Genomic DNA, 55,123 nt, shown 5'->3' with positions numbered 1-55,123 from the left:
CGGAGCAGCAGACCGGCACCCGCGACTTCCTGGCCGGCACGCTGGACGACGTGATCGCCGGCCGGGTGGCGCTCCGCGAGGACCGGCCCGTGGTGTTCTCGCCCTTCGGCCTCGGGGTCCTCGACCTCGCGGTCGGCAAGTACGTCTACGACGAGGTGGCGCGTTCCGGCGAGCTGCAGGTCGTCGACGACTTCTTCCACGAAATGCGCCGGTACGGATGAACGGCCGCGACCCCGCCCCCACGACACCGGGCCCCCGGACCTGGGCCCGGGCCCCCGACGCCGGGACGGGCACCACGGCGACCGACCACAAGGAGCCGCATGCGGAAGTACCTCCGGGAAAGACCAACGGTCCAGCCACGCAAGCTCATCAGTGCAGGACACAGCGGCCGCTGACGCGCTGCTCCCCCGTCTGGACGGGACAGGCGCTGCAGATGAGGAGGCCATCGTGACAGTCATATCCGTTCCCCAGGCCTTCAACGAGGAACAGCTCTTCGTCGACCTCGAGTCGATCTTCGGGCAGTCGCTCTTCCTCAAGTGCGAGGGCTTCAACTTCGCCGGTTCGATCAAGCTCAAAGCCGCGACCGAGATGGTGGAGACCGCCGAGCGGGAGGGGATCCTGACTCCGGAGTCGATCCTGGTCGAGTCCTCGTCCGGCAATCTGGGCGTGGCACTGAGCATGATCGCCGCCAGCAAGGGCTACCGGTTCCTGTGCGTCACCGACGCACGGTGCAACCTGTCGACCAGGCTGCTGATGAAGGCCCTGGGCAGCCAGGTGCACATCATCTCCGGGCCGGACGCCCACGGCGGCTACCTCGGCGCGCGGCTGGACTTCGTCCGCGCGCTCTGCGCCTCGGACGACCGGTACGTGTGGCTCAGCCAGTACACGAACCCGGGCAACTGGCGGGCGCACTACCGGACGACCGCTCCGGAGATCGCGCGGCAGTTCCCCGAGGTCGACGTCGTGTTCGTCGGGGCCGGCACCACGGGGACGCTGATGGGCTGCGCCCGCTGGTTCCGCGAGTGGTCCCGGCCGGTCAAGGTCGTCGCGGTGGACAGCGTCGGTTCCGTGACGTTCGGCGGGGCGCCCGGCCGCCGGATGATCCCCGGACTGGGCATGAGCGTCCATCCGCCGCTGCTCGACGAGTCCTTCGTGGACGAGGTCGTCCTGGTCGAGGAGGCGGACACCATCCGCGCCTGCCACCGGCTGGCCCGGCGCGGCTTCCTGTTCGGCGGCTCGACGGGCACCGTGGTCAGCGGCGCGACGAGCTGGCTCGAGAAGAACGGGGCGCCCGGCCTCACGTCGGTGGCGATCGCGCCGGACCTCGGCGAGCGCTACCTCGACACGATCTACCAGAGCAACTGGCTGCAGGACCTGTACGGCGAGGACGTCCTCGAACCAGACGAACGGGCCGACACCTCCTGGGCCGACCCCGCGTGGGCGGCGGCGGCCGAGGCCGCCTGGGCCGCGGCGTCCTCCGCGTCCGCGGCGGCCCCCGCCGAACCGGCGACGACGCCGTCGGTCTCCCCCGACGGTCAACTGCACTGACGGCCGGGCGGCGACGCCGCCCCCCGTCGACACATGCTGCTGCGGCGGTCATCGACCGCCGCAGCAGCACGTCCGCGTGCGGGCGAGCACCGACTGAGTAGTTCCGCCGATCGGGCTTGAGCACGCGTACTCATCCCCGCCCGGGTGCGCCCCCGTACCCTCGTGAGCAGGATCGACGACGACACCTGGGACCGAGGGGGGACCTACGATGATCCGACGCACCGCCGCCGCTCTGGCACTGTCCGCCGCCACCGTGCTGATCGCCGCGGGAGCGGTCGCCGCGGCGGACCAGGGGTCCGAGGCCCGAACGGGGGCCTGGGCAGGGCCTGGCGTCGTCAAGGCCTGGGTCGGGCCCGGCGCCGTCGAAGCCTGGGTCGGGCCCGGCGCCGTCACCGAAGCCTGAGGCGGCACGGGCGCGGCGCTCGCTCCGCGGGACGGACGGGCCCTGAGGGGCCCGACACGCCCTTTCACGGCAAGCGTTACCGGTGGTATGTCATGCGCATGACTACCATCCGGAGCAGTCGCTCCGTCTCCCTCCCCCGCGCCGGCGCGGTGGCCGCAGCCGTGGCGGCCGCGGTCCTGGCCGCCGCGGTGCCCGGGCACCCCGCCGGGGCCGCGGCCGTCGCCGCGCCCGGCGGCACCTTCTTCGTACAGAGCGCCGTGAACGGCCTCAACGCCTCCGACAGCGGCGGCACCGTGGCCCTGCACCGGCCCAAGGGTAACGAGGACCGCCAGCAGTGGACGGCCGTCGCCGTGCCCGGGGGCCAGGAATTACGCAGCACCGACGACGCCGGCCGCTGCCTCGGGCGCTCCGGCACCGACGCGGCGATCGTGGCGTGCGGCGGCGCGAGCGCGGCGTGGGAGATCACGGCGGCCGGCGACGGCACATACGCCCTGGGCGTGCCGGGCGCCGCGGAGCGCCTGACGCTGGGCGAGGTGCCGAGCGGGGGCGTGTATCCCGAGCGTCCGCGCGTGGGCGCCGCGGGCCCGCTGTCCCGGTGGTACCTCACGCCCACCTCGCTCCCCCGGGCCGCCATGCCGCCCGCCGACGGACGCACCTTGGACCAGGTCACCTTCCTGACCGCGCACAACGCGTACGCCAACGGCGTCGACGGCGGCTTCGCCCCGCCCTTCGTGAACCTCTTCCCCAACCAGTCGCGCGGCATCTCGCAGCAACTGGGCGACGGTGTCCGCGGCTTCATGATGGACATCCACCAGACCCCGGACGGCGCGATCCTCTGCCACAACAGCTGCACGCTGGTCAGCCGCCCCGTCGCCCTCTGGGTGGACCTGCAGCGGATGGTCGACTTCCTCCGGCAGCACCCGGGGCAGTTCGTCACCGTCTTCCTGGAGGACTACGTCTCCCCCGAGGTGCTGCGCTCCGAACTCTCCCGGGTGAACGGCCTGTACGACATCCTCTACCGGCCGGACCAGGACGGCGTGCGCGAGCACGGCTGGCCCACCATGGCCGGACTGGCCGCGCGCGGCAAGCAGTTGATGATCTTCAGCGACAGGACCCGCGGCTCCGACGCCGGACTGAAGCGCGACAGCTTCGGCGTGCTGTACCAGCAGGAGTGGACGGTGGAGAACTACTGGTCGATGGGCTCCGGCGCGAGCACCTCCGACTGGTCCTGCTACAGCCGCTGGTACGGCGGCGGGGTCAACGTGCCGCTCACCCGCGAGGAATCCGGCTTCCGCCCGCTCTTCGTCATGAACCACTTCCGGGACACGACCCTCGCCGGCACCGCGTCCACCGACAACGGCAAGCTGCTCAACCGCGTCCAGAACTTCTGCGAGCCCGCGGCACGCAAGAAGCCGACGTACGTGGCCGTCGACCGCTACGACCTCGGTTCGCCGATGACCGCGGTCGACCAGCTCACCACCTACACCGTGGTGCCGTAGCCATGGCCGCGACGTTTTCGCACCGGCCCCTCACGGCCGTGGCCGCCGCGCTCGTCACCCTCCTCGGCCCGCTCACCCCCACGACGGGGTTCGCGCAGGACCGCGGAGCCACGGGCCCCGCCGCCCCCGCGGCGCGCGCCGCGCCGGCCACCGCGCTCGCCGCGTCCTGGACCCCGCCGCTCAGCACCCGCGGGCGGTACGTCGTCGACGCCGACGGCAACCGCTTCAAGCTCAAGTCCGGCAACTGGCACGGCGCCAGCGGCACCTGGAACGGCTCGGGCGATCCCGCCGACCCGGCGAACCACCACGCAGGCGAGGACTCCGGCCGCACACCTCTCGGCCTGGACCGGGCGCCGATCGCCGAGATCCTCTCCGGCTTCGCCGAACTCGGCGTCAACAGCGTCCGGCTGCCCTTCTCCAACGAGATGATCCACGACTCCGTGCCCGTCACGGACGACGCCGTGGCCGCCAACCCCCAACTGCGCGGCAGGACGCCGCTGCAGGTGTACGACGCCGTCGTCACCGCCCTCACCGGCGCGGGCTTCGCCGTCGTCCTCAACAACCACACCAACACCACCCGCTGGTGCTGCGGCGTGGACGGAAACGAACGCTGGAACGCCTCGCAGTCCACCGCCACCTGGGAGGACGACTGGCTGTCCATGGTCCGCCGCTACCGCGACAACAAGCGTGTCGTCGGCGCCGACCTCTACAACGAGGTGCGCCGCTCGGTGTGGGACGACCCCGACTGGGGCCTCGGCGACGGCCACGACTGGTTCGCCGCCTCGCAGCACCTGGGCGACCGCATCCTCCAGGAGGCCAACCCCGACCTGCTCGTGATCGTCGAGGGCATCAACTGGACGGGCCTGCCCGTCGACGGCCTCCCCCACGACCGCCCCACCCTGGAGCCCGTCCAGCGCCTGTCCCACACCCTCGTACGGTCCGGGAAGCTGGTGTACTCCGCGCACTTCTACGGCTACACCGGCCCGCGGCACAGCGGCGCGACGGGGATCGGCGAGACCCACGACCCGCGCTACAGCGACCTCGGCCGCGAAGAGCTGTTCGCGGAGCTGCGGCGGCAGGCCTTCTACGTGTCCTCGGACACCGGACGGCACTACACCGCGCCGCTGTGGATCAGCGAGTTCGGCGTCGGCGGCCGGGAGGAGACGAACGAGCAAACCCGCGCCTGGTTCGCGAACTTCACCGACTTCCTCGTCGAGACCGACACCGACTTCGCGTACTGGCCGCTGGTCGGACTGCACGAGAACCGGCGGGGCAACGGCTGGGCGCTGCTGCACTGGGACTCCGCCGGTCACCGCATGGGCCTGTACGACGGCGACGACTGGCGGGCCGACGCCTGGTCCCGGCTGGTCGGCAGCCCGGGCCGCAGCGGGTACGTGGCCCCCGTCGCCCGCTGGTCGATGCTCGCCCCGGACCACGGGGACGTCGTGCAGAGCCTGCGCCTGCGCGCCCGCCCCGACTGGGACTCCGGGGCGCGCAAGGCCGCCTGCCCTGACGGGCAGCGGCTGATCGGACTGGCCCACACCGGCAACCGCGGTCTGTGCACCGACACCGGCGCCGGGGACCTGTGGGCCTCCTCCGGGGCGTACCAGGTCGTCACCGACGAGCGGTACGTGCCTTCCGGAGGCGACTGGGCGTCGGGCTACACCAAGTTCCAGTGCCCGGCCGGCTCGTTCCTCGTGGGCTACGCGGTCCGCGGCACCGCCGTGTCCAGCGCGCTGTGCGCCACCGCGGGCACGGCCCTGGGCGGTGTCGGGCGCACCGTGTGGTTCGACCGGGGCGACAACCGTCCCGCGTCGGGCGCGGGCGGGGACTTCGCGTACGGCGGGTACAAGGGCCAGTGCGCGGACGGCGAGTACGCCGCGGGCATCGCCTGGACCGGCCGCTTCGGCTCCTCCCGGACGCCGGACGCGCTGTACTGCCGGTCGCTTCCGTAGGGGCGGTCCGTGCCGCCGCCCACCGCGCCCCTGTGGCGGTGGGCGGCGGCACGGGGCCCGGTCAGCTGCCGGGGACGGTGTCGGTGAAGGCGGTGCCCGCGGTGCGGTAGGCGGCCACCTTGGCGGCGACCTGGGCCGGGGTCAGCACCTGGTCCTTGACGAAGTAGACGTAGTCCACCTGCTGGTTGTACGAGCGCGGGGTGCTGCCCGTCTGGCCGGTGAGGTCGATCAGCCAGTGGTTGAAGTCGATCCACTGGCTGGTCTCCGGCAGGTAGGGCTCGCCGTGGGAGCCGAAGACCTGGCCGTCGATGTAGTAGGTGATGGCGCTGTTGTCGATGGTGATCTGCAGGTCGTGCCACCCCTCGTAGCTCTGGCGGCTCTCCGAGTGGGTGTTGACCGCGTTCCACGGGTCCGGGTTGTAGGTCTCCCAGGACGTCGTGTACATGATGTTGCTCGGCTCGCCCCAGCCGCCGTTGGGCAGGTACTCGAAGTCCTGCTCGCTGTAGTTCGGGTCCATCGGGGCGTTGAGCGGGGTGAATGCGAAGAACGTCTGGACGACGTGGTCGCCGTCGGGGCCGCCGGTCGGCGTGTCGTTGAAGCGCACGCGGGCGGCGTACGTCCCGTTGCGGAACTTGCGGGCGGTGGTCTGGATCTCGCTCTCCTTGGTGCCGGCGGCGGTGCCGTCGGTGGTGAGGCGGAGGTTCATGACCTTGTTGCTCCCGGTGCCCGCCACGAAGGTGACGTCCTGCGGTGACCACGTGGCGCCCGGTACGCCGGGACCGCCCTGGCCGGACTTCACGGTCCAGCCGTGGTTCTGCAGCGCGGGGTCGCTGCTGGAGGTGTAGCTGAAGTCGTCGAAGAGCGCGGGCGCGTTGGGGTCGGTCGGCGGGTCCGTGGGGGGATCGGTGGGCGGGTCCGTGGGGTCGTTGCCGGCGGGAGCGGTGCCCCAGACGACCGAGCCGCCGCGCTGCACGGTGACCTTGTCCCAGTCTGCGTACGTCGTCCGGGAGCCGTTGAAGGAGTAGTCGTCGGACTGCGTCAGACGCTGCCAGTCCGCGCGGTAGAAGCGCAGTTGCATGTCGCCGGTGTTCTGTCCCGCGGCGAGCGAACCCGCGCCGGAGGTGAAGCCGATCTCCAGGTAACGGTCGGCGGTGGCGGTGGGGTTGGCGAGGTTGCCGAACGTGCCGGTGATGTTGGCGCACCCCTTGACCGCCCAGGAGCACGCGAAGCGGTACGCGGTGGTGGAGTTGTCCGCCTTGAAGTAGTAGCGCAGGGTCACCTCGCTGAGCGGTACGGAGGAGGTGCCCCGATTGGTGATCTCGAGCCAGGGCTCGGCCTGGTCCGCGGTGGCCCCGGACGCGCTCGTCCGGTACTGCGCGGTGAGTGTGGTCGCCGCGGCCGAAGCGGGCAACGCGACGAGTCCGGCGCAGGCGAGACCCGCCGTCGTACAGGCGGCGATGGCGGTGCGGACCCGGGCGGTGGTGCGGAACGGTCCTGACATGGGGACCCCTTCCAGTCGGGTGGAGCACGTGGGGGAGGGCTTACCACTTGGCAACTGGTCTTCCACTGGTAAGGGAAGGTGGCATAGACCAGATGAGGGGTCAAGTCCCCTGACAGGAAGGGAATTCGGGGCGCCCGCACCTTATGCGAGTGCCGGAATCGCTGGAGAACTGGTCAGCAACTGGATAGCCTCGTGGGCACGGCATCCACCGCACGGCCGAGAAGAGGGGGCGGGGCGCATGACGGGTGAGGCACCGCGGTCGCCGCTGAAACGGGAACGGGTCCGCGACCACCTCCTGGAACTCGTGGAGTCACAGGCACCGGGCACCCCGATCCCGTCGGAGCGCGCCCTGTGCGAGCAACTGGACGTCTCCCGGCCCACCGTGCGCTCGGCCGTCGACGAACTGGTCACCACCGGGCTGCTCGTCCGGCGCCACGGGAGCGGCATGTTCGTCGCCCCGGCGAAGATCACCCAGGAACTCGCCCAGGGGGAGAACGCCTTCAGCCTGCCGCAGGCCTCCGGCCACTGGCTCAGCCGCGTCCTGGAGTTCGCCACGGTGCGGGCGGGTGCCCGCGTGGGCCGCAAGCTCCGGGTGTCGCCCGCCGCCGAGATCGTCTACATCGCCCGGCTCCGCCTCGTCGACGGCGAGCCGATGGCCGTCGAGTACCTGCACGTACCGGCCGAGCTGGTGCCGGGCCTGCGGGCGGCCGACATGGAGTCCGGGGACTTCTACGCCTGCCTGCGGGAGCGGCACGGCGTCCTCGTCCACGAGGCCGTCCAGTCCATCGAACCCACGGTCGCGAACGAGGAGGAGGCCCGCCTGCTGCAGGTGCCGGTGCTCTCCCCCGCGCTGCTCTTCGACCGCCTCACCAGCGATGCCGCCGGCCGCCCCGTGGAGTACGTGCACTCCCTCTACCGCGGCGACCGCTACCGCATCGTCTCCCGCCTGTCCCTCGCCGGCCCGGCGTCCGCGGGCCTGCCCGGGACCGCCGGGCACCACCCCGGCATGCCCCCCGACGAGCGCGCCGCCCCGGCCGGCACGCTCGCCCATGTGATGGGGGACGTACAGCCCCGCGGATGAGGACCCGCAACCCGTACACACGTGCGCCCCTCAGCCCCTATGATCGCTCCGCTCCCGTGTCCACCGGAGCCGCGCACGACCCGAGACAGGCCATCCACGATGTCCAGCAAGCCCCCCGACTCCCCCTTGCTCCTTGCCCGCTGCGCGCAGGTGGCGATAGCCGCGGCCGCCGTTGTCGACGTGTTCCGGGCGGTGGCCGTCCAGAACCGCCAGATCCATCCCTCAGCCGCGACCCGGCACACTTCCGGCCTCGTCTCCCAGGTCTTCGTCTACCTGATGACGATCGCGGCCGTGCTCTTCCTCGTATGGCTGGCCCGGTCCCGGCGCAATGCCCTGGTGTTGGCCCCGCAGGCCGCGCTCCCGGGCAAAGGCTGGCTGATCGGGTCGTGGTTCGTCCCCGTGCTGAACTTCTTCATGCCACGGCAGTTCGTCCTCGACATCGGACGCGCGAGTTCCCCGTCATGGAACCCGAAACGCGACTCGACACAGGTGAACCTCTGGTGGGCGGCCTGGATCGGGCACGGGGTCGTTCTCACGCTGACCACTCAGGCCGCCCCGGGCTCGCGGGCCGCGCTGGCGGTCGCCGAGGCGCTCATGCTCGCCGCGGCAGTACTGCTGTGCCTCCTCATCGAGCGCATCACCTCGCTCCAGGGCGCCGCACTCGGCGCCCCGGCTCCCCTCTCCCCCATCACGCAGGCATGAGGCAGGCTGCGACCATGACCGGCTACGACATAGTGCGGGTCTTCTGCGGACCCGCCGGCGGGCACGGCGACCGGCTCGCCGTGGTGCGTGACGGAAGCACCGTCACCGACGAACAGGAGCGCGTCGCGTTCGCCCGGCGATCGGGCTTCACCGAGACCGTGTTCGTCGACGATCCCGAGCGGGGCATCATCGACATCCGCTCCGCCGACGGCCGGCTGCCCTTCGCCGGTACCCCCTGCATGGGCGCCGCCTGGCTGCTGGACGCCCCCGAACTGATCACCCCCGCCGGCGTGGTGGGCGTCCGCCTCGACGGCGAGTTCACCTGGCTCGAGGCCAGCCCCGCCTGGGCCCCGCCCCGCACCCTGCGGCAGTACGACTCGCCCGAGGAGGTGGACGCGCTGCCCGTGCCTCCGCCCGGCGAATGGATCTACGCCTGGGCCTGGGAGGACGAGCCCGCCGGACGGGTCCGCGCCCGCGGCTTCCCGGGCCGCGGTGACGGCGTCAGGGAGGTCGAGGCCACCGGCTCGGCGGCGCTCCTGCTCACCGACCGCCTCGACCGCGCCCTCAACATCGCCCAGGGCCGCGGCTCCCAGATCCTCACCGCACCCGCACCGGACGGCCTGGTGGAACTCGGCGGCCGCGTCCACCTGGAGCGCGCCGTACCCGGCACCCCCGCCAGGACCCGCCCCGCGATCACCCTCGGCGCCCCCTCGTCCCGCCGCCGTATCCACCTGCTGGACCTCTGACGGATTGACGGGGAACCGGCGGTGGATCTCGTCTCCCTGACCGAGGGCGAGAGCGTTCTCCTCGTCCGCGTGCCGGGGCGGCACATGCCCGGTGTGCTGCCCTGGCACGGGTTCCTGGACGCGGCAATCACCGTGAGGAGCGGCTCCGGACGACCTGGCCCCTGGTCCGAGGCCGTGGCGACGCCGGCCGCCGGGGCGGACGCCCGGTGGACGGACGACGGGCGCAACCCTGGGATCCGGTTCGAACACGCCGGGGAAGGCAGCTCCGGGCTCTGCCGATGCGCCCGCCGGGCTCATCCAGCACAGCTCCTTGGGGTTGCGCTCGGACTCCTGGTTCATCATTCGAGGTGGCCGAGTGGCCCGTCGGATGCAGTCTCCGGCCCGCACTCGGAGATTCCCTGGCCCCCATGGCCGACCGGTCGCGGAGCAGCGCATGGCAGCACGTCGCAGGGGTCGCGCCCCTCGAGGAGCTGCCGATGATGGCCGCGCACGCGCTCGCCGATGGCGACGACTCACCCGCGCTCCGGGAGCTCGCCGGACTGTCGCGCCGCGACGATCCCGCTGAGATCCGTGAGCTGTACGACCGGGCCCTGAGCGAACTCGGCATCACGCGGGCGCGTGCTCCTCGGCCTGGCACAGGAGCTCGTCCGCGGTGAGCCGACCGCGGTCGAGGTGGCGAACGAGCCCTTCGAGACCGCGGCCCGCACACCGGAGGAGACGGACTTCCTCGCCACCGCTGCCGTGTACAGCAAGGGTCCGCTCCCCGCGCCTCTGCCCGACGCGAGGCCGATTCCCTCACCGTTGCACTGCGGAAAATCTATGGTGGCCAGAGTAGACATTGGGCGCGGGTGTCGTTATGGTTTCTCCTGTAGCCCAGAGAGACAGAAGGGCCTGGCAGAGACGAACTGCCGGTCAGCAGTACCCGCGGTACAGCTAGTTGCAGTGTGCAGGACGGTGCGGTGGTGGAGTTGCGTAGCCAGAGTGGTCGCAGGACGGCGAACGGGACTGACGGCCGAACCGGGTGGCCCGCAGTGATCAGGGGCCGCCACGAGCTGTACCGCAGTTGACGCAGTAGTACTCAGCAGCGAAGGCAAGTGAGCAGCACCCTGGTGAAGGCGTCGGCTGCGGGCGCACGCATCGGGCAGTTCGGCAGTGGGATTCCAAGACTGCCGAAAGTGGCGCTCCGCTAGGCCACTCGCAGGTCGCATCACCGGCAGTACACAGTTGATCACTGAGGGAAGAACGGAGGAGCCGAGCACCATCAGGATCGCCCGGGCCGACATCTTGGGCCCGGGTACCGCAGGACATCGATAGTGAGGTGGTCTCCGGTCAAGCAATCGCGATCCCCGCAACCCCGACAGCCTTTCGGTCGGGTCGGCGGACACAGAAAGCCGGCAAAGTACCAGGGCCGGCAGATGGTGTGACAGCTCCTTCGGGGCCCGGGTGCCAGTACGGCATCCGGGCCCCTCAACGCGTTCCATGAGAGAGGTTCAATGACAGCAGACGATTCGTACGGCCGTCTCGACGACGACGACTACCCCGCCTACACCATGGGCCGGGCTGCCGAAATCCTCGGGACCACCCAGGGCTTCCTCCGAGCAATCGGTGAAGCCCGCCTCATCACCCCGCTCCGCTCCGCCGGCGGCCACCGCCGCTACTCCCGTTACCAATTGCGCATCGCCGCCCGCGCCCGCGAGCTCGTCGATCAGGGCACCGCCATCGAAGCCGCGTGCCGCATCATCATCCTCGAAGACCAACTCGAAGAAGCCCGGCGCATCAACGCCGAGTACCGCCGCGCCGCCGGACCGCCGAACCCGCCTACCGAGACCTGAGACGATGGGGCCAGGGTCTGCCACGTGCGCTTCGAGGCCGTCACCCGCGATTGCCGGCCATGCGGCGTGCCACGCACTGGCGAGCTCGGCGAACCGCTCGCCGAAATGTGAACGGGAGACACCGGACTGGGCTGGATGGGTTCAGGCCGCACAAGCCCAGTCAGCTTCATAAACCAGCTCGCGGGGCTCCTGCAGGGTCACGGCACGATCAGCCTTCCGCCGGGGCTGGCGGATTGGGCGGGTCCGCCGCCACGTGCCCATGCGTACGGCCGCTTCGGCGCCAACCCTGTGCGGCATGCACCAGGACGGCATCGATGCCGCGCCGTGTCCGTGGGTGCCGAAGTGGGGCGACGCCTGCCTGGGGCGCCAAGGCGGTGGACCTCATCGACGACCGCCGGCCGATGGACGCGCGGGGCGAGAAGTACGAACGCCCACTGTTCCCACCTCCGCCCGGTTCTGACTGGCCGCCGCTCCAGACACGTCCCGGAAATGTGTTCGAACGCCGGTCCGGCGGAAGGCACGCCCCGTAGGGTGAGAGGCGGCCGATGGCGGCCGACGACCGAGGGAGTCACGCATGACCCGGTATCTGATCTCGTTCGACGACGGCGCGATGACCTTCCCCGAGGAGGATCTGCCCGAGGTGGCCGAGGCCTCGCTCAAGGTGGTGCGCAAGGCCCGGGACGCCGGTGTGTGGGTCTTCGGCGGCGGACTGCAGAGCCAGCGGGCGAGCGTCGTGTCCACCGACGGGACGGTCACCGACGGCCCGTACCCGGAGACCAAGGCGGTGCTCGGCGGGTTCGCGGTCATCGACGTGCCCTCACGTGAGAACGCGCTGGAGTGGGCCGCCGAGCTCGCCGCCGCGTGCCGCTGTGCGCAGGAGGTCCGGGAGATCATGCCCGACCCGACCGACTGACCGAGGACGACGCCCCTCGGGCGCCCACGGCCAGCGCCAGCACGCTGAGCCCGAACATCAGGACGCCCAGGGGGACATGGAACGACGGCACGTGCGCGATGCCCAGCACCACCTGGACCGAGGCGAGGACGAGGAAGCCGGAGGCGTACAGGATGGGGCGGGGCGATCCGCCGCCCGGTCGCCACGCGAGGATCGCCGCGAGCACGTACAGCATCGACGCGGCGTACATCACGCGCGCTCCCGCACTGTGCAGCACCTCGCCGTGCGACGAGGACAGCAGCACTCCGGCGGTGACGGCCTGGAAGAAGATCGCCGAGGTCTGCAGGGCGACCGCGATCCGGAGGAACGTGAGGCTGCGGTGCTCTGCCGTTGTGACTGTGGCCATGACGCGGTCCCTCTTCTGTCGCGCGGCGGCGGATCGCTACCGTCCCCTCACTCCGACGAACCGGGCCCGTGGACTGTCAGGCCGAACACCGGCCTGACGAACGGGGGCCGTGTTCCGTCGAAGGGGCGAGAGCGCAGGCGGACGGGACGGACCAGGGAGCGGACGCGGCCATGAGCACCCCATCGAAGCCAGAGCGGTACGGGTCCGAGCCGGACCTGAGCGCGGTCGTCGGCGAGCGCCGTCATCTGATCAACCTCGCCTACCGGCTGCTCGGTTCGCTGGCCGAGGCCGAGGACGCCGTACAGGAGACCTACGCCCGCTGGTACGCGATGTCGCGGCAGCAGCAGGAGGCCATCGAGTCTCCCGGCGCCTGGCTGACGACGGTGGCCGGCCGCGTCTGCCTCGACCTCCTCGGCTCGGCTCGCGTCCGGCGCGAGCGCTACGTCGGTTCCTGGATACCCGAGCCGCTGCCGGACCGCTCGGAGTGGACGGGCGGCCAGGCCGGCGGCGGGGCGGAGTCGGCCGACCCCGTCGACCGGGTCACCCTGGACGAGTCCGTGACGATGGCCTTCCTCGTCGTGCTGGAGTCGATGACGCCGGCCGAGCGCGTGGCCTTCGTGCTGCACGACGTCTTCCGGTACCCCTTCCCGGAGGTGGCCGGGATCGTCGGCCGGACGCCCGCGGCCTGCCGGCAACTGGCGTACTCGGCGCGCCGGAGGGTTCGCGCCGCGCAGGGCCCGGCGGTACCGGCGGCCGGGCAGGCCGGTGTGGTGCGGCACTTCAAGGAGGCGTGGGAGGCCGGGGACATCAGGGCCCTCGTCGGCCTCCTCGACCCGGACGCCACGATGGCCGCCGACGGCGGCGGCCTGGCCGGCGCCGTCCTGCGCCCGGTGGAGGGCGGCGAGCGCATCGCCGGGTACCTGATCCACATGGCCGGCAGGACCCCGGGCCTGACGCTGCTGGAGCGCACGGTCAACGGCCGGCCCGGCCTGGTCGCCCGGCACGCCGGGGTGACCGTGACGGTGGCGGCGTTCGATGTAACGGGCGGCCGCGTCTCCCGCATCTGGGCGGTCCGCAACCCGGACAAGCTCCGGCCGTGGACGGAGAGCGGCTCGGCCTGACGGCGCCGCTCAGGCGACGTCCGCGCTGCCCTCGCGGTAGACCTTGGCCCAGGCGATGCGGCCCTCCCGGAGCTCGTAGAACGCGGCGATCGGGCAGGTGCGGCGGTCGCCGCGGTAGGTGAGGGTCTCGGTCATCCGGCAGGCCGCGCGGTCGCCTTCGGCGATGAGGTCGTGGACCTCCAGGGTGGGAAGCAGCCCGCGCATCGCCTCGTCGAAGAGCGCGGTGAGTTCCGCGCGGCCACGCACCGTGGTGGTGCCGGTGATCCACACGGCGTCGTCGGTGAAGCCGGCCAGGAGCGCGTCCAGGTCGCGGGCGTTGAAGGCCCCTACGTGCGCGCGTATCGCCGCTACGGCGTTGGTGGTGGTCACGGGTACCAGTCTGGCACCGCCCCGGGGGACCGGCCGGGCCGTGGCCGGTCCCCCGGGGCCGTGGATCGGCCCGGCGTCAGTTGACGCTGACGGCGGACCAGGCGGCCGCCACGGCGTTGTACTCGGCGCTCGAGGCGCCGTAGAGGTCGGTGGCGGCCTTGAGGGTGGCGGTGCGGGCGCCCGCGTAGTTGGTGCCGGAGGTCATGTGGACCGTGAGCGCGCGGTACCAGATCTTGCCGAGCTTGTCGCGGCCGATGCCGCCCACGGTGGAGCCGTTGCAGGTGGGGCTGTTGTAGCTGACGTCGCCCACGGTCTTGGCGCCGCTGCCCTCGGCGAGCAGGTAGGCGAAGTGGTTGGCCACACCGGAGGAGTAGTGGACGTCGAGGTTGCCGACGCCGGAGCTCCAGCAGTCGGCGGAGCTGCCGTCCTTGGAGGGCTTGTCCATGAAGCGCAGCGCGGGCCGGCCGAAGCCGGACTTCACGATGCGCTCGCCGATGAGGTAGTCGCCGGTGTCGGAGGAGTTGCCGGCGTACCACTCGACCAGGGTCCCGAAGATGTCCGAGGTGGCCTCGTTGAGGCCGCCGGACTCCCCGGAGTAGGTGAGGGCCGCGGTGCGCGAGGTGACGCCGTGCGACATCTCGTGCCCTGCGACGTCGAGGGCGACCAGCGGACCGAAGGTGGTGCCGTCGCCGTCGCCGTAGGTCATGCAGAAGCAGCTGTCGTCCCAGAAGGCGTTGTTGTAGTTGCTGCCGTAGTGGACGCGGTTGTACGAGCCCTTGCCGTCGCCGGCGATGCCGCTGCGGCCGTGGACGGTCTTGTAGTAGTCCCAGGTCTCGTTGGTGCCGTACTGGGCGTCGACGGCGGCCGTCGCGCGGTCGGCGGTGGTGCCGGTGCCCCAGTGGTTGTCGGCGTCGGTGAAGAGAACCGCGGGGGCCCGGGAGAAGCAGATGCCGAAGATGCACAGGTCGGTCTTGTTCTGCGCGTCGCCGGTGTAGGTGTCGCCGCGGGTGGCGTCCTTCAGCTGGTAGGTGCTGCCGCTGAGGGTGGTCTCCAGGGAGACGGTTCCGCCGTAGAGGGACTTGCCGTCCCCGGTGGCGGTCTCCAGGGCGTCCCAGGCGTCGATCCGGGCACCGGTTCGGGCGTCGGTGAGGACGACGCGGGCGGCCGGGTTGCCGAGGCTGTCGAGGCCGACGGCGGTGGTGCGCCAGGCCAGGCGGGGCGCGCCGTGCAGTGCGTCGACGATGAGCTGCGGCTTGGCCTTGGCCTGCCGGAACGATGTCCCGCGGTGGGCGGAACGCAGTGCCGCCAGCCCCTTGTCGGCGGCGGTGGCGGCCTTCACGGACGGGGTGGTGCTCGCCACGGCCAGGTCGGAGCGGGTGGCCCGCTCGGCGCCCTCGTAGGTGCCGCCCGGTGCGAGGTGGACGACGAGGTCGCCGCCGAGGACGGGCAGTCCGCGGTAGGTCCGGTCGTAGCGGATGTGCTGGGCGCCGTCCGCGTCGGTGATGACGTCGCGGACGGTCCGGCCCTGCGCGGCGGTGACGGCGAGTCGGGTCGCGTGGGTGGTGACGGCGGCGTCGGCGCGGGCGACGCCGGTGGCGCGGGAGGGGAGGTCGCGGCCGGACGCGGACGCCGCGGAGGGTGTCAGGAGGGCGGCGGTGACGGCGGTCGCGGCCAGCGCCGCGGATATGGCGGTCGCGGCACGTCTGGTGCTGGGCTGCATCGTGCTCCTCTGGTGGGGGGCGTGCGCGGTCCCCGCATCTGCGTCCGGCCACGGTGGGGCGGGCCCGGGTGCGGAGGTGAGGTGGTGCCAGATTTAAGTGCCCATGACATACGGATGTCCAGAGCGCGTCCGTGGTCCACACACGGGAACCGGCCGAAGTCCACACGGCGGTCACGCCATGGGCGCAGCTCAGCCCGGGTGACCGGCGCGGAACGGCCCCCGTCGGTCGTCCCGCGCCGGTCAGCTCCGGTCGAACGCGCCGTGCCTCCCGGCCCCCGCCGAGAAGCGCGCCGCGCCCTCCCCCGCCTCCGCGAGGGACACCCTGCCGTGCCGCAACTCCGCCTCGAGCGCGGCCGTCTCCTCCAGGCCCTCGGCCTCCAGCACCGCGAGCCGGTCGTGCCGCAGGCAGGTCTGCGGGAAGGCCGCGATCTGCGCGGCGAGCGCTTCGGCGGCCGCGCGTGCCCCGCCGGCCGGGACGACCCGGTTGACCAGGCCCATGGCGTACGCCTCGGCCGCGTCGACCGGACGACCCGTCAGGATCAGGTCCATCGCCCGCGAGGTGCCGATCAGGCGCGGCAGCCGCACCGTCCCGCCGTCGATCAGGGGCACGCCCCAGCGCCGGCAGAACACCCCGAGCACCGCGTCCTCCTCGGCGACCCGCAGGTCGCACCAGAGGGCCAGCTCCAGGCCGCCGGCCACCGCGTGGCCCGAGATGGCCGCGATGACCGGCTTGCCCAGTCGCAGGCGGGTGGGCCCCATGGGGCCGTCCCCACCGCTGCCGCCGCCCCCGTCCGCCACATCGGTCACCTCGTTGCCGCGCGGGGTGCCGATGGCCTTGAGGTCGGCACCCGCGCAGAAGGTGCCGCCCTCCCCCCACAGCACCGCGGCGGAGGCGCCGGGGTCGGCGTCGAACGCGCGGAAGGCGTCGGCCAGTTCGCGTGCCGTCGGACCGTCGACGGCGTTGCGCACCTCGGGGCGCGAGAGCACCACCGTGGTGACGGGTCCGCTGCGCTCGACACGTACGGGCATGGCCGGTTCCCTCCGCCGCCGATCACCTCTGCCGGATCAGGAGAGGTTATCGCCGTGGGTCAGGGTCTCCCAGGCGACGAAGAGGTTGTTGCTGCCGGCCGGGCGCTGCGCCTCGGTGAGCGCCTGGGTGTTGGTCATGGCGTAGCCGAGCCGGTTGTGCATCGCGTTGTAGCCGACCTCGGTGACCGGCCCGAGACCCAGGTTGAGACTCCCGCCGCACAGCCACGACGGCACGGCCTCGCCGCGCTGGTACTTGGACTGGAAGCCCAGCGCCTGCCGCAGCCGCTCGCCGACCTGCGGGTAGAGGTCCTCGCCCTGGATGCGGCTGGTCTCCGCGACGTGCGAGATCGACGAGATGCCGTAGCCGGTGTGCGTGAAGTCGCGGCAGGTCTCCTGGGTCAGACCGGTCACGAAGGTGGACTGACCCTGCCAGTAGCCGACGATCTCGTCCCGGGTGTCGAGCCCGCTGCCGGGCACGGTCCTGGGCAGCGCGCCGTCGGTGTCCAGGTAGACGTACGCGGCCACGCGGTTGAGGTAGCGCGTGACGGCCTTGTCGTAGGAGGTGCGGTCGTCGAGGAAGACGGAGATGCCGACGGCGGCCTCCATCATGCTGAGCTCCCAGTTGCCGTTGCTCTTCGAGCCGTTGATGACCTCGGGGAGGTAGACGTCGCGCAGCATGGTGGCGAAGCGGTTCACGTTCGGCCAGCCGGTGTACGTGTAGCGGATGATCTCCGCGGCGCGCGGCCACACCGAGCCCGCCCAGCCGGTCTGCAGCGGGGCGTTGCTGTTGGTGTGGTCGGTGATGGTGGCCGACCAGGCGTCCATCAATTGGATCGCCTTCTGCGCGTACTTGGCGTCGCGTGTGACGTACCAGGCCAGCGCGTTGGTGTAGGCCGCGATGGCGTCCTCGCGCTCGTCGGTGCAGCCGTAGTTGGGGTTGGAGTAGGAGCCGCACTCGACGACCGCGCGCGGCTTGGGGGTCCGCGACTGCGAGGCGTACTTCGACGCCATCATCTGGTCGTACGCGCCCTTCCAGGGCTGCGCCCCGGCCTGCACCTTTCCGCGTACGAAGTCGAGCTGGGCGCGGCTGACCAGGACGCCGGGATGGCTGAAGGCAGCCGGCGCGGCCTCGGCACGGCCGCCGCCGGGCAGTGCGGCCAGGAGGGCGGCGACCAGCGCCGCGACGAGGGCGAAGACGCCCTTGGTGAGGAGACCTTGTGATCTGTGGGACATGGGGGGACGCCTTCCCAGGAGACGGCACGTTCACATGGGTGAACCATGGATGCACCCGTGAACACTGCGATTGAGGGATGACGGTAGGACTAGACCAATACCCCGTCAAGTCCCTTGTCGTACACGGCCGATACTCGTCATGGTGCGGCGCGCGTCGCGACGGGGCCCGCCGCAGCACGGGGACACGTATCTGACCCGCCTCTGTGCGCGACCTCCGGCGGGAGCCCGACCGGCCGCGCTCCGATGGCGACCGGGCCTCCCGTACCCCAGGCTCGATACCCACCCGCCTGTTCCGAAGGGGTCCTCATGGAACTGCAGCTCCAGGACAAGGTCGCTGTCGTCACCGGAGCCGGCAGGGGCATCGGCCTGGCGGTGACGGAGGCGCTCGCGCGCGAGGGCGTCCGGGTCGTCGCGGGCAGCCGCAGCGTCACCCCCGAGGCGGAGGCTCTCCGCGAGGCCCACGAGGTGACCCCCGTGGCCGTCGACCTCGCCACCGCGGGGGGACCCGCCGAACTCGTACGGCAGGCCGCGGAGCGCTACGGCGCCGTCGACATCCTGGTCAACAACGTGGGCTCGGGAAAGTCCCGCGGCAGCTTCCTCGATGTGGACGACGCGGAGTGGGGGCGCGTCTTCGAGATCTCCTTCTTCAGCGCGGTCCGCACGACCCGCGCCGCGCTGCCCCACATGGTGGCGGCGGGCGGCGGCGCGATCGTCAACGTCACGTCCGTCAACGCGCGGCTCCCCTACCCCATGGTCGTCGACTACTCGGCCGCCAAGGCGGCGCTGGCGAACCTGACGAAGTCGCTGTCCGAGGAGTTCGCCCCGCGCGGCGTGCGCGTCAACGCGGTCGCCCCAGGTCCCGTCCGCACGCCCTTTTGGACCGCCCCCGGCGCCTTCGCCGACCAGACGGCCGCGGCGGCCGGGACCACCGCCCAGCAGGCCCTGGACGAGGTCGTGCCGCGCAGCATGGGCATCTCGACCGGGCGCGTCACCGAGCCCGAGGAGGTCGCCGCCCTGATCGCCTTCCTCGTCTCCCCCGTCGCCGGCAACGTCACGGGCGCGGAGTTCACCATCGACGGCGGCCAGATCAAGACGACCTGACGCCGCGGCAGGACACGGCAGAAAAACAGGGGCGGCCGACCCCGTCCCACGAGTCGGCCGCCCCCTCACAGGGCTCTCCCCCACGGTGAACCCCGTGGCCTTGGTTCACGGCATCGGCGTCAGAAGGCGAAGACGCCGGCCGTGTCGCTGCCGCGCAGCATGCACGGGTTGCCGAAGGTCTGCGCGAAGGTGACGCGCCGGCCTTCCCAGACCCCGTCGGCGGTGACCACGACCGGATCCCAGATCCGGGTGCAGGCCACACCCTCCGCGTCGGCGGTCATCGCCGCGAAGTCCCCGTGGACGGCGGCGAGTTCCGCGCAGGCGGCCACCGGGTCCGGGTGGTCGCCGTACGGGGTGGGCCTGCAGCGCAGCACGACCGCGCGCTGTATCGTCGCTGTCGCGGGGTCTTCACCCCTCCCCACGGACAGGACGAGCGCGGACGGCGCGTACAGGCTCGTCGCCCCGGCCGGCCTGGCCTGCGCCGCACCGGCCGCGCCCCCCGCCGAACACATCGCCGCCACCAGGGCCAGGCAGGTCCCCACCGCACTGATCCGCATAGCGAACACTCCTTCGGCACTCGATCCGGATATCGGACGTCGTGGAGTCTTGTGCATCGGGTGCCCGCTCGTCACATCGCTCCGCGACTTTCGGTCACCGATTGTTCACAGTGTGTACTATCCGTTGTGTCGCACTTGCGGTGGGCTGGGCGTCCGGGTGAATGGACTCAGTGGAACCGGGGCCTCCGTGAAAGCGCCTTCACGGATCGACGACATCGTCTCCACATCGGCCGGAAAGCAGCGGGCCGCCGCCGTGTTCCGCACACGACGACGGCCCGTGGGGACGGTGCCCGGGAGCCGCTATCCGCTGTAGCCCGCGAAGATCCGCGAGAACTCGTAGGGGGACTGCGGGATGTTGGTGCACATGTAGAGCGCGCCGGTGCAGGCGTTGCGGTCCCGGGTCGTCTCCCAGAAGGCGAGCATGCCGAGGTGCCTGCCCTGGGCGAAGCTCACCAACTGGCGGGCGTCGGCCTGGTCGTAGATCCGGCCGTCGTCGTTCTGCCCGAGCATCGGCGTGACGCCCACCATCGCCCACACCTGGGCGTCGGACGTGCCGGGGTAGAGGGACTTGAGCTGGGCGAAGGTGCTGTTGGCCGCCTGGATCGCCGCGTCGCCGTAGTCGGCGCTGCGGTAGTAGTCCATCGCCATGACGTTGACGACGTCGAGGTTCACCCCGGCGTCCCGGGCCGAGCGCACGACGCCCAGACCGTCCGCCGTGAGCCCCTCCGGGAGGACGGGCAGGGTGAGGGAGATCCGCAGCCCGGGGTGGGCCTGCTGGAGGCGGGCCAGCGCCTGGGAGCGGCGGGCGACGGACGCCGGGTCGGCGGTGGCGGCGCCCTCGATGTCGAAGTCGGCGTAGGTCAGGCCGTACGCGTTGACCACGGCGTCGTACTCGGCGTACAGCGCGTCGACGGAGCCGCAGGCCTGCGCGAGTTCGATGCCGGTCGCGCCGCCGAAGGAGATCTTGACGTCACCGCCGGCCGCGCGGATCGCGTCGATCTGGTCCTTGTTCCAGCCGTCGCGCGGGTCGTAGGCGTTGAACCACATCGCCTTGCAGGACGAGGCGGTGATGAAGGCCATGGTGAAGCTCTTCAGGCCGCTCGCCGAGGACAGCGTGGTCAGGCTGGGCGTCGGCCAGGCGCCCATGTCGACGTACGGCGCGGTGCGCACGCCGCCCGGGGGCGGGTTGGTGCCGCCGGAGGTGGTCGTCCCGCCGACCGCGCCGCTGTACGCGGAGGTGTTGCCCGCGGCGTCCTTGGCGCGGACGCGGAAGGAGTAGCCGGTGCTCGCCTGCAGCCCGGTGGCGGTGTACGAGGTGCCGGTCACGGCGACGGGCGCGCCGCCGTCCCGGGAGACCTCGTAGCCGGCGACGCTGCCGGAGTCGTCGGTGGAGGCGGTCCACCGGACGGTGAGGGAGGAGGAGGTGGCCGAGCCGACGGTGACCCCGCCGGGGACGCTGGGCGCGGTGGTGTCCGGTCCGCCGCCGGAGCCGGTGCAGGACCCGCCGTTGAGCCTGCAGTTCGCCGGCGCGTCCGTGCCCGAGGAGACCCAGCCGAAGGCGGCGGTAGCACCGGGCGCGAGAGTGCCGTTGTAGTCGCGGTTCTTGAAGGTGTAGTGGCTGCCGCTCCGGGTCATCAGGGTGTCCCAGTACGAGCCGACGCTCGTCCCCGACGGCAGGTCGAACTCGACGGTCCATCCGCTGAGGGTGACGGTGCCGCCGTTGGTGATCGTGTACTGCCCCTGGTATCCGGTGTCCCAGGTGGCCGTCTTGACGAAGGCCGCGCTCGGGGCGGCCGCTGCGGCGGGCGGGGCGAGGATCAGGACGAGCGCTCCGACGAGCGCGGTGACCAGGGCCAGAGTTCTTCGCATCCGGGCCTCCCGTGGGGGGAACACGCAGTTGGTCTGTACCACATGCATCTGGTGTAGACCTATCGGGTTGATGCGTTCGCGTCAATACATGGGACGGTCCGGGATCGTGCCGTCGCACCACCCCTGGGCGGCCGGGCCGGTGGCGATCGGGTGAACCGGCGGCGAGGCCGCACCCGCGGGCAGCCGCGGGGCGGGCATCATCGCTGAAGGCCGGGGCCGGTGCTCCCCTCCCCGATCGTGCCGGGCGGCCCGGGAGGTCGTCATGCACATCCTGCTCATGGCGTCGGCGTTCAACAGCCTGACGCAGCGCGTGTACGCCGAACTCGGCGAGCTGGGCCACACCGTCGCCGTCGAGGTGACACCGGACGGCGACGCCATGCGGGCCGCGGTCGCCCGCCACGAGCCGGAACTCGTCGTCGCGCCCATGCTCAAGGCGGCGATCCCCGAGGACGTCCGGACCGCCCGTACCTGCCTGATCGTGCACCCCGGCCCACCCGGCGACCGGGGACCCGCCTCCCTGGACCGCGCGGTGCAGGAGGGCGTCACCGCCTGGGGGGTGACGGTCCTGCAGGCCGAGGAGGAGATGGACGCGGGCCCGGTCTGGGCCTCGGTGGACTGCGAGGTGCCGCCGGTCGGCAAGAGCGACCTGTACCGGGGCGAGGTCTCGGACGCCGCGATGGAGGCCGTCCTGCTGGCCGTCGACCGGTTCGCCTCGGGCGCGTACGCCCCCCGGCGGCAGAGCGACCCCGCCCTCGCGGCGGCCGTCCGCGTCCGCCCGGCACTCCGCCAGGACGAACGGCGCATCGACTGGGCCGCCGACCCGACCACGACCGTGCTGCGCAAGCTGCGCGCCGCCGACTCACGGCCCGGCGTCCTGGACGAGCTCCTCGGCGCCCGCTGGTTCCTGCACGGCGGCCACCCCGAGGACCGGCTGCGCGGTGAACCGGGGCGGCTGCTGGCCGCCCGGGCGGGCGCGGTGTGCCGGGCCACCCGCGACGGCGCCGTATGGCTCCCCCGGCTGCGGCCCCCTCCCGCCCCGGGCGGCCCGCCCACGTTCGCGCTGCCCGCCGTCACCGCGCTCGGCGACCTCCTTCCGCCACTGCCGGAGGAGCCGCTGCCCCCGGAACTCGCCGGCGAGCGCGACACCTGGGCCGACATCCGCTACCGCGAGGACGGCGCGGCGGGCGTCCTGTCGTTCTCCTTCCCGGGCGGCGCGATGTCCGCCGCCGACTGCCGCCGGCTCCTGGCGGCGTACCGCCACGCCCGCACGCGGCCCACCTCGGTGCTGGTGCTGGGTGGCGCCCGGGACGTCTTCTCCAACGGCATCGACCTCAAGGCCATCGAGGCCGCCGCCGACCCGGGCGCCGAGTCCTGGGCGAACATCACCGCCATCGACGACCTGGTCGAGGCGGTGCTGACCACCACCGACCGCCTGGTGGTCGCCGCGCTCGGCGGCAACGCGGGCGCGGGCGGCGTGATGCTCGCCCTCGCCGCCGACGAGGTCTGGTGCCGCCAGGGCGCGGTGCTCAACCCGCACTACCGCCTGATGGGCCTGTACGGCTCCGAGTACTGGACGTACACCCTGCCCCGCCGGGTCGGCCCCGCCATGGCCGCGCGCCTGACGCGGCAGGCCCTGCCGGTCGGCGCGGCCGCCGCCCTGCGGATCGGGCTGGTGGACCGGCTGCTGATGTGCGGCCCGCGGGAGTTCGGCCCCGACGTCGCCCGCCTCGCTGCCCGGCTGGCCCGCACGGCCGGGACTCAACCCAGGATCGCCGCGAAGAAGGCGGAGGCCGAGCGCCGCGAGGCGCAGCGACCCCTGGCGTCGTACCGCGCCGAGGAGCTGTCCCGCATGCGGGAGGCCTTCTTCGACCCCCGGTCCCCCTACCACGCCCTCCGCTCGGACTTCGTGCACCGCCGCACCCCCGCCGGGACCCCCTCGCACCTGCGGGAGACCCCGGCGGCCTCCTGCCCCTGACGCCGGCGACCCCGCTCATCCCCCGACCGCCGTGACGCGCTCCCCCGTCACGACGGCCGCCGTCCTCGGATGAACGGCCGGCACGCGGCCGCCCCCGCCGTCGGGAAGGCGCGCACCGGCCTCCCGTGGCCACGGCCTCGGGGCGGAGGCCGCACTGCACGGGGCGGTCACCGTATTGGCCCCCTTCGACGTCCCGTCCCGGCGAGCCAGTCGCTATCAAGGGGGATAGATGCCTTTATGTGGCATTTGTCGCTCGATGAGGAGGCATCCCGATGGGTGCGACTGCTTCGACCCAGAACGACGCCGCACGGACCCCGGCAGCCGGGGACGAGCAAGCCCCGATCCACATTCTCTGGATCAACGCGGGGCTGAGTTGCGACGGAGACTCGGTGTCGCTGACCGCCGCGACGCTGCCCAGCATCGAGGAGATCGTCCTGGGCGGCCTTCCCGGCCTCCCCGAGGTCCAGGTGCACTGGCCGCTGATCGACTTCGAGTGCGGTCCGGTCGGGGGCGCCGACACCTTCATCGAGTGGTTCTTCAAGGCCGAACGCGGTGAGATCGAGCCGTTCGTCCTGGTCGTCGAGGGGTCCATCCCCAACGAGGCGATCAAGGCCGAGGGCTACTGGTGCGGCTTCGGCGACAACCCGGAGACGGGCCAGCCGATCACCACCAGCGAGTGGATCGACCGTCTCGCGCCCAAGGCCCTGGCCGTGGTCGCCATCGGCACCTGTGCCACCTACGGCGGCATCCACGCCATGGAGGGCAACCCGACCGGGGCCATGGGCGTGCCGGACTACCTGGGCTGGGAGTGGAAGTCGAAGGCGGGCATCCCGATCGTCTGCGTGCCCGGCTGCCCGATCCAGCCCGACAACTTCGCCGAGACGCTCACGTACCTGCTCTACCAGGCGGCCGGCTCCGCGCCGATGATCCCGCTGGACGACAAGCTGCGCCCGGCGTGGCTGTTCGGCGCGACCGTGCACGAGGGCTGCGACCGGGCGGGCTACTACGAGCAGGGCCAGTTCGCCGACCGCTACGACTCGCCGCAATGCCTGGTCAAGATCGGCTGCTGGGGCCCGGTCGTCAAGTGCAACGTCCCCAAGCGCGGCTGGATGGACGGCATCGGCGGCTGCCCCAACGTCGGTGGCATCTGCATCGCCTGCACCATGCCCGGCTTCCCGGACATGTTCATGCCGTTCATGGACGAACCGCCCGGCGCGCGGCTGTCGAGCACCGCCAGCGGCGCGTACGGCGCGGCGATCCGGAAGCTGCGCTCCATCACGGCCAGGACCGTGGACAAGGAGCCCAAGTGGCGCCACACCGGCCGGAAGCTCACCACCGGCTACAAGGCGCCCTGGTGACCTCCCGGCACCGAACCGGCCACTGACCACCCACCTCCCCCGTTTGACGAAGGGCACGCACACACCATGGCTCCGAAGACGAAGACGGCCGGAGACGGCAGTGGCCTGATGGAGATGTCCTGGGATCCGATCACCCGGATCGTGGGCAGCCTCGGCATCCACACGAAGATCGACTTCAAGCAGAAGCGTGTCGCGGAGTGCTACAGCACCTCGTCGGTCTTCCGCGGCTACAGCGTCTTCATGCGCGGCAAGGATCCCCGTGACGCGCACTTCATCACCAGCCGGATCTGCGGCATCTGCGGCGACAACCACGCCACCTGCTCGGTCTACACACAGAACATGGCGTACGGGGTGAAGCCGCCGCACCTGGGTGAGTGGATCATCAACCTCGGCGAGGCCGCGGAGTTCATGTTCGACCACAACATCTTCCAGGAGAACCTGGTCGGGGTCGACTACTGCGAGAAGATGGTCCGCGAGACCAACCCGGGCGTCATGGAGCAGGCCGACCGCACCGAGGCCCCGCACGCCGCGGAGCACGGCTACCGCACCATCGGCGACATCATGCGCTCCCTCAACCCGCTCGAGGGCGAGTTCTACCGCGAGGCGCTGCAGGTCAGCCGGTACACCCGCGAGATGTTCTGCCTGATGGAGGGCCGGCACGTCCACCCCTCCACCCTGTACGCGGGTGGTGTCGGCACCATCGCGTCGGTGCAGCTGTTCACCGACTACCTCACCCGGCTGATGCGGTACGTGGAGTTCATGAAGCGCGTCGTGCCGCTCCACGACGACCTCTTCGACTTCTTCTACGAGGCCATGCCCGGCTACGAGGAGGTCGGCCGGCGCCGCATCATGCTCGGCTGCTGGGGCGCGTTCAACGACCCGGACCACTGCGACTTCACGTACGCCAACATGACCGACTGGGGGCGGAAGATGTTCGTCTCCCCCGGCATCGTGGTGGACGGGAAGCTGGTCACCAACGACCTCACGCAGATCAACCTGGGCATCCGCATCCTGCTGGGCAGCTCCTACTACCAGGACTGGGAGGGCCAGCAGCAGTTCGTCACCCACGACCCGCTCGGCAACCCGGTCGACCCTCGCCACCCGTGGAACCAGCACACCATCCCCGCGCCCCAGAAGCGCGACTTCGGCGACAAGTACAGCTGGGTGATGTCCCCGCGCTGGTTCGACGGCAAGGACCATTTGGCGCTGGACACCGGCGGCGGCCCGCTCGCCCGGCTGTGGTCCACCGCCCTCAACGGCCTCGTCGACATGGGCTACGTGAAGGCCACCGGGCACAGCGTGGTGATCAACCTTCCCAAGACGCTGACCAAGCCGGAGACCACCTTCGAGTGGAAGATCCCGCAGTGGAGCAACGCCCTGGAGCGCAACCGGGCCCGCACCTACTTCCAGGCCTACGCCGCCGCCTGCGCCTTGCACTTCGCCGAGATGGGGCTGGAGGAGGTCCGCGCCGGCCGCACCCAGACGTGGGAGAAGTTCGAGGTCCCGGACGAGAGCATCGGCGTGGGCTTCACGGAGGCGGTGCGCGGCGTGCTCTCGCACCACATGGTCATCCGCGACGGCAAGATCGCCAACTACCACCCGTACCCGCCGACCCCGTGGAACGCCAGCGTGCGCGACACGTACGGCACCCCGGGCCCGTACGAGGACGCGGTGCAGAACACCCCGATCTTCGAGGAGAACTCCCCGGAGAACTTCAAGGGCATCGACATCATGCGGGCCGTGCGCAGCTTCGACCCGTGTCTGCCGTGCGGCGTCCACATGTACGTCGGCGGCGGGCGCACCGTGGAGAAACTCCACGTGCCCACCGGTCTGAGCGGTATGGCCGGATGAGCGCGGAGCAGACGGCGCGGCGCGTCGAGGAGATCCTCGACGCGTTCGCGGCCTCCGGAGACGGCGAGACGGCGCGTGCCGCAGAGGAACTGGTGCGCACCCTCATGGAGTTCTACGGCGCGGGCCTGGACCGCGCGGTCACGCTCCTGAAGAACGGCTCGGCCGACCCGCTCGCCCTGCTGATGGCCGACGAGATGGTCGCCGGCCTGCTGACCCTCCACGACCTGCACCCCGAGGACACCCTCACCCGGGTCGGCCGCGCCGTGGATGCGGCCCGGGCCGGTGCGACGGTGGGCATCGAGCACTTCGACCCCGAGACCGGCACCCTGCGCCTGAGCGCCCGCGAGGACGGGGGCTGCGGCTGCCCCAGCACCATGGACGCCACCCGGCAGCGCATCGAGGCGGCACTGTCGTGCTTCGCCCCGGAGGTGTCGGTGGTCGAGATGCCGCTCTCCGGTCCGGCGGCAGGCGAGCCCGCGCTGCTCCAGATCGGCAACCGCCCACCGGGGGCGCCATGAGTCCGCAGGTCCCCGGAGCCGGACTGCGCCGCTTCGTGGCGCCCCGGCAGCCCGCCCCCGAGCGCTGCGAGCTGTGCGGGGTGGAGCTGACGGGCCCCCACCGGCATCTGGTCGATGCCGGCAAGCGCGCGCTGGCCTGCGCCTGCGTGCCGTGCGCGCTGCTCCTGGAGCGGCCCGGTGCGGGCGGCGGACGCTTCGCCGCCGTGCCCGACCGGGTGCTCGGCGACCCGGGCTCAGTGCCCGACGCGGCCGCGTGGCAGCGGCTGCGGATCCCCGTCTCGGTCGCCTTCTTCTTCCACAACTCGGTGCTCGACCGGCCCGTGGTCCTCTACCCGAGCCCCGCCGGCGCCACGGAGAGCGAGGTCGACCCCGGCACCTGGCGGTCCGTGTTCGGCGACTCGCCGCTGGCCGGCACGCTGCGCCCGGACGTGGAGGCGCTGCTGGTCCGCCGGGACCGCGACGGGGGCAACGGCGGGGGCGGTGACGGCGGGGAGTGCTACCTCCTCCCGGTCGACCGGGCCTACGAGCTGGTGGGCCGGCTGCGTCTGAACTGGCAGGGCTTCGACGGCGGTTCCGGCGCCCGCGCCGAACTGGCCGCCTTCTTCGACGACGTACGACAGCGGGCCGCACCGGTGGCGCCGCGGGAGGGGTTGCCGACGTGACCGAGCTGGACTTCGGCTGCACAGGTGTACGGGCCGATCCGTACGCCGCCGGACCGACACTGGTCTTCCGGCTGCGGATCACCGCCCCCGCCGGGGAGCGGGTGCACGCCCTCGCGCTGCGCTGCCAGTTGCGCATCGAACCGGCCCAGCGCGGGTACGGCGACGCGGAGGCACGGGGCCTGGGGGATCTGTTCGGCGAGCGCGAGCGGTGGGGCAGCACCCTGCAGCCGATGCAGTTCGCGCAGGTGTCGCTCATGGTGCCGGGATTCACCGGCGAGACCGAGGTGGACCTGCCGGTGCCGTGCACCTACGACACGGACGTCGCCTCGGCGCGGTACTTCGACGCCCTGGAGGACGGCGAGGCTCTGCTGCTGCTGCTCTTCTCCGGCACCGCCTTCGTCGGTCCCGGCGGTTTCCAGGTGCGGCCCGTGCCCTGGGACAAGGAGGCGGTGTGCCGCATGCCGGTGGCGGTGTGGCGCGAGGCGATCGACGCCCACTTCCCGGGGTGCGGCTGGATCCGGCTGCCCCGTACGGCGCTGGAGTCCCTGCGGTCCTTCCGCAGCGCGCACGCCCTTCCCTCGTGGGAGGCGACCGTCGAGGCCCTGCTCGCCGGCGCCGCCGCCCCGGCGGGAGGCGCCCGGTGACGGCCGCCGCGGAACGTTTCGCAACCGCCCGGCAGGCCGCCGACGCCGTCCTGTTCGAGGGCTATGTGCTCTACCCGTACCGGGCGTCCTCGGCGAAGAACCGGATGCGCTGGCAGTTCGGGGTGCTGGTGCCCCCGGCGTGGGCCTCCGCCTCCGGCGAACCCGTCCTGCAGCGCACCGAGATCCTCATGGAACCGCGCGCGGACGCCGCGCTCCACGCGGAGCTGCGCTTCCTGCACGCCCAGCGGCGGACGGTGGAACGGATCCTGCTCGACGGCGAGTTCGAGCCCACCGACGAACTCCGGCTACCGGACCGGGTGCTGGTCCCGTGGGACGAGGGTGTGGAGGAACGCGTCGAGGTGTCCGTCGACGTCGCGGCGCTGACCGCCGAGGACGTCGTCCTGCCGTTCACCGTCCCCGCGACGGAGGACAGCGAGATCGTCACCGGCGCGGACGGCTTCCCCGCCGGGCGGGTCGTACGGCGCCGGGAGCGCCTCGAAGGCGTCCTGCGGCTCTCGGCCGAGGAACTGCCCGGCCCCTACCGGGTTCTGCGGCTGACCGCCGTCGCGGAGAACACCGGGAGCGCCCCGGCCTCGAACCGGGAGGAGGCGCTGCCGCACGCGCTGGTCTCGACCCACCTGATGCTGCGGCTGACCGCCGGCTACTTCGTGTCGATGACGGACCCCCCGGAGTGGGCGAAGGTCGCCGTCGCCGAGTGCCGCAACGAGAACACCTGGCCGGTGCTGGCGGGCGACGACGCCGCGGCGAACGTGGTGCTGTCCTCCCCCATCATCCTGGAGGACCATCCGCGGATCGCCCCGGAGAGCCCCGGCGCGCTCTACGACGCCACCGAGATCGACGAGATCCTGGCACTGCGCACCGCCGCCCTCACCGACGAGGAGAAGCGGCAGGCGCGCGGCACCGACGAACGGGCGGCCGCGGTGATCGACCTGGCCGACTCCATGCCGCCGGAGGTGATGGAGCGTCTGCACGGCGCCGTACGCGCGCTGCGCGAGGTCACCGGTCCGCAGGACTCGCCCGCCGCGGTCCCCGAGACCCCCTGGTGGGACCCGGGCGCGGACGCCTCCGTCGACCCGGCCCGGGACCGCGTCATGGTCGGCGACACCTGGGTGGCCGCCGGCAGCCGGGTCGTGCTGCGCCCGGGACGGCGGCGCACCGACGCGCAGGACCTGTTCCTGCACGGCCGCAGCGCCCAGGTGGAGGCGGTGCTGCACGACGTGGACGGTGGGGTGCACCTCGCGGTGACCGTCGACGGCGACCCCGGCGCGGAGATCCGCCGCGAGCAGGGCCGATTCCTGTACTTCCAGCCCGACGAACTCGCTCCCCTGGAGGACGCGTGAGCACGGGAGGAGTGCTGGTCGCGGGCATCGGCAACATCTTCCTGGGCGACGACGGCTTCGGCGTCGAGGTGGTGCGCCGGCTCTCCGGGCACCCGCTGCCCGACGGCGTCCACGTCACCGACACCGGCGTACGGGGCGTGCACCTGGCGTACCAGCTGCTCGACGGGTACCGCAGCGTGGTCCTCGTCGACGCCGTGGCGCGCGGCGGCGCCCCCGGCACGCTGCACCTCATCGAGGCGCCGCCGCCCGGCACCGCCGGCCCCGGCGAGGCCCTCGTGGACGGGCACCGGATGACCCCGGACACCGTGCTGGCGCTGCTCGACACCCTCAGCGCCGGGACGGGATCCCCCAAGCCCTCCCGGGTCCTGGTCGTCGGCTGCGAGCCGGCGTGCCTGGAGGAGGGCATCGGTCTGAGCGCTCCCGTGGCCGCCGCCGTGGACGAGGCCGTGCGGCTGGTGGTGAGGGTCATCGGCGAGGAGTGCGGCCGGCCCGCGCACCCGCACCCGGTGGCCTGACCGGCCCGCCGCGACCCCCGAAACGCAGCAACGAGCAGAAAGGAGTACCCCCGCCATGTGGAAGATCGCCCTGAGCGCGGTGGGCGCGGCCGTGGCCGTCCTCGCCATGTCCCGCGTCCTGCCCGACGTGAAGCGCTACATGCACATCCGGTCCATGTGAGCCCGAACGGGTAGGCCGTCGCCGGACGGGCGGCGTGGCGGGCCGGGTGCCCCCGGCGCCGGGCCTTCAATGGAGCCGCGTGAGCCGCCGGCGCCGCCCACCGGCCCACCCGGCCCACCGGAAGCCGGGGCCCGGCCGGCACCCGCACACCGGAGAAGAGACGATGCACGAGATGTCCATCGCAGTGGCGGTGGTGGAGCAGGTCGAGGAGGCCGCCGCCCGGCTCGCGGACGGTACGGGCACGGCGCCCTCCGCGCAGTCCGTCCACCTGGAGGTCGGCGAACTCGCCGGTGTCGTGGCGGACGCCCTCGCCTTCAGCTTCGACCTCGCCTGCGCCGGCACCGTCCTGGAGGGCGCGGCCCTCACCACCGAGACCGTACCCGGCCGGGCCCGCTGCGCACGCTGCGCGCGGGACTGGCCCACCGGCATGCCCCCGCGGCTGAGCTGTCCCGGCTGCGACGGCGCGGCGACGGAGCTGCTGGCGGGCCGTGAGCTGCGGATCACCGAGGTGCGGTGGGCCGAGCAGCGCCGTCCGGTCGCCACACTCCCCGAGGAGCGCTGAGAGCCATGTGCAAAGTAACCGATCTGCGGCAGTCCGTGCTGGCCAGGAACGACCGCGGCGCGCAGGAGCTGCGGGAGGAGCTCTCCGCGCGCGGCACCGTCATGGTGAACCTGCTGTCGAGCCCGGGCAGCGGCAAGACCGCGCTGCTGGAGTCCGAACTCGGGCTGGCCCGGCTGCGCGGGGTGCCGGTGGCGGCGCTCACCGCCGACCTCGCCACCGAGAACGACGCGACCCGGCTGGCCCGCTCCGGCGCCCCGGTCCGGCAGGTGCTCACCGACGGGCTGTGCCACCTGGAGTCGGCGATGGTCCGGTCGCACGTCGACACCTGGCTCCCCGAGGGCACGCACCTGCTGTTCGTGGAGAACGTCGGCAACCTGGTCTGTCCCGCCTCGTACGACCTCGGTGAGTCGCTGCGCGTCGTGCTCGCCTCGGTCACCGAGGGCGAGGACAAGCCGCTGAAGTACCCGACGGCCTTCGGGCTGGCGCACCTGGTGCTCGTGACGAAGTACGACATCGCCGGGGCGGTCGGCTTCGACGAGCCGGCCTTCCTCGCGGCCGTGGCGCAGGTCAACCCGGGCGTGGAGGTCGTCCGTACCTCCGCGCGGGACGGCGACGGCGCGGGCGTGCTGCTGGAGCGGGCGCTGGCCGTGCACGCCGGGGCCGCGGTGCACCGTCCGGTGATGGCGCGCACCGCGGTCCAGCACGGCCACACGCACGGGCACGACCACGGGCGCGCCCACGAGCACCTGCACGAGCACCCGCACGAGGACGCCGCCGGGCACACCCGCTCCGTGGACCACACGCACTGATGCCGGGTCAGCCGGGGCCCGCGGCCCGGACCGCGCAGCGCCGCCGGGTGCTGGTCCGGGGGGTCGTGCAGGGGGTCGGCTTCCGGCCGTTCGTGTTCGGCCTCGCCCGTGAACTGGGACTCGCGGGCCACGTCGGCAACACCGGTGACGGGGTGGTCGCCGAGGTCGAGGGCGCCCCCGGCGCCGTCGCGGCCTTCTGCGACCGGATCGGTGCGGAAGCGCCCCCGCTCGCGGTGGTGGAGTCGGTGTCCCACCGCCCCGTACCTCTCGCGGGCGGCACGGACTTCACGATCAGCCCCTCCCGCCCCGGCGACGGGGCCTCCCGCACCCTGGTCTCCCCCGACACCGCCACCTGCGAGGCGTGCCTGGCCGAGTTGCGCGACCCCGGCGACCGCCGCCACCGGCACCCGTTCATCACCTGCACGCACTGCGGGCCGCGCTTCACGATCGTCACCGGCCTGCCGTACGACCGTCCCAACACCACGATGGCGCGCTTCCCGATGTGCGTGAAGTGCCGGGCCGAGTACGAGGATCCCGCCGACCGCCGCTTCCACGCGCAGCCGGTCTCCTGCCACGACTGCGGTCCCCGGCTGCGGCTGGTCCTGCCGGGCGCGGACCGCGCGGGGCGGGAGGGCGAACCGGTCGCGCAGGCGCGGCAGTTGCTGGCGGCGGGCGCGGTCGTCGCGGTGAAGGGCCTGGGCGGCTATCACCTGGCCTGCGACGCGGGCAACGAGGAGAGCGTGCGGCTGCTGCGGGCCCGCAAAAACCGCGGCGACAAGCCGTTCGCCCTGATGGCGCGGGATCTCGCGGACATCGAAGGGCTGGCCCATGTCGGGCCGCAGGAGCGGGGGCTGCTGACCGGCAACCGCCGGCCGATCGTCCTGCTGCGGCGGCGTCCCGAGGCGTGCGAGGTCGCTGAGGCCGTGGCGCCGCGGGTGGCCGATCTCGGGGTCATGCTGCCGTACACGCCCCTCCACCATCTGCTGCTGGGCCTGCCGGGCGACCCGCCGGGGCCCCGGCTGCTGGTGATGACCAGCGGAAATCTGGGCGGGGAGCCCATCGTCACGGACGACGAACAGGCGCTGGAACGGCTGGCGGGACTGGCCGACGCCTGGCTGACGCACGACCGGCCCATCCATGTGCCGTGCGACGACTCGGTGGTGCGGATCTGCGACGGCGAGGAACTGCCCGTGCGGCGCTCACGCGGCTACGCGCCCTTCCCCGTGCCGCTGCCCGTGCCCGTGGTCCCGGCGCTCGCCGTGGGCGGCGACCTGAAGAACACCTTCTGCGTGGGAGAGGGCCGGCACGCATGGCTCTCGGCCCACGTGGGCGACATGGACGACCTGGCGACGCTGACGGCCTTCACCGGCGCCGAGCGGCAGTTGGAGAAGATCACCGGGGTCAGGCCCGCGCTGCTCGCCGCGGACCGGCACCCCGGCTACCGCTCGGTGGGGTGGGCCCGGCGCGAGGCGGGCGACCGGCCGCTGCGGCGGGTGCAGCACCATCACGCGCACGTCGCGGCGGCGATGGCCGAGGCGGGGCTGGACGGCACGAGCCCGGTGATCGGCGTCGCCTTCGACGGCACGGGCCACGGCGACGACGGCGCGGTGTGGGGCGGTGAGTTCCTGCTCGCCGGCTACGACGGCTTCCGGCGGTCCGCGCACCTGGCGTACGTGCCGCTGCCCGGCGGGGACGCGGCCGTGCGCCGCCCCTACCGAATGGCGCTGGCGCATCTGCGGGCGGCCGGCCTCCCCTGGGCGCCCGGACTGCCGTGCACGGACGCCTGCCCGGAGGACGAACGGGCGGTTCTGGCAGTCCAGTTGGAGCGCGGGCTGCACTGCGTCCCGACCTCCAGCATGGGCCGGCTCTTCGACGCCGTCGCCTCGCTGTCCGGGGTGTGCCACCGGGCGGGGTACGAGGCGCAGGCCGCCGTCGAACTGGAGGCCGCGGCCGTGGCGGCGGGCGGCCTGCCCGCCGGGGGCTACTCCTTCGCGCTGCGCCCCGGCGCCGGCGCCGGCGGGGCGACCGCCTGCGATCCGGGCCCGGTGCTGGCGGCCGTCGTCGCCGACCTGGACGCGGGGGTGCCCACCGGGGTGATCGCCGGACGCTTCCACCAGGCGGTGGCCGAACTCGTCCGGCGGGTGTGCGCCGCCGTACGGGAGAGCGACGGGATCACGGCGGTGGCGCTCACCGGCGGTGTCTTCGCCAACGCGCTGCTGTCCTCCGCGTGCGCGCGGGACCTGCGCGCGGACGGGTTCACGGTGGTGCGCCACCGGCTGGTACCGCCCAACGACGGGGGCCTGGCGCTCGGCCAGCTCGTCGTCGCCGCGCGCGGCGGCCCCCCGACCCCCCACCCACAGCGAGGAGACAGCTGATGTGCCTGGCGGTACCCGGCAAGGTGCTGGAGATCGAGGAACGAGACGGCACCAAGATGGCGGTCGTCGACTTCGGCGGCGTGGTGAAGGACGTGTGCCTGGAGTACCTGCCCGACCTGCAGGTCGGCGAGTACGCCATCGTCCACGTCGGTTTTGCGCTGCAACGGCTCGACGAGGAGTCCGCGCGGCAGACGCTCGCCCTCTTCGGGAACCTCGGGCTGCTGGAGGAGGAGTTCGGCGACCCCTGGCAGCAGGCGGCCGCCGAGGCGGGAACGACGGCGGAGGCGGAGCGGTGAAGTACATCGACGAGTTCCAGGACCCGGAGCTGGCCCGGCGACTGCTGGACGACATCCACGCGACGGTGACCAGGCCCTGGGCGCTGATGGAGGTGTGCGGCGGCCAGACCCACACCATCATCCGGCACGGCATCGACCAGCTCCTGCCGAAGGAGGTGGAACTCATCCACGGGCCCGGCTGCCCGGTCTGCGTGACCCCGCTGGAGGTCATCGACAAGGCGCTGGAGATCGCCTCCCGCCCCGGGGTGATCTTCTGCTCCTTCGGCGACATGCTGCGCGTCCCCGGCACCGGGCGCGACCTGTTCGGCGTCCGCGGCGAGGGCGGTGACGTGCGCGTCGTCTACTCCCCGCTGGACGCGCTGCGGATCGCCCGGGAGAACCCGGACCGCGAGGTCGTCTTCTTCGGCATCGGCTTCGAGACCACCGCCCCGCCCAACGCGATGACGGTGTACCAGGCGCGGAAGCTCGGCATCGCCAACTTCAGCCTGCTGGTGTCCCACGTCCGCGTCCCCCCGGCCATCGAGGCCATCATGCGCTCGTCGGACTGCCGCGTGCAGGGGTTCCTGGCGGCCGGTCATGTGTGCAGCGTGATGGGGACGGAGGAGTACCCGGAGCTGGCGGACGGCTTCGGCGTGCCCATCGTCGTCACCGGCTTCGAACCGCTGGACATCCTGGAGGGCGTGCGCCGCGCGGTCCGCCAGCTGGAACACGGCGAGTACCGGGTGGAGAACGCCTATCCGCGCGCCGTCCGCCCGGAGGGCAACCCCGCTGCCAGGGCGATGCTCGCGGACGTCTTCGAGGTCACCGACCGGGCTTGGCGCGGGATCGGCGTCATCCCCGACAGCGGCTGGCGGCTGTCCGAGCGCTACCGGGAGTACGACGCCGAGCACCGGTTCTCCGTCACCGGCATCGCTACGCGGGAGCCGGCGGAGTGCCGCAGCGGCGAGGTGCTGCAGGGCCTGATCAAGCCGCACGAGTGCGAGGCGTTCGGCGGTGTCTGCACGCCCCGCACCCCGCTCGGCGCCACGATGGTCTCCAGCGAGGGGGCCTGCGCCGCCTACTACCTCTACCGCCGGCTCGGCGGCACCAGCGCACCCCTGGAGGCGAGCCCCGTTGGCTGACATCGCACAATCCCTGGCCGCCCCGGACTTCTCCGGCTGGACCTGTCCGGCGCCGCTGCGCGACCAGCCGCGGGTGGTGATGGGCCACGGCGGCGGGGGCGCGCTGTCCGCGGAACTCGTCCGGTACGTCTTCGCCCCCGCTTTCGGCGGCGAGGTGCTGTCCGGGCTCGCCGACTCCGCGACCGTGACGCTGGGCGGCGCCCGGCTGGCGTTCTCCACCGACTCGTACGTGGTGCGGCCGCTGTTCTTCCCCGGCGGCAGCATCGGCGACCTCGCCGTCAACGGCACCGTCAACGACCTGGCGATGAGCGGGGCGACGCCGGCCTACCTCTCCTGCGGCTTCATCCTGGAGGAGGGCGTGGAGATGTCGCTGGTGGCCCGGGTCGCGGAGGCGCTCGGCGCGGCCGCGCGCGCCGCGGGGGTGGAGGTCGTCACCGGCGACACCAAGGTCGTCGAGGCGGGCCACGGAGATGGGCTGTACGTCAACACGGCGGGCATCGGGCTGATCCCCGACGGTGTCGACATCCGTCCGCAGCGCGCCGCGCCGGACGACGTGGTCATCGTCAGCGGGGCGATCGGGGCGCACGGGGTCGCCGTGATGAGCGTGCGCGAGGGCCTGGAGTTCGGGGTCGAGATCGAGAGCGACACGGCGGCGCTCGGCGGGCTGGTCGAGGCGGTGCTGCGCGTCACCACGGACGTGCACGTGCTCCGGGACCCCACACGCGGTGGTCTGGCGGCCGCCCTCAACGAGATCGCGGCCGCCTCGGGCGTCGGTGTCGTCCTGCAGGAGCGGGCGGTGCCCGTGCCGCCCGCGGTGGCCAACGCCTGCGCGGTGCTGGGCCTGGACCCGATGTACGTCGCCAACGAGGGCAGGCTCGTCGCCTTCGTGCCCCGCGCGGTCGCCGAGGAGGTGCTGGCCGCGATGCGCGCGCATCCGCTGGGCGCGGGCGCGGCCGTCATCGGCGAGTGCGTGCCGGACCACGCGGGCATGGTCGTCGCCCGTACGGGGCTGGGCGGGACGCGGGTGGTCGATCTGCCGCTGGGTGAGCAACTGCCGCGCATCTGCTGACCGTCCGGGGCTCCGGCCGGTCCGCCGAACGCGGGCCGGCCGGAGCCCCGTGCGCGCCGCACGGGCGCATCGTCGAGGAACACCCAGGAGGACGATGTGGCGTTCCGGCATCCCGCCGAGCGGACCGAGGACGAGACCGGACGGGGCCGGTTCGAGCGGCTCGCCGAGGCGGCGTCCAACTTCACGGCGTCGCCGCTCTTCTACTGCGTCTGCCTGCTCCTGGTGGCCGGCTTCCTCGTCGCCCACGCCCTCGGGCTGCCCCTGAAGTGGCAGTTGTTCGCGGCGGATCTGATGACCGCGGTCACGCTGCTGCTGCTCGCCCTGCTCAAGAACGCCGAGCGCCGCGCCGAGCACGCCGTCCAGCGAAAGCTGGACGCCATCGCCGCCGCGCTCCTGGAGCAGGGCGGCAGCTCGCACGAGGCACGGGACGCGCTGCGCGGCGTGATCGGGCTCCACGAGGACGCATGACCGCCCCGAATTCTGACGATACGTCAAAGCGGTTTCGGAGCGCGACATCTGTCGCGACGTCACCTGTTTGCGGGCAAACCCGGCATTCTTCTCGGGGGACCGGGTGCATACCTCCTGACCTGCGGCGACATACCGAGGGCACGGCCCCTGACGGCCGACTGCGGCGCCGTGCGCAGGTTCCCCGGGTGGCAGGCCCCCCTGGGTGCTGTTTTGCTCCGCGTGGAGCGGACCGCGCCGGGACCGCTCTTACCCGCCCGTTCACCTGGAGGCTGCCTCATGCCCACCACTCGCGTTCTTGGCGGCGTCGCCATGGCCGCGGCCGTCATCGGTCTCACTGTTCCCAATGCCTCTGCCAGCGACATCTCCGATGCCTGGGTCACCCCCTACTACGCCGTTCCCGGAATGCGGCTGACCGTCACGACCACGGCCTGTCCCGACGCCAACTACTCCAAGGGCCAGTCCGAAGCCGGCGGCCAGGTCAACCTGCTGCCCCTGGGCAGGAGCGGCCTGCTCGCGGGCACCTTCCGGGTGCCGAAGCACACCCGGCCCGGCTGGTACACCGTGACGGTGCGGTGCCCCCCGCGTACCCAGACCACCGCGTCCTTCCGGGTCGTCCGGGGCCCCGCGCACGGGTTCTCCGGCCTGAACCGCGGGTTCTCGGGTCTGGAGTGCGACGACGACTTCGGTCCCGTCGGCCGCCGGTCCTCCGGACGCTGACCCCCGGAGCCCCGGGTCTTCGGACCGCCGCCCCGGCCGCCGCCGAGCACCACGGTGGCGCGGCCGGGGCGGCGGGGCACGGGACCCCGGGCGGGGTTGCGGGGGACGTTCCCGCGCCGGCCCTGTTCACGCTTCCGGGTGGCGATCGGCGTCCGGACGGAAGAGTGTGGAGGGAAGAGGGGGCGCGCGGCCCGCAAGGCGGCGCCGAAGCGGTGGCGGCGCGTGAGCGAGGAGACGGACATGCGAGAGAACGAGATGGGTGACGAGGTCTACCAGCCGGACGGTTCAGAGGTCCAGGACGACGCCGGGCTGCTGGAGCCCGAGGACACCCTCGACTACCACGGTGTCGACCAGATACTCGACGAGGGCTACTCACCGCCGGAGCGGCCCTGGGCGGTGAACAAGCCCGCCACCACGGCGGCGGGCCGCCTGCGGGGCGAGACGCTCGACGAACGCCTCGCCGAGGAGCTCCCGGACCTGCCGATCCCCGACGGGGACGGCATCGGGGACGCGTGGGACACCGACGGGGAGCTGATCGACGGCGAGGTCGGCGGACCGCGCGCCGGGCGACTGGTCGCCCCCGACGAGGGGGCGCACTACGACACCGAGGGCATGGTCGCCCAGGACATCGGCATCGACGGGGCGGCCGCCTCGGCCGAGGAGGCCGCGATGCATCTCGTACCGGAGTCCGAGGAGTACTGACCCGGGTCGGACCGGCCGAGCCGGCCGGGGCCCGCGGCCCGGCGGACGGTTCACGCGCCCGGGGGAGCGTCCTCACGCATGCCGGGCCCGCCGCCGGCCGCCTTTCCCTCTCCCGCCCGGGACCGCGCATCGCACTGCAGGGGCGGGGCGCCGATGGCGCAGTAGAGCTTGCACGGCGGGGCCGGCTTCACCGGTTCCTCGGGGGTCTCCCGCAGGACGTCCGAGCGGATGCCGAACCAGGCCAGCAGCGAGCCCGCCACCAGCATCCCGGCGCAGATCACGACGGCGACGCGGAAGCCGTGGCCGAAGGCGGCCGGGTCCTCGTAGTCGTCGCCGGAGAGGCCGGCCATCAGCGGCAGGGCCGCCACCGCGAGCAGACCCGCCGCCCGCGCCACCGCGTTGTTCACTCCGGACGCGGTACCCGCGAGCCGTACGTCGGCGGCGCCGAGGACGGTCGCGGTGAGGGGGGCGACGGTGGCTGCCAGGCCCAGCGCGAAGACGCACACCGCGGGCAGGACGTCGGCGACGTAGGACGCGTCCGCGCCGATCCGCGTCATCAGCAGCAGGCCCACGGCGGAGATCGCCGGGCCCACCGTCATGGGGATGCGCGGCCCGATGCGCTCGGCGAGGCGGCCCGCGCGCTCGGACAGGGCCAGCATGATGACCGTGATCGGCAGCAGCGCCGTCCCGGAGGCCAGCGGGGAGTAGCCGGCCTCGGTCTGCAGCTCCAGCACCAGGAAGAAGAACAGGCCGCCGAGTGCCGCGTAGACCGCGAAGGTGACCAGGTTCGCGGCGGTGAACTGGCGGTTCGCGAAGAGCCTCGGCGGGAGCATCGGGTGCGGGCTGCGCCGCTCGGTCACCACGAACCCGGCGAACGCGGCCAGGCCCACCACGCCGGAGACGCAGACGGCGGTGATGTCCGGGTGGCTTCCCCCGGCGGCGATCAGGGCGTAGGTGACCCCGGCGAGCCCGACCGCGCCGAGCACGGCGCCCGCGACGTCGAAGCCGCCGCTGACGCTCTCGCCGCGGCTCTCCGGGACGTGCCGGGCGGCGACCACGATGACCAGGGCCGCCAGCGGGAGGTTGATGAAGAACACCCATCGCCAGCTGACGGCGTCGACCAGCCAGCCGCCGAGCAGCGGCCCCAGCGCCCCCGCGATGCCGCCCAGGCCCGACCACACGCCGATCGCGCGGGCCCGGTCCCGGGAGGCGAAGGACGCCTGGATCAGGGCCAGCGAACCGGGGGTCAGCAGGGCACCGCCGACACCCTGCAGGGCGCGGGCGCCGATCAGCATCTCGATGCTCGGCGCGATGCCGCACAGCAGGGAGGCCAGCGCGAACCACACCGTGCCGATCATGAACAGCTTGCGGCGCCCGAAGCGGTCGCCGAGCGAGCCGCCCAGCAGGATGAGCGCGGCGAGGGTGAGGGTGTAGGCGTTGATCGTCCACTGGAGGCCGGCGAGCGTGGCCCCGAGGTCCTTGCCGATCGTCGGCAGGGCGACGTTCACAACGGTGCCGTCGAGGAGCGTCATGCCCGAGCCCAGGACCACCGCCGCGAGGACCCAGCGCCCGCTCGCCCCGCCCAGTGTGAGCGTCCCGGCCCGGTCCGTCGTGCTCGCGGCTTCCGTCATCGCACCCTCCGCCATTCCCCGTGGTCCCCGCGGGTCGTCACCGAATCTACCCCCGCGGCCGGGGTATCGCGTGGCGGTGGGCCGCGTCCGCACGCTAGCTTGGCGCCGGTTGACGATCATCGCGGACCAGGGGGAAGCATGCGCAGGCTGACGTATTTCGTGGCGTCGACGATCGACGGTTTCGTGGCCGGTCCGGAGGGTGAGTACGACTTCCTCGCGGCCGTGGGCGACCACATGGAGACGGTACTCGCGGAGTACCCGGAGACCCTCCCGGTCCAGGCCCGCGGCCCGCTGGGCATCGCCGACGCGCCGAACCGGCGGTTCGACACGGTGCTGATGGGCCGGGCCACCTACGAGGTGGGGGTGCCGTTCGGGGTGACCAGCCCGTATCCGCACCTGCGGCAGTACGTGGTGTCGGGGAGCATGGCCGCGAAGCCGGACCCCGAGGTGGAACTGGTCCCGGGCGACCCGCTGGAGTTCGTGCGCGAGCTCAAGCGACAGGACGGGGCGGGCGTCTGGCTGTGCGGGGGCGGCCGCCTGGCGGGCTCGCTGCGCACGGAGATCGACGAGCTGGTGGTCAAGATCAACCCCGTGGTCGCCGGCGCCGGTGTGCCGCTGTTCGCGGGCGGTTTCGCCCCGCAGGCGTACGACGTGACCGAGGTGCGCACACACAAGAGCGGCGTGCTGATCGTGACGTACGCCCGCCGGGAGGACTGAGCGGCCTCCGCGGCGCCGCGGCGCGGGAATCCCGTGCCGCGGCGGGCGTTGGAACAGAGGTGATCGCACCGCGGCTGCCCCCGATTCCGTTCTCGATCCTCGACCGCTCGCCCGTACGCGAGGGCGCGGAGCCCGCGCAGGCACTCCGGGACACGCTGTGGCTGGCGCGGCACGCCGAGGAGCTGGGCTACCACCGCTTCTGGGTGTCGGAGCACCACGGGGTGCCGGGCGTGGCGGGGTCCGCGCCCGCGGTGCTGGCGGCGGCGGTCGCCGCGGCCACGTCCCGGATCCGGGTCGGCACGGGCGGGGTCATGCTGCCCAACCACCGGCCGCTGGTGGTGGCGGAGCAGTTCGGGGTGCTGGAGTCGCTGTTCCCCGGGCGGATCGACATGGGGCTGGGCCGGTCGGTGGGCTTCACGGACGGAGTGCGCCGGGCGCTGGGACGCGATGCCCGCGCCGCCGGGGACTTCGAGGAGCTGCTGACCGAACTGCTCGGCTACTTCACCGGCACGGCGGGCCCCGGCGCGGTGCACCCGCGGCCGCCGGAGGGGATGCGCGTCCCGGCGTTCGTACTGGCCACAGGGGCAGGGGCGGCCACGGCGGCGGCGTTCGGACTGCCGCTGGTGATCGCCGCGGTGCGGGGCGAGGAACGCATGCGGGAGGCGATCGACGGCTACCGCGCGGCGTTCCGGCCCTCGGCGTGGGCGCCGCGTCCGTACGTCGTGGTGTCGACCCCCGTGTCCGTCGCCGAGACGACGGAGGCCGCCCGGCGGCTGCTGGTCTCCGAGGCCTGGTCGCTGGCGCGCTCGCGTACGCGGGGCGAGTTCCCGCCCCTGGCGCCGCCGGACGAGGTGCCGGCCGGGCAGATGACGGCACGCGAGCGCGAGGTGTTCGAGGGGGCGCTGTCGAACGGCGTCCACGGCACCGGGGACGAGGTGGCGGCCGCGCTGTCGGGCCTGGTGGCCCGCACCGCGGCGGACGAGGTGCTGGTCACCACGGCCGGCTACGACCGGTCGGCGCTGCTGGACTCGCACCGCCGCCTGGCGCGGCTCGCGGAACTGGGCGCACGGGCCGTGGCGGCGGGCTGAGGCGCCGACTGGCGCGGTCCGAGGCGACCCGCCCCGCCACGGCGGCGGGTTGGGCGCCGGGTCCCTGAACTCGCCGTCCAGGGTCCGAGGCGACCCGCCCCGCCACGGCGGCGGGTTGGGCGCCGGGTCCCTGAACTCGCCGTCCAGGGAGCGGTCCTGGCCGGACATGACGTCCCCCGTGACGGCCCTGTCACGGCGGTGCCGTCAACTCGCGCCCGGCCCCGGCCGGGTGTGCCTGGCGTGGACGTCAGACCGCGGGGCCCTCGTACACGTCGTCGTTGCGGCCCTCGGCGAACTCCCACCACGACAGCGGCAGCCAGTCGCCGTCCACGAAGGCGTCCACGGAGGAGCCCAGACCGCTGATGGCCACGCGCGTGCCGACCGGGTACAGCGTGCCGGACAGGCCGGGCACGGGGACGAGCAGCGTTCCTGAGCGCTGGGCCATTGTTCCCGCCTTTCTCCGCGGTCAACCGCAAATCGACATATTTACGGCAAGAATAGCTGGCTTGTCTCGTACCCCCCAAGGAGGCAGCATGAGAAATAGGTCACGTAAGCCATGAATCCGACACCAATCGGAGGTGTCCACGTGAAGGCCGTCGTCTACAAAGGACCGTTCGAAGTAGCCGTCGAGGAAGTCGACAATCCGCGCCTGCAGCACCCAAACGACGTGGTCGTCAGGGTGACCTCCACCGCGATCTGCGGCTCCGACCTGCACATGTACGAGGGCCGGACCGCCGCGGAGCCCGGCATCGTCTTCGGCCACGAGAACCTGGGAATCATCGACCAGGTCGGCGAGGGGGTCACCACCCTCAAGCAGGGCGACCGTGTGGTCATGCCCTTCAACGTCGCCTGCGGATTCTGCAAGAACTGCTCGGCGGGTTTCACCGGCTACTGCCTGACGGTCAATCCGGGGTTCGCCGGAGGCGCTTACGGCTATGTGGCCATGGGTCCCTGGCCGGGCGGTCAGGCGGAATACGTGCGCGTTCCGTACGCGGACTTCAACTGTCTGAAACTGCCGGAGGGCACCGCCAACGAGTCCGACTTCGTGCTCCTGGCCGACATCTTCCCGACCGGGTACCACGGGTGCGAGCTCGCCCAGGTCTCCCCCGGCGAGAGCGTCTCGGTGTACGGCGGCGGCCCGGTCGGGCTGATGGCCGCGTACTCGGCGATGCTGCGCGGGGCGGCCAAGGTGTTCGTCGTGGACCGGGTGCCGGAGCGGCTGCAGAAGGCCGAGGAGATCGGCGCGATCCCGATCGACTTCACCAAGGGCAGTCCGGTGGACCAGATCAAGGAGCACATGAAGGGCGAGGGCACCGACAAGGGCGTCGACGCGGTCGGCTACCAGGCCCAGGCAGGCGGCGCGGGCCGCGAGGAGCCCGCGGCGGTGCTGAACTCCCTGATCGACACCGTGCGCCCCACCGGCGCCCTCGGCATTCCCGGCCTCTACGTGCCGTCCGACCCCGGAGGGCCGGACGAGCAGGCCAAGAGCGGCCGGCTGCTGGTCGCCATCGGCCGGCTCTTCGAGAAGGGCCTGCGGCTGGGCACCGGGCAGTGCAACGTCAAGCGCTACAACCGGCAGCTGCGCGACATGATCATCGAGGGTCGCGCCCGCCCGAGCTTCGTGGTCTCCCACGAGCTGCCCCTGGCGGACGCGCCGTCGGCGTACGAGAAGTTCGACAAGCGGATCGAGGGCTACACCAAGGTCGTCCTCCACCCCGGTCAGGGCTGATCCGCCGCTCCGCCGGCCCTCCGGTCGTCGACCGGGGGGCTGCGGGCTGTGCGGCCCGCAGGCGCAGCGGAGTGGCTGACGGGCGCTGCCGGCGGGCGGGTCGACTGTCCCGCCGTCGCGCGCCCTTCAGGGCACAGCGGCTGGCTGCGGACCCACCGGCATCACCGGAACCACCGGACTCGGCCGCCCCGCGCGGGCCCGGCTAGCAGCTCTCCGGGCCCTGGGCGTCGTACGGGCCGGAGGGGCTGACCTCCTCCAGGGTGTACGTGTACAGGTCGAACTCCACCAGTCCGTCCGCGTTGGTGGTGACCCGCGGCGGACGGGTCCCGGGATACCGGGAGGCGATGACGTCGGCGACCCTGTGGGCGGTCGCCGCGTCTGCCGCGGCGATGCGCACATAGGCCACGCCCGGTTCGTACAGCGGTCCGAGTTGTCCGGTCATGCTGCTCCCCTTGTCCCGTCCGTCCGGCGGATTACCGCTGGAGACAGCCCGTCGGTCGTCGCGGTTGCCCACGCGGGCTGCGTTCACTCGAAGTTGTCAATGCGGCGGCTCAGGACAGCAGGAAGTCGGCCTTCCCGTCCTTGGCACCCTCGATGAACATCCTGATCTCGTGGTCCGTGTAGATGAGTGCCGGCCCGTCGGGGTCGGTGGACTGCCGCAGTGCGACCCTGCCGTCGGCCAGTTTCATGGCCTCCACGCAACTTCCCCCGTTGCCGCCGCTCCACGGCTTGTGCCAGCCCTCGCTGCCGAGGTCGAGGGCGCGCATGCCGTTGTATATGCGGTCGTCCATGTGTGTCAGATCTCCTTGCGGATGCCATCGAGGATGGCCGCGGTGCTGTGTGCAGGCGCGGCTTGCGCGCACATCCGGTCCAGTGCCTCGAGGAACGTCGAGACGTCGTCCACGTCGTCCAGGTAGGCGGCGCCCACCAGGCTCTCGGTGAACACGACGTCCGGCAGCTCGCGGATCTGGAACCGGAAGATGTGGAACGGCCCGTACATCGCCGGGTGCGGCCCGGCGTCGAAGGGCATGATCTGCAGTCTCACCTGCGGCATCTCGCACGCCTCGGCCAGCCGGTCCAGCTGCGCGCGCATCACCTGGGGGCTGCCGATGGGGCGGCGCAGCACGGTCTCGTCCATGACCACCCACAGCAGCGGGGCGTCCGGCCGGGCGAGCAGTGCCTGCCGCTCCCGGCGGAGCGCGACCAGGCGCTCGAGCTCCTCCGTGGTGGCGCCGGGGCGGCCGGCCCTGAGCACGGAGCGGGCGTAGTCCTCGGTCTGCAGCAGTCCGGGGACGTAGTGCGGCTCGTAGGCGCGGATGATGGCCGCCTCGCCCTCCAGACTGACGAAGGCGCTGAACCAGGACGGCAGGACGTCGCGGTAACGGTGCCACCAGCCGGGGCGGTTGCCCTGCCTGGCGAGGTCGATGAAGGTCGCCGCCTCGGCGGCGTCGACGCCGTACAGCGCCAGCAGCTTCTCGACGTACGGGATGCGCAGGCCGACCTCGGCCTTCTCCATCCGGCGCACCGTGGCATGGGTGACGTCCAGCTCGCGCGCGGCCCGCTCGTACGAGCAACCGGCCTTCTCCCGCAGGTCGTGGAGGCGTTTGCCGAGGATCACGCGGAGGACGGTCGGCGCCCCGCTCGCCCTCGCCTCAGCCACGCTGCAATTCCCGCATGGCAGAAGTGTGCCATGTCACGAATGGAACCCACACCCTGCTACTGGCGATTGTGCAATTTGCAGAATGACCCTTGCCTTCTGTGTAAGCAGTGGCCATAGTTGCGTGTGTGCTCTATGCCATCAGCGCCCGGGACACCTTCCGGCTCCGACTGCCGGCGCAGGCCTCCTCGGTCGGCGTCGCGCGCCGCCAGGTGCGCTCCGCGCTGGGCAGATGGGGCCTGGTGGGGCTGGGCGACGACGCCGGCCTCGTGGTGAGCGAGCTCTTCACCAACGCCGTGGTGCACAGCGGCAGCGACCACGTCGCGTGCCTGCTCTGGACGGCGGCCGGCAAGCTGCACATCGAGGTCGTCGACGAGGGGCGCGAGCCCGCCGGCCCCCTGCCGCGCGCGGCCGCCGACGGCGACGAGAACGGCCGCGGGCTCGCCCTCGTCGCCCATTTGGCCGAAGGGTGGGGCGTGCGCCCGTCGGCGCACGGCACCGGTCGCGCGGTGTGGGCGATCCTGTCCTGCGGCCGTACCGAGGCGGCCCGGCGCAGCGGTTGAACGCCGGCTGACGTCCCGCCGGTGTCCGCGGGAAGGGTGGTCGTCGCCGGGGCGCGCCGTATTGGGATGGTGGCACCCCGCCTCCGGGCATAGGCTTCTCCCGACGGAAAGGCCCTCGGGGGAGCACCAACCCCCCTGCCTCCGCCCCGGGAGGAACCGCCCACCGCGGTCCCCGCCCGGTTCCGCATCCGGCGCCACCGCGTCCGCTCAGCCATCAGCCCGACCGGGCGGTCGGCGTCCGGCAGCGGCCGGGCCGGCGTCCGGCTCACCCGACACGAAGGAGTGCGCGGTGACACCCGAGAAGTCCAAGCGGAACCAGCTCCCCAAGGAGCCCGACGATCAGCCCGCGCAACAGCGGGAGGTGCGGAACCTGGACGTCTGGGCCAGGTCGGCACCGATCCGACTGGCCGGCTACGAGGACGATCTGAACGAGCCGCACATCCTGCGGAGCATCGACTGACCCTCGGGCACGGCCGGTTCACGGGCCGTACGGGCAACGAAGCCCGGACGGCCCCTGCCGTGTCCGGCCTCTCAGGGCGCCGCGTCCGCCGCGCCCACGACGCGGCCGCCTGGTGGCTCGATGGCGTAGAGGTCCAGCACGTCGGGCGGCGCGGCGAGGCCCGGTCCCCCGGCGCGGACCCACGCGACGATGTCGTCGACGGCGCCCGGATCGTTGACCAGCCCCAGCCAGACCGGTCGCCCTCCGGCGGCGCGCGCCTGCGGCGAGGGCTGGACGACCACGACGTTCGCCTGCTCGCACACGTCGAGGCACCGCGTGGCGCGCACCCGGCAGATCCCGGCGAGTTCCCGCCGGAGCCGGTCGAGTTGAGCGTCGTGGTCGACGCCGGGGACCTTCTCCGTACCGCAGCAGCAGTCGCGGCAGACGCTCACCGTGCAGGCGCCCGGCCGCGGCCCACCGCCGCTCATGTGAGGGTGATCCGCACACCCACGGTGCCCTCGCGGCCGCGGCGCAGCCGGCTGCCGAACATGGTCAGCCGGCCGAACAGCCCGTACTTGCGGGCGACCAGGGAGCGGTAGCGCTCGGTCTCCTCCGGGCCGAGGATCTCGGCCCGGGCGGGCACCTGCTCCCCGGTGGGATTGCCGCGTACATCGCAGGGGCCGACCAGCACGTCGGCGCGGTTGCGGATCCGCTTGATCTTGCCGGAGTCCGCCGCGGTCCACGCGCCGAGCGCCTCACCGTCGCGGACCACCCAGACCGGGGTGGGAACGGTACGGCCGTCCCGACGGTAGGTGGTGACCAGTAGGTACTTGCCCGCCGCGAGCCGGGCGGACGCGCTGTCCTCGATCATGGACCCAGGCTACGCGGGTACGGGCGCCTCGGCCGGTGCCGGGAGCGACTTGCCCAGGCACACGCTGAGCGGACTGTCCTTGTAGTGGCCGAACTTGGCCACCGGTGTGTAGCCGCAGGAGGCGTACAGGGCGATCGCCTCCGGCTGCATCTGCCCCGTCTCCAGCACCATCCGGGTGCGGCCCGCCGCGGCGGCGCCGGCCTCCAGGGCGGCGAGCATCCGGCGCGCGAATCCGCGGCCCCGTGCCTGCGGCACCACGTACATCCGCTTGACCTCGGCGTCGCCGTCCTCGAAGCCCTCGGGGGAGGCGTCCTGGCCGCGCCAGCCGCCGGTCACGACGGGGGCGCCGTCGAGGTAGCCGACCATGAACTGACCGTGCGGGCCGTCGAAGTGGTCGGCGTCCATCGCGGTCGCGTCGGGGCCGCCGTACCGCTCCACGTACTCCTGCTGCACCTGCTCGGTCAGCAGCACGGCGTCGGGGTGGTCGTAGCGCGTCTTCCGGATCTCCACCCGCACATCGTACGGGTGTGCGGCCTACGCCCCGGTACGGGCACCCTGCGGCCGCCGGGTATCGTCCCCGTCATGCTCACCGTGACCACCGTGAACGTGAACGGGCTGCGCGCCGCGGCCAAGAAGGGCTTCCTCCCCTGGCTGGAGGCGACCACGGCCGACGTGGTGTGCCTGCAGGAGGTCCGCGCCGAGGCCGCGCAGCTGCCCGAGGAGGTCCGCGCACCGGAGGGCTGGCACGTGCTCCACGCGCCGGCGGCCGCCAAGGGCCGGGCCGGGGTGTCCCTCTACTCGCGGCGGGAACCGTCCGCGAGCCGGATCGGCTTCGGCTCGGAGGAGTTCGACGGCTCCGGCCGCTACGCGGAGATCGAGCTGCCGGGCGTCACGGTCGCCAGCCTCTACCTCCCCTCGGGCGAGGTCGGCACGGAGCGGCAGGAGGAGAAGGAGCGCTTCATGGAGGCGTTCCTCGAGCACATGGTGAAGCTTCGGGAGAAGGCCGCCGCCGAGGGCCGCGAGGTGCTGATCTGCGGCGACTGGAACATCGCGCACACCGAGCGCGACCTGCGCAACTGGCGGGCCAACCAGAAGAACGCCGGTTTCCTCCCCGAGGAGCGGGCCTGGCTGTCCCGCGTCTACGACGAGGCCGGGTACACCGACGTCGTGCGCCACCTCACCCCGGAGGGCGAGGGCCCGTACACGTGGTGGTCCTACCGGGGCCGCGCCTTCGACAACGACAGCGGCTGGCGCATCGACCTCCACGTCGCCACCCGCGGCCTGGCGGCCCGGGCCGCGCAGACCCGGGTCGAGCGCGCGGACACCCACCCCGAGCGCTGGTCCGACCACGCGCCGGTGACGGTCACCTACGATCTCGGGTAGCCGGGAGCAGGCAGTCGGTTCTCGGGGGTCACCACCCCGTACACCCTGGTGTGGCGGGACTCCGCCGTCGCCCGGGGCGCTGGGCGTCACGCCGAACTCCCGCGGGGAGCCGGACAGCCGCTTCGGTCTGGTCCTGGAGGTGCCGGCCGAGGGCGGCGTGGAGGTCGTCCTCGCCTGAGGGCGCGGCGGCAGCCGGTGCCGCCGTCCCGGAACGCCGGAGGGCGCCGTCGCCGTATCGTCTAGTCAGCTGCCCTTTCCCGGAGGAGTCCCCATGGCGCCGCCCGTCGTCCGCTCTCTGCGCGAGCAGATCCGCGAGTTCATCGTGGACGGCATCGTCAGCGGGCGGTGGAAGCCCGGGGAGCGGATCGTCGAGCGGGGTATCGCCACCGAGCTGGAGGTCAGCCAGACGCCCGTGCGGGAGGCACTGCGGGAGCTGGAGGTCATGCGGCTGATCGAGTCCGCCCCGAACAAGGGCGTGCGGGTGCGCCGGCTGACCGCCGCGGACCTGGAGGAGATCTACCCGGTGCGGGCCGGCCTGGAGCAGATCGCCGCGGAGCTGGCCGCGCCGCGCCTGCGGCAGGACCTGTCCGCGCTGGAGGCCGAGGTCGCCCTGCTGCACGAGGCGGACGCGGTGGGCGACGCCGGGGCGCAGGTGCGGCACACCGTGGCGTTCCACCGCGAGCTGGTGCGGGCCTCGGGCAACAGCGTGCTGCTGCACACCTGGGAGTCGCTGGGGATCGAGGTGTGGACGGCGCTGTCGATCCGCTGGCTGGGCACCCGGCAGCGGCTGTACGCCGAGGAGCACCAGGCGGTGGTGGAGGCCTTCCGCAGGAACGATCCGCGGGTCGGCGAGCTGGTCAAGGAGCATGTGCTGGGCTGCGCCCCGCAAGGCGGCTGACCCGGTCCGAGGGCCGGAACCCCCTTTCTGTGACCCTCGTCACAGGGTATTGATCGATCATCGATCAGATTTATTCTGTGAGAGACGGGGACACCCTGCCCGCACGGAACCATCTGGAAGGCGTTCACCATGACCGACGCCACGCTGAGCGCACTCGATCACCTGCCGGACCCCGACCCCGAGGAGACCGGCGAATGGGCCGCCTCCCTCGACGCGGTCGCCCGTGCCGCCGGCCCGGAGCGAGCGGCCTACCTGATGCGCCGCACCTTCGACCACGCGCAGGCGTCCGGCCTCTCGGTGCCTTCGCTGCTGGAGACCGAGCACATCAACACCATCCCGGCCGCCGCGGAGCCCGAGCTCCCCGGTGACGCGGACATGGAGCGGCGCATCGCCGGATGGAACCGCTGGAACGCCGCCGCCATGGTGACCCGCGGCAGCCGCCTGGGCCTCGGCGGCCACATCGCCACCTTCGCCTCCGCGGCCTGGCTGTACGAGACCGGCTTCAACCACTTCTTCCGCGGCAAGGAGGGGGACGGCTCCGGCGACCAGCTGTACATCCAGGGCCACGCCTCCCCCGGCATCTACGCCCGCGCCTTCCTCGACGGCCGGCTGACCGAGCGGCAGCTGGACAACTTCCGCCAGGAGGCCGGCGGCGACGGCCTGCCGTCCTACCCGCACCCGCGCCGGCTGCCCTGGCTGTGGGAGTTCCCCACGGTGTCGATGGGCCTCGGCCCGCTCGCGGCGATCCAGCAGGCCCGCTTCAACCGCTACCTGACGCACCGCGGCATCAAGGACGTCTCCGGCTCGCACGTGTGGGCCTTCCTCGGCGACGGCGAGATGGACGAGCCGGAGTCGACCGCCGCCCTCGGCCTCGCCGGCCGCGAGGGGCTGGACAACCTGACCTTCGTGATCAACTGCAACCTGCAGCGTCTCGACGGACCGGTGCGCGCCAACTTCAAGATCGTCCAGGAGCTGGAGGCGAAGTTCCGCGCCGCGGGCTGGAACGTCGTCAAGTCGCTGTGGGGCTCCGCCTGGGACGAGCTGTTCGCCCTCGACACCACCGGCGCGCTCGTCCGGCGGCTGCGCGAGGTGCCCGACGGCCAGTTCCAGACGTACGCCACCCGGGACGCCGCCTACATCCGGGAGCACTTCTTCGGCGCCGACCCGGCGCTGGCCGAGATGGCGAAGCTGCTGACCGACGCCAAGATCACCGAGTGCTTCCACACCTCCCGCGGAGGCCACGAGCCGCGCAAGGTGTACGCCGCCTACCGCGCGGCCATCACGCACAAGGGCGCGCCGACCGTGGTCCTCGCGCAGACGGTCAAGGGCTGGACGCTGGGCCGCGGCTTCGAGTCGCGCAACGCCAACCACCAGATGAAGAAGCTCACGGTCCCCGAGTTCCGCACCATGCGCGACCTGCTCGAGCTGCCCATCCCGGACAGCGTGCTCTCCGGCGACCTGGTGCCGTACGCGCACCCGGGCGCCGACTCCCCCGAGGTCCGCTACCTGCAGGAGCGCCGCGCCGAGCTCGGCGGCCCCGCGCCGGCCCGGCGGGTGCACGCCGTGACGCTGCCCGAGCCGTCCGGCAAGCCCTTCGAGGCGCTGGCCAAGGGCTCCGGCGGCCAGGAGATCGCGACCACGATGGCCCTGGTCCGGCTGCTCAAGGACCTGATGCGGGAGAAGGAGAGCGGTCGCCGCTGGGTGCCGATCGTCCCCGACGAGGCCCGCACCTTCGGCATGGAGTCGCTCTTCCCGAGCGCCGGCATCTACTCGCCGCTCGGCCAGACCTACGACCCGGTCGACCGCGACATGCTCCTGTACTACAAGGAGGCGGAGAACGGGCAGATCCTCAACGAGGGCATCACCGAGGCCGGTTCGATGGCCTCCTTCACCGCCGCGGCGACCTCGTACGCCACGCACGGCGAGCCGATGATCCCGTTCTACATCTTCTACTCGATGTTCGGCTGGCAGCGGACCGCCGACCAGATGTGGGCCCTCGCCGACCAGCTCGGCCGCGGCTTCCTGGTCGGGGCGACCGCGGGCCGCACGACGATGACGGGCGAGGGCCTGCAGCACGCCGACGGCCACTCCCACCTGATCGCGTCGACCAACCCGGCGGCGCTCTCGTACGACCCGGCGTTCGCCTACGAGATCGGCGTGATCGTCCGCGAGGGCCTGCGCCGTATGTACGGCCCGGACGCGGAGGACGTCTTCTACTACCTGACGGTCTACAACGAGCCCAAGATCCAGCCGGTCATGCCGGCCGAACCGGGCATCGAGGAAGGCATCGTCAAGGGCCTGTACCGCTTCCGGACCGCCGACACGGCCGGGCTGCCCGCCGACGCGCCGCGACTGCAGCTGATGGCGTCCGGCACGGCGATCCACTGGGCCCTGGAGGCGCAGCAACTGCTGGCCTCGGAGTGGGGCGTGGCGGCGGACGTGTGGTCGGCGACCTCGTGGAGCGAGCTGCGCCGCGGCGGCCTGGCGTACGACGCGGCCCGGCTGCGCGGCGAGGACGCGCCGCTCCCCCACGTCACGCGCGTGCTGGAGGGCGCGCCGGGCCCGGTGCTGGCGGTGAGCGACTGGATGCGCGCGGTGCCGGACCAGATCAGTCAGTGGGTGCCGCAGGACTGGCACTCGATCGGCACCGACGGCTTCGGCCTGTCGGACACGCGTGAGGCGGCGCGCCGCCACTTCGGCGTGGACCCGCGGTCGGTGGTCGTCGCCGCACTGGCCTCGCTCGCCGGACGCGGCGAGGTGAAGCGGGAGACCGTGCAGGAGGCCCGGGAGCGCTACGGGCTCTGAGCCTCCCCGCCCCGCCCCGGGTGGGGACACGAGGGCCGGGCACGCCGTCGCAGGCGTGCCCGGCCCTCCTTCGTGCCCGCCCGCGCACGCGCTCCGGGCGGCCCCTGACCGGATACATAAGGCAGTGATATAAATGCCTTATGCATCTTCCCGGTGACGACCCGGACCACAGCCACGCCGTCGACGTGGCGCGGGCCCTGGAACGGCTGTACCGCATGCTGCGCAGGCTCAGTCAGCCGAGCGAGCTGTCACTGACCACGGTGGCGACGCTGTCCACGCTGGAGCAGTCCGGCCCGCTCCGGCTGACGGAACTGGCGGCCCTGGAGGGCGTCACCCAGCCGGCGATGACCCAGGTCGTGTCCCGGCTGGCCGAGGCGGGACTCGCCGGTCGCGCGGCGGACCCGTCGGACGGGCGCGTGGTGCTCGTCGACATCACCGACGCAGGCCGGGAGGCCATCGCCCGGCGCCGCGCCGTACGTGCCGAGCGGCTCGGGGAGTTGCTGGAACAGCTGAGCCCGGACGAGCGGTCGGCCCTGGTGGCCGCACTGCCCGCCGTGGAGGCCCTGACCCGGCTGGGGCAGCCCCCGGCCTCGTCGCGTCTCGCCCAGCGGAGCAATTGATCAGGCATCGGTTCTACGTCGGAGCAGCTTCATGACCGCGCATGCGCAATCGTCCCGTTCCGTGAATCCGTTCAAACAGCCGAAGGCCGTGTTCGCGGTCGCCTTCGCCTGTGTGGTCTCGTTCATGGGGATCGGGCTCGTCGACCCGATCCTGCCCGCGATATCCGAGCAACTGAACGCCACCCCCAGCCAGGTGACGCTGCTGTTCACCAGCTACCTGGTGGTGACCGCGGTCGCCATGCTCATCACCAACTGGGTCTCCAGCCGGATCGGGGCCAAGCGGACGCTGATCGTGGGCCTCGCCCTGATCGTGGTGTTCGCGGCCCTGGCCGGCGGCTCGGGGAGCATCGGCGGCATCGTCGGCTTCCGCGCGGGCTGGGGCATCGGCAACGCCCTGTTCATCGCCACCTCGCTGGCGGTGATCGTCGCCTCGGCGAGCGGCGGCTTCGTGGGCGCGATCATCCTCTACGAGACCGCGCTGGGCGTCGGCATCGCCGTGGGCCCGCTGCTCGGCGGCCTGCTGGGCAACGTGAGCTGGCGCGGCCCGTTCTACGGCGTCGCCGTCCTGATGGCCGTCGCGCTGGTCGCCACCGTCGTCCTCGTGGAGCCGATCCCGCTGCCGGCCCGCAGGACCGGACTCGGCGAGCCGCTGCGCGCGCTGCGCCACCGCGGCCTGCTGACAATGTCGCTGACGGCCCTCTGCTACAACTGGGCGTTCTTCACCGTGCTCGGCTACGCGCCCTTCCCTATGGGCCTCGGTGCTATCCAGCTCGGCCTCGTCTTCACCGGCTGGGGCGCCCTCGTCGCGGTCTTCGCCGTCTTCGGCGCCCCGCGGCTGCAGGCCCGGCTGGGCATCGCGCAGACGCTCTACGCCAACCTCGCGCTGTTCGCCCTCACCGTGCTGGCCATCGCGATCTGGACGGACAACCGGACCGTGCTGATCGTGTGCGTGATCGTCGCCGGAGTCTTCATCGGGGTGAACAACACGGTCACCACCCAGGCGGTCATGACCGTCGCGCCCGTCGACCGTGCCGTCGCCGCCGCCGCGTACGGCTTCGTCCGCTTCATCGGCGGCGGTCTGGCGCCGTTCGCCGCGGGCAAGCTGGTCGAGGCGTTCGGGATCCATGTGCCGTTCTACATCGGCGCCGGGGCGCTCGTGCTGGGCATCGTCATCCTCTCCACGGCCCACGGGCTGCTCAAGGAGGCCGAGAAGGCGCAGGCCGAGCAGGTCGACGCCCCCGGAACGGGCACCGCCGTGTCGCTGGTGCCGGTCGAGCACGTCGCCGCGGTGTCCGGCGACGCGGGCCGCGGTGCCATCGTCGCCGCCGTGGACGGTTCTCCCGACGCGCGGCGCGTCGCCGAGGCCGCCGGCCGTCTCGCGACGATCAACGGCCGTACGGTGCACGTCGTCCACGCGGAGGAGTCAGCCGTCGCGGGGGACGCGGCCGCCGACGCCGAGGACCTGGAGTCCGCCCGGGCCGCCGTCCGCGAGCACCTGGAACGGCTCACCGCCCTCGGCGTCCCGGCCGTCGGCCACGTGCTGCGCAACGTCACCGGCCACGGGGAGGTGGGCCGCCTGGTCGCCGAGCACGCGGAGCGGACCGGGGCCCGCGCCATCGTCGTCGGGGCCCCCGCCCACGGCGGGCTGACCGCGCTGATGGACGCCGGTACCGGGCAGTCCCTGATGCGGTACGCGACCTGCGACGTCGTACTGATCAACCCGCGCTCGGCGGAACTGGAGCCGGCGGCCTGAACGACCTGCGGGAGATCACGGTGGCCGCGCCATCGAAATACCGACAAACCCGACGTATGGTGGCCTGAAGGTGCCATGCGCCGGGGGACGCGGTCACCGTGACTCCCCATGATCGTGACGGCGGCGCCGGAGGCGGCCATGGCCGATCCCAAGGGCTTTCTCACCACCCCTCGCCGCACGCCCGCGCGCCGCCCCGTCTGCGAGCGCGTCGAGGACTGGCACGAGGTCTACACCGGGCAGAG

The 55,123-nt window shown here is 72.6% G+C and carries 59 protein-coding genes (2 of these 59 only partly in view); 43 read left to right on the top strand and 16 right to left on the bottom strand.

The features are described from left to right. The 5 genes from sbnB to PV342_RS20775 form a co-directional block, all read left to right on the top strand. Positions 1-221, top strand: partial view of a 2,3-diaminopropionate biosynthesis protein SbnB gene (sbnB, locus tag PV342_RS20795; RefSeq protein ID WP_500318266.1) — the 3' portion only. 850 nt of this gene lie to the left of the window's left edge; 221 of the gene's 1,071 nt are visible here — the last part of the coding sequence; the start codon falls outside the window, past its left edge; the stop codon is at positions 219-221. Between the two features lie 226 nt (positions 222-447). After that, entirely contained in the window at positions 448-1,548 is a 1,101-nt protein-coding gene (gene sbnA / locus PV342_RS20790) for a 2,3-diaminopropionate biosynthesis protein SbnA (RefSeq protein ID WP_018560762.1), read from the top strand. A 208-nt stretch (positions 1,549-1,756) separates the two neighbouring features. Continuing rightward, the gene (locus tag PV342_RS20785) at positions 1,757-1,951 is read left to right on the top strand and encodes a hypothetical protein (RefSeq protein ID WP_500318264.1); all 195 of its coding nucleotides are present in this window, start codon (positions 1,757-1,759) and stop codon (positions 1,949-1,951) included. Between the two features lie 98 nt (positions 1,952-2,049). Then, positions 2,050-3,450, top strand: a complete 1,401-nt coding sequence (locus PV342_RS20780; RefSeq protein WP_500318262.1) for a phosphoinositide-specific phospholipase C-related protein — start codon at positions 2,050-2,052, stop codon at positions 3,448-3,450. 2 nt (positions 3,451-3,452) lie between these two features. After that, complete coding sequence (locus PV342_RS20775) at positions 3,453-5,405, top strand: glycoside hydrolase family 5 protein (protein WP_500318261.1); 1,953 nt, start codon at positions 3,453-3,455, stop codon at positions 5,403-5,405. Positions 5,406-5,466: 61 nt separating this feature from the next. Here the strand turns inward: PV342_RS20775 and PV342_RS20770 are convergent, their stop codons facing one another. Then, the gene (locus PV342_RS20770) at positions 5,467-6,906 is read right to left on the bottom strand and encodes a cellulose binding domain-containing protein (protein ID WP_500318259.1); all 1,440 of its coding nucleotides are present in this window, start codon (positions 6,904-6,906) and stop codon (positions 5,467-5,469) included. A 238-nt stretch (positions 6,907-7,144) separates the two neighbouring features. Between PV342_RS20770 and PV342_RS20765 the strand changes: the two genes are divergently transcribed. The 7 genes from PV342_RS20765 (at position 7,145) to PV342_RS20735 (ending at position 12,180) form a co-directional block, all read left to right on the top strand. Further along, a complete protein-coding gene (locus PV342_RS20765; RefSeq protein WP_500318257.1) occupies positions 7,145-7,987 on the top strand; it encodes a GntR family transcriptional regulator in 843 nt (280 codons plus the stop codon). Positions 7,988-8,086: 99 nt separating this feature from the next. Beyond that, positions 8,087-8,689, top strand: coding sequence for a DUF4328 domain-containing protein (locus PV342_RS20760; RefSeq protein ID WP_500318255.1), 603 nt, complete (start codon positions 8,087-8,089; stop codon positions 8,687-8,689). 14 nt (positions 8,690-8,703) lie between these two features. After that, complete coding sequence (locus tag PV342_RS20755; RefSeq protein WP_018560767.1) at positions 8,704-9,435, top strand: hypothetical protein; 732 nt, start codon at positions 8,704-8,706, stop codon at positions 9,433-9,435. Between the two features lie 21 nt (positions 9,436-9,456). Beyond that, complete coding sequence (locus PV342_RS20750; protein ID WP_500318253.1) at positions 9,457-9,915, top strand: DUF5959 family protein; 459 nt, start codon at positions 9,457-9,459, stop codon at positions 9,913-9,915. Beyond that, positions 9,843-10,091 (top strand): hypothetical protein, encoded by a 249-nt coding sequence (locus tag PV342_RS20745; RefSeq protein WP_500318351.1) that lies wholly within the window; start codon positions 9,843-9,845, stop codon positions 10,089-10,091. The genes PV342_RS20750 and PV342_RS20745 overlap by 73 nt, the downstream gene beginning before the upstream one ends. 837 nt (positions 10,092-10,928) lie before the next feature. Then, positions 10,929-11,267, top strand: a complete 339-nt coding sequence (locus PV342_RS20740) for a MerR family transcriptional regulator (protein ID WP_361008687.1) — start codon at positions 10,929-10,931, stop codon at positions 11,265-11,267. A 574-nt stretch (positions 11,268-11,841) separates the two neighbouring features. Continuing rightward, on the top strand, positions 11,842-12,180 hold the full coding sequence (locus PV342_RS20735) for a YciI family protein (protein ID WP_361008685.1): 339 nt from the start codon (positions 11,842-11,844) through the stop codon (positions 12,178-12,180). Here PV342_RS20735 and PV342_RS20730 read toward each other — a convergent pair. Then, entirely contained in the window at positions 12,158-12,565 is a 408-nt protein-coding gene (locus PV342_RS20730) for a hypothetical protein (protein WP_400803442.1), read from the bottom strand. The two genes, PV342_RS20735 and PV342_RS20730, sit on opposite strands and share 23 nt — an antisense overlap. A 170-nt stretch (positions 12,566-12,735) precedes the next feature. On the opposite strand from PV342_RS20730, the gene sigJ reads away from it, so the two are divergent. Next, positions 12,736-13,686: an RNA polymerase sigma factor SigJ gene (sigJ, locus tag PV342_RS20725; RefSeq protein WP_500318250.1), complete on the top strand. Its 951-nt coding sequence runs from the start codon at positions 12,736-12,738 to the stop codon at positions 13,684-13,686. Positions 13,687-13,695: 9 nt separating this feature from the next. Here the strand turns inward: sigJ and PV342_RS20720 are convergent, their stop codons facing one another. The 4 genes from PV342_RS20720 to PV342_RS20705 all read right to left on the bottom strand — a co-directional run bounded on the left by PV342_RS20720 (position 13,696) and on the right by PV342_RS20705 (position 18,037). Next, positions 13,696-14,055: a nuclear transport factor 2 family protein gene (locus PV342_RS20720; RefSeq protein ID WP_500318248.1), complete on the bottom strand. Its 360-nt coding sequence runs from the start codon at positions 14,053-14,055 to the stop codon at positions 13,696-13,698. Between the two features lie 76 nt (positions 14,056-14,131). Then, the gene (locus tag PV342_RS20715) at positions 14,132-15,775 is read right to left on the bottom strand and encodes a M4 family metallopeptidase (RefSeq protein ID WP_500318246.1); all 1,644 of its coding nucleotides are present in this window, start codon (positions 15,773-15,775) and stop codon (positions 14,132-14,134) included. A 240-nt stretch (positions 15,776-16,015) separates the two neighbouring features. Next, positions 16,016-16,804 carry a crotonase/enoyl-CoA hydratase family protein gene (locus PV342_RS20710; RefSeq protein ID WP_400803431.1) on the bottom strand — a complete coding sequence of 263 codons (789 nt, stop codon included), beginning with the start codon at positions 16,802-16,804 and terminating at the stop codon, positions 16,016-16,018. A gap of 36 nt (positions 16,805-16,840) precedes the next feature. After that, positions 16,841-18,037, bottom strand: coding sequence for an alginate lyase family protein (locus tag PV342_RS20705; RefSeq protein WP_386996474.1), 1,197 nt, complete (start codon positions 18,035-18,037; stop codon positions 16,841-16,843). Between the two features lie 306 nt (positions 18,038-18,343). Between PV342_RS20705 and PV342_RS20700 the strand changes: the two genes are divergently transcribed. Next, a complete protein-coding gene (locus tag PV342_RS20700; protein WP_400803427.1) occupies positions 18,344-19,138 on the top strand; it encodes an SDR family NAD(P)-dependent oxidoreductase in 795 nt (264 codons plus the stop codon). A 119-nt stretch (positions 19,139-19,257) separates the two neighbouring features. Here the strand turns inward: PV342_RS20700 and PV342_RS20695 are convergent, their stop codons facing one another. Together PV342_RS20695 and PV342_RS20690 are read right to left on the bottom strand one after the other, a co-directional pair. Next, positions 19,258-19,695: a subtilase-type protease inhibitor gene (locus PV342_RS20695; RefSeq protein ID WP_500318244.1), complete on the bottom strand. Its 438-nt coding sequence runs from the start codon at positions 19,693-19,695 to the stop codon at positions 19,258-19,260. Positions 19,696-19,995: 300 nt separating this feature from the next. After that, a complete protein-coding gene (locus PV342_RS20690) occupies positions 19,996-21,564 on the bottom strand; it encodes a cellulose binding domain-containing protein (protein WP_500318242.1) in 1,569 nt (522 codons plus the stop codon). A gap of 262 nt (positions 21,565-21,826) precedes the next feature. Between PV342_RS20690 and PV342_RS20685 the strand changes: the two genes are divergently transcribed. From PV342_RS20685 to PV342_RS20600, 18 genes are all read left to right on the top strand, one after another. Next, positions 21,827-23,539, top strand: coding sequence for an enoyl-CoA hydratase-related protein (locus tag PV342_RS20685; protein ID WP_500318240.1), 1,713 nt, complete (start codon positions 21,827-21,829; stop codon positions 23,537-23,539). Between the two features lie 272 nt (positions 23,540-23,811). Further along, entirely contained in the window at positions 23,812-24,897 is a 1,086-nt protein-coding gene (locus PV342_RS20680; protein WP_400803416.1) for an NADH-quinone oxidoreductase subunit B family protein, read from the top strand. 66 nt (positions 24,898-24,963) lie between these two features. Beyond that, on the top strand, positions 24,964-26,748 hold the full coding sequence (locus PV342_RS20675) for a nickel-dependent hydrogenase large subunit (RefSeq protein WP_386996466.1): 1,785 nt from the start codon (positions 24,964-24,966) through the stop codon (positions 26,746-26,748). After that, entirely contained in the window at positions 26,745-27,266 is a 522-nt protein-coding gene (locus PV342_RS20670; RefSeq protein ID WP_500318238.1) for a NifU-related iron-sulfur-binding protein, read from the top strand. Before PV342_RS20675 ends, PV342_RS20670 begins: the two co-directional genes overlap by 4 nt. Next, positions 27,263-27,928: a DUF5947 family protein gene (locus tag PV342_RS20665; protein ID WP_400803411.1), complete on the top strand. Its 666-nt coding sequence runs from the start codon at positions 27,263-27,265 to the stop codon at positions 27,926-27,928. The genes PV342_RS20670 and PV342_RS20665 overlap by 4 nt, the downstream gene beginning before the upstream one ends. Then, positions 27,925-28,572 carry a DUF6084 family protein gene (locus PV342_RS20660; protein ID WP_500318236.1) on the top strand — a complete coding sequence of 216 codons (648 nt, stop codon included), beginning with the start codon at positions 27,925-27,927 and terminating at the stop codon, positions 28,570-28,572. The genes PV342_RS20665 and PV342_RS20660 overlap by 4 nt, the downstream gene beginning before the upstream one ends. After that, positions 28,569-29,933 carry a hypothetical protein gene (locus PV342_RS20655; protein WP_500318234.1) on the top strand — a complete coding sequence of 455 codons (1,365 nt, stop codon included), beginning with the start codon at positions 28,569-28,571 and terminating at the stop codon, positions 29,931-29,933. Before PV342_RS20660 ends, PV342_RS20655 begins: the two co-directional genes overlap by 4 nt. Next, on the top strand, positions 29,930-30,448 hold the full coding sequence (locus PV342_RS20650) for a hydrogenase maturation protease (protein WP_500318232.1): 519 nt from the start codon (positions 29,930-29,932) through the stop codon (positions 30,446-30,448). Before PV342_RS20655 ends, PV342_RS20650 begins: the two co-directional genes overlap by 4 nt. Positions 30,449-30,503: 55 nt before the next feature. Then, positions 30,504-30,608 (top strand): DUF6893 family small protein, encoded by a 105-nt coding sequence (locus PV342_RS20645; protein WP_375819996.1) that lies wholly within the window; start codon positions 30,504-30,506, stop codon positions 30,606-30,608. Between the two features lie 163 nt (positions 30,609-30,771). Then, positions 30,772-31,170 (top strand): hydrogenase maturation nickel metallochaperone HypA/HybF, encoded by a 399-nt coding sequence (locus PV342_RS20640; protein WP_018560788.1) that lies wholly within the window; start codon positions 30,772-30,774, stop codon positions 31,168-31,170. 5 nt (positions 31,171-31,175) lie between these two features. After that, positions 31,176-31,979, top strand: a complete 804-nt coding sequence (hypB, locus tag PV342_RS20635) for a hydrogenase nickel incorporation protein HypB (protein WP_500318229.1) — start codon at positions 31,176-31,178, stop codon at positions 31,977-31,979. Continuing rightward, entirely contained in the window at positions 31,979-34,354 is a 2,376-nt protein-coding gene (gene hypF / locus PV342_RS20630; RefSeq protein WP_500318227.1) for a carbamoyltransferase HypF, read from the top strand. Before hypB ends, hypF begins: the two co-directional genes overlap by 1 nt. Beyond that, entirely contained in the window at positions 34,354-34,650 is a 297-nt protein-coding gene (locus tag PV342_RS20625) for a HypC/HybG/HupF family hydrogenase formation chaperone (RefSeq protein ID WP_018560791.1), read from the top strand. Before hypF ends, PV342_RS20625 begins: the two co-directional genes overlap by 1 nt. After that, entirely contained in the window at positions 34,647-35,771 is a 1,125-nt protein-coding gene (gene hypD, locus PV342_RS20620; protein ID WP_392617863.1) for a hydrogenase formation protein HypD, read from the top strand. Before PV342_RS20625 ends, hypD begins: the two co-directional genes overlap by 4 nt. Positions 35,772-35,850: 79 nt before the next feature. Then, positions 35,851-36,840 carry a hydrogenase expression/formation protein HypE gene (gene hypE, locus PV342_RS20615; RefSeq protein ID WP_078620015.1) on the top strand — a complete coding sequence of 330 codons (990 nt, stop codon included), beginning with the start codon at positions 35,851-35,853 and terminating at the stop codon, positions 36,838-36,840. A 96-nt stretch (positions 36,841-36,936) separates the two neighbouring features. Then, entirely contained in the window at positions 36,937-37,308 is a 372-nt protein-coding gene (locus PV342_RS20610; RefSeq protein ID WP_018560794.1) for a low affinity iron permease family protein, read from the top strand. A 276-nt stretch (positions 37,309-37,584) separates the two neighbouring features. Continuing rightward, positions 37,585-38,025, top strand: a complete 441-nt coding sequence (locus PV342_RS20605) for a sortase (protein ID WP_386996452.1) — start codon at positions 37,585-37,587, stop codon at positions 38,023-38,025. A 240-nt stretch (positions 38,026-38,265) separates the two neighbouring features. Next, positions 38,266-38,727 carry a DUF5709 domain-containing protein gene (locus tag PV342_RS20600; RefSeq protein ID WP_018560796.1) on the top strand — a complete coding sequence of 154 codons (462 nt, stop codon included), beginning with the start codon at positions 38,266-38,268 and terminating at the stop codon, positions 38,725-38,727. Between the two features lie 50 nt (positions 38,728-38,777). Here PV342_RS20600 and PV342_RS20595 read toward each other — a convergent pair whose 3' ends face one another. Then, positions 38,778-40,358 (bottom strand): DHA2 family efflux MFS transporter permease subunit, encoded by a 1,581-nt coding sequence (locus tag PV342_RS20595; RefSeq protein WP_400803395.1) that lies wholly within the window; start codon positions 40,356-40,358, stop codon positions 38,778-38,780. Between the two features lie 138 nt (positions 40,359-40,496). Between PV342_RS20595 and PV342_RS20590 the strand changes: the two genes are divergently transcribed. Together PV342_RS20590 and PV342_RS20585 are read left to right on the top strand one after the other, a co-directional pair. Beyond that, on the top strand, positions 40,497-41,075 hold the full coding sequence (locus tag PV342_RS20590; RefSeq protein ID WP_361012784.1) for a dihydrofolate reductase family protein: 579 nt from the start codon (positions 40,497-40,499) through the stop codon (positions 41,073-41,075). Between the two features lie 59 nt (positions 41,076-41,134). Next, positions 41,135-42,163: an MsnO8 family LLM class oxidoreductase gene (locus PV342_RS20585; protein WP_400803393.1), complete on the top strand. Its 1,029-nt coding sequence runs from the start codon at positions 41,135-41,137 to the stop codon at positions 42,161-42,163. 247 nt (positions 42,164-42,410) lie between these two features. Here PV342_RS20585 and PV342_RS20580 read toward each other — a convergent pair whose 3' ends face one another. Further along, on the bottom strand, positions 42,411-42,608 hold the full coding sequence (locus tag PV342_RS20580; protein WP_018560800.1) for a hypothetical protein: 198 nt from the start codon (positions 42,606-42,608) through the stop codon (positions 42,411-42,413). Between the two features lie 141 nt (positions 42,609-42,749). On the opposite strand from PV342_RS20580, the gene PV342_RS20575 reads away from it, so the two are divergent. Continuing rightward, positions 42,750-43,892, top strand: coding sequence for a glutathione-independent formaldehyde dehydrogenase (locus tag PV342_RS20575; RefSeq protein ID WP_018560801.1), 1,143 nt, complete (start codon positions 42,750-42,752; stop codon positions 43,890-43,892). 202 nt (positions 43,893-44,094) lie between these two features. Here the strand turns inward: PV342_RS20575 and PV342_RS20570 are convergent, their stop codons facing one another. From PV342_RS20570 to PV342_RS20560, 3 genes are all read right to left on the bottom strand, one after another. Beyond that, positions 44,095-44,334 carry a hypothetical protein gene (locus PV342_RS20570; RefSeq protein WP_018560802.1) on the bottom strand — a complete coding sequence of 80 codons (240 nt, stop codon included), beginning with the start codon at positions 44,332-44,334 and terminating at the stop codon, positions 44,095-44,097. A gap of 109 nt (positions 44,335-44,443) precedes the next feature. Further along, positions 44,444-44,683 (bottom strand): DUF397 domain-containing protein, encoded by a 240-nt coding sequence (locus tag PV342_RS20565; RefSeq protein WP_018560803.1) that lies wholly within the window; start codon positions 44,681-44,683, stop codon positions 44,444-44,446. Positions 44,684-44,688: 5 nt separating this feature from the next. After that, positions 44,689-45,552, bottom strand: a complete 864-nt coding sequence (locus PV342_RS20560) for a Sco1979 family transcriptional regulator (RefSeq protein ID WP_400803388.1) — start codon at positions 45,550-45,552, stop codon at positions 44,689-44,691. A gap of 125 nt (positions 45,553-45,677) precedes the next feature. Here PV342_RS20560 and PV342_RS20555 point away from each other — a divergent pair, with 125 nt between their 5' ends. Next, a complete protein-coding gene (locus PV342_RS20555; protein WP_386996442.1) occupies positions 45,678-46,112 on the top strand; it encodes an ATP-binding protein in 435 nt (144 codons plus the stop codon). A gap of 289 nt (positions 46,113-46,401) precedes the next feature. Beyond that, the gene (locus PV342_RS20550) at positions 46,402-46,572 is read left to right on the top strand and encodes a hypothetical protein (protein ID WP_018560806.1); all 171 of its coding nucleotides are present in this window, start codon (positions 46,402-46,404) and stop codon (positions 46,570-46,572) included. A gap of 71 nt (positions 46,573-46,643) precedes the next feature. On the opposite strand, the gene PV342_RS20545 is transcribed toward PV342_RS20550, so the two are convergent. From PV342_RS20545 to PV342_RS20535, 3 genes are read right to left on the bottom strand one after another with little or no spacing between them, the layout of a single operon-like run. After that, positions 46,644-47,039 carry a (2Fe-2S) ferredoxin domain-containing protein gene (locus PV342_RS20545; RefSeq protein ID WP_386996441.1) on the bottom strand — a complete coding sequence of 132 codons (396 nt, stop codon included), beginning with the start codon at positions 47,037-47,039 and terminating at the stop codon, positions 46,644-46,646. Beyond that, positions 47,036-47,422, bottom strand: coding sequence for a PPOX class F420-dependent oxidoreductase (locus PV342_RS20540; RefSeq protein WP_500318221.1), 387 nt, complete (start codon positions 47,420-47,422; stop codon positions 47,036-47,038). Before PV342_RS20540 ends, PV342_RS20545 begins: the two co-directional genes overlap by 4 nt. Positions 47,423-47,431: 9 nt before the next feature. Then, complete coding sequence (locus PV342_RS20535) at positions 47,432-47,932, bottom strand: GNAT family N-acetyltransferase (RefSeq protein ID WP_500318219.1); 501 nt, start codon at positions 47,930-47,932, stop codon at positions 47,432-47,434. Between the two features lie 72 nt (positions 47,933-48,004). On the opposite strand from PV342_RS20535, the gene PV342_RS20530 reads away from it, so the two are divergent. The 6 genes from PV342_RS20530 to PV342_RS20505 form a co-directional block, all read left to right on the top strand. Beyond that, positions 48,005-48,805, top strand: a complete 801-nt coding sequence (locus tag PV342_RS20530) for an exodeoxyribonuclease III (protein ID WP_386996437.1) — start codon at positions 48,005-48,007, stop codon at positions 48,803-48,805. A gap of 271 nt (positions 48,806-49,076) precedes the next feature. Continuing rightward, complete coding sequence (locus PV342_RS20525) at positions 49,077-49,703, top strand: GntR family transcriptional regulator (protein WP_386996435.1); 627 nt, start codon at positions 49,077-49,079, stop codon at positions 49,701-49,703. 129 nt (positions 49,704-49,832) lie between these two features. Next, positions 49,833-52,508, top strand: coding sequence for a pyruvate dehydrogenase (acetyl-transferring), homodimeric type (gene aceE, locus PV342_RS20520; RefSeq protein WP_500318217.1), 2,676 nt, complete (start codon positions 49,833-49,835; stop codon positions 52,506-52,508). Between the two features lie 140 nt (positions 52,509-52,648). Next, positions 52,649-53,128: a MarR family winged helix-turn-helix transcriptional regulator gene (locus PV342_RS20515; protein ID WP_018560814.1), complete on the top strand. Its 480-nt coding sequence runs from the start codon at positions 52,649-52,651 to the stop codon at positions 53,126-53,128. A gap of 31 nt (positions 53,129-53,159) precedes the next feature. Continuing rightward, positions 53,160-54,881, top strand: coding sequence for an MFS transporter (locus tag PV342_RS20510; RefSeq protein ID WP_400803370.1), 1,722 nt, complete (start codon positions 53,160-53,162; stop codon positions 54,879-54,881). Between the two features lie 138 nt (positions 54,882-55,019). Continuing rightward, positions 55,020-55,123, top strand: the start of a protein-coding gene (locus PV342_RS20505) for a glutamate synthase subunit beta (protein WP_026251316.1). 1,423 nt of this gene lie beyond the right edge of the window; only the first 104 of its 1,527 coding nucleotides appear in the window; its start codon is at positions 55,020-55,022; its stop codon lies beyond the right edge, outside the window.

The sequence above is a fragment of the Streptomyces sp. PA03-3a genome (genome assembly GCF_033792735.1).
Taxonomy (GTDB): domain Bacteria; phylum Actinomycetota; class Actinomycetes; order Streptomycetales; family Streptomycetaceae; genus Actinacidiphila.
This window is presented reverse-complemented; position numbering and strand designations above follow the sequence as displayed.

Coding starts and splice junctions, on each gene's coding strand:
- PV342_RS20785 (WP_500318264.1), top strand. CDS start 1,757: ATGATCCGACGCACCGCCGCCGCTCTGGCACTGTCCGCCGCCACCGTG.
- PV342_RS20780 (WP_500318262.1), top strand. CDS start 2,050: ATGACTACCATCCGGAGCAGTCGCTCCGTCTCCCTCCCCCGCGCCGGC.
- PV342_RS20775 (WP_500318261.1), top strand. CDS start 3,453: ATGGCCGCGACGTTTTCGCACCGGCCCCTCACGGCCGTGGCCGCCGCG.
- PV342_RS20770 (WP_500318259.1), bottom strand. CDS start 6,906: ATGTCAGGACCGTTCCGCACCACCGCCCGGGTCCGCACCGCCATCGCC.
- PV342_RS20765 (WP_500318257.1), top strand. CDS start 7,145: ATGACGGGTGAGGCACCGCGGTCGCCGCTGAAACGGGAACGGGTCCGC.
- PV342_RS20760 (WP_500318255.1), top strand. CDS start 8,087: ATGTCCAGCAAGCCCCCCGACTCCCCCTTGCTCCTTGCCCGCTGCGCG.
- PV342_RS20755 (WP_018560767.1), top strand. CDS start 8,704: ATGACCGGCTACGACATAGTGCGGGTCTTCTGCGGACCCGCCGGCGGG.
- PV342_RS20745 (WP_500318351.1), top strand. CDS start 9,843: ATGGCCGACCGGTCGCGGAGCAGCGCATGGCAGCACGTCGCAGGGGTC.
- PV342_RS20740 (WP_361008687.1), top strand. CDS start 10,929: ATGACAGCAGACGATTCGTACGGCCGTCTCGACGACGACGACTACCCC.
- PV342_RS20735 (WP_361008685.1), top strand. CDS start 11,842: ATGACCCGGTATCTGATCTCGTTCGACGACGGCGCGATGACCTTCCCC.
- PV342_RS20730 (WP_400803442.1), bottom strand. CDS start 12,565: ATGGCCACAGTCACAACGGCAGAGCACCGCAGCCTCACGTTCCTCCGG.
- sigJ (WP_500318250.1), top strand. CDS start 12,736: ATGAGCACCCCATCGAAGCCAGAGCGGTACGGGTCCGAGCCGGACCTG.
- PV342_RS20715 (WP_500318246.1), bottom strand. CDS start 15,775: ATGCAGCCCAGCACCAGACGTGCCGCGACCGCCATATCCGCGGCGCTG.
- PV342_RS20710 (WP_400803431.1), bottom strand. CDS start 16,804: ATGCCCGTACGTGTCGAGCGCAGCGGACCCGTCACCACGGTGGTGCTC.
- PV342_RS20705 (WP_386996474.1), bottom strand. CDS start 18,037: ATGTCCCACAGATCACAAGGTCTCCTCACCAAGGGCGTCTTCGCCCTC.
- PV342_RS20700 (WP_400803427.1), top strand. CDS start 18,344: ATGGAACTGCAGCTCCAGGACAAGGTCGCTGTCGTCACCGGAGCCGGC.
- PV342_RS20695 (WP_500318244.1), bottom strand. CDS start 19,695: ATGCGGATCAGTGCGGTGGGGACCTGCCTGGCCCTGGTGGCGGCGATG.
- PV342_RS20690 (WP_500318242.1), bottom strand. CDS start 21,564: ATGCGAAGAACTCTGGCCCTGGTCACCGCGCTCGTCGGAGCGCTCGTC.
- PV342_RS20685 (WP_500318240.1), top strand. CDS start 21,827: ATGCACATCCTGCTCATGGCGTCGGCGTTCAACAGCCTGACGCAGCGC.
- PV342_RS20680 (WP_400803416.1), top strand. CDS start 23,812: ATGGGTGCGACTGCTTCGACCCAGAACGACGCCGCACGGACCCCGGCA.
- PV342_RS20675 (WP_386996466.1), top strand. CDS start 24,964: ATGGCTCCGAAGACGAAGACGGCCGGAGACGGCAGTGGCCTGATGGAG.
- PV342_RS20670 (WP_500318238.1), top strand. CDS start 26,745: ATGAGCGCGGAGCAGACGGCGCGGCGCGTCGAGGAGATCCTCGACGCG.
- PV342_RS20665 (WP_400803411.1), top strand. CDS start 27,263: ATGAGTCCGCAGGTCCCCGGAGCCGGACTGCGCCGCTTCGTGGCGCCC.
- PV342_RS20645 (WP_375819996.1), top strand. CDS start 30,504: ATGTGGAAGATCGCCCTGAGCGCGGTGGGCGCGGCCGTGGCCGTCCTC.
- PV342_RS20640 (WP_018560788.1), top strand. CDS start 30,772: ATGCACGAGATGTCCATCGCAGTGGCGGTGGTGGAGCAGGTCGAGGAG.
- hypB (WP_500318229.1), top strand. CDS start 31,176: ATGTGCAAAGTAACCGATCTGCGGCAGTCCGTGCTGGCCAGGAACGAC.
- hypF (WP_500318227.1), top strand. CDS start 31,979: ATGCCGGGTCAGCCGGGGCCCGCGGCCCGGACCGCGCAGCGCCGCCGG.
- PV342_RS20625 (WP_018560791.1), top strand. CDS start 34,354: ATGTGCCTGGCGGTACCCGGCAAGGTGCTGGAGATCGAGGAACGAGAC.
- hypE (WP_078620015.1), top strand. CDS start 35,851: ATGGGCCACGGCGGCGGGGGCGCGCTGTCCGCGGAACTCGTCCGGTAC.
- PV342_RS20605 (WP_386996452.1), top strand. CDS start 37,585: ATGCCCACCACTCGCGTTCTTGGCGGCGTCGCCATGGCCGCGGCCGTC.
- PV342_RS20600 (WP_018560796.1), top strand. CDS start 38,266: ATGCGAGAGAACGAGATGGGTGACGAGGTCTACCAGCCGGACGGTTCA.
- PV342_RS20595 (WP_400803395.1), bottom strand. CDS start 40,358: ATGACGGAAGCCGCGAGCACGACGGACCGGGCCGGGACGCTCACACTG.
- PV342_RS20590 (WP_361012784.1), top strand. CDS start 40,497: ATGCGCAGGCTGACGTATTTCGTGGCGTCGACGATCGACGGTTTCGTG.
- PV342_RS20580 (WP_018560800.1), bottom strand. CDS start 42,608: ATGGCCCAGCGCTCAGGAACGCTGCTCGTCCCCGTGCCCGGCCTGTCC.
- PV342_RS20570 (WP_018560802.1), bottom strand. CDS start 44,334: ATGACCGGACAACTCGGACCGCTGTACGAACCGGGCGTGGCCTATGTG.
- PV342_RS20565 (WP_018560803.1), bottom strand. CDS start 44,683: ATGGACGACCGCATATACAACGGCATGCGCGCCCTCGACCTCGGCAGC.
- PV342_RS20545 (WP_386996441.1), bottom strand. CDS start 47,039: ATGAGCGGCGGTGGGCCGCGGCCGGGCGCCTGCACGGTGAGCGTCTGC.
- PV342_RS20540 (WP_500318221.1), bottom strand. CDS start 47,422: ATGATCGAGGACAGCGCGTCCGCCCGGCTCGCGGCGGGCAAGTACCTA.
- PV342_RS20530 (WP_386996437.1), top strand. CDS start 48,005: ATGCTCACCGTGACCACCGTGAACGTGAACGGGCTGCGCGCCGCGGCC.
- PV342_RS20525 (WP_386996435.1), top strand. CDS start 49,077: ATGGCGCCGCCCGTCGTCCGCTCTCTGCGCGAGCAGATCCGCGAGTTC.
- aceE (WP_500318217.1), top strand. CDS start 49,833: ATGACCGACGCCACGCTGAGCGCACTCGATCACCTGCCGGACCCCGAC.
- PV342_RS20515 (WP_018560814.1), top strand. CDS start 52,649: ATGCATCTTCCCGGTGACGACCCGGACCACAGCCACGCCGTCGACGTG.
- PV342_RS20510 (WP_400803370.1), top strand. CDS start 53,160: ATGACCGCGCATGCGCAATCGTCCCGTTCCGTGAATCCGTTCAAACAG.